The sequence below is a fragment of the Aureimonas phyllosphaerae genome, from assembly GCF_900113065.1.
Taxonomy (GTDB): Bacteria; Pseudomonadota; Alphaproteobacteria; order Rhizobiales; family Rhizobiaceae; genus Aureimonas; species Aureimonas phyllosphaerae.
The window spans coordinates 1-55800 of the sequence record NZ_FOOA01000012.1 but is presented as its reverse complement, the minus strand read 5'-3'; the positions used below and the strand labels follow the sequence as shown (position 1 = coordinate 55800).

The 55800-nt window shown below is 67.1% G+C and carries 51 protein-coding genes and 2 pseudogenes; 24 read left to right on the top strand and 29 right to left on the bottom strand.

The window, feature by feature from the left end:
- Window positions 1-205: 205 nt before the first annotated feature.
- A complete protein-coding gene (locus tag BM175_RS14685) occupies window positions 206-1777 on the top strand; it encodes an SIR2 family protein (protein ID WP_175526867.1) in 1572 nt (523 codons plus the stop codon).
- Between the two features lie 233 nt (window positions 1778-2010).
- On the top strand, window positions 2011-3264 hold the full coding sequence (locus BM175_RS14680; RefSeq protein WP_090964293.1) for a DUF5996 family protein: 1254 nt from the start codon (window positions 2011-2013) through the stop codon (window positions 3262-3264).
- A 415-nt stretch (window positions 3265-3679) separates the two neighbouring features.
- Here BM175_RS14680 and BM175_RS14675 read toward each other — a convergent pair whose 3' ends face one another.
- The 5 genes from BM175_RS14675 to BM175_RS14650 all read right to left on the bottom strand — a co-directional run bounded on the left by BM175_RS14675 (window position 3680) and on the right by BM175_RS14650 (window position 10053).
- Window positions 3680-3865, bottom strand: a complete 186-nt coding sequence (locus BM175_RS14675) for a hypothetical protein (protein ID WP_090964291.1) — start codon at window positions 3863-3865, stop codon at window positions 3680-3682.
- 666 nt (window positions 3866-4531) lie between these two features.
- Entirely contained in the window at window positions 4532-5161 is a 630-nt protein-coding gene (locus BM175_RS14665) for a hypothetical protein (RefSeq protein WP_175526866.1), read from the bottom strand.
- A 238-nt stretch (window positions 5162-5399) separates the two neighbouring features.
- A complete protein-coding gene (locus tag BM175_RS14660; RefSeq protein WP_139224639.1) occupies window positions 5400-5843 on the bottom strand; it encodes a hypothetical protein in 444 nt (147 codons plus the stop codon).
- Between the two features lie 889 nt (window positions 5844-6732).
- Window positions 6733-8844, bottom strand: a complete 2112-nt coding sequence (locus BM175_RS14655) for a DNA cytosine methyltransferase (protein WP_090964283.1) — start codon at window positions 8842-8844, stop codon at window positions 6733-6735.
- Between the two features lie 294 nt (window positions 8845-9138).
- Window positions 9139-10053 carry a LysR family transcriptional regulator gene (locus BM175_RS14650; protein ID WP_090964282.1) on the bottom strand — a complete coding sequence of 305 codons (915 nt, stop codon included), beginning with the start codon at window positions 10051-10053 and terminating at the stop codon, window positions 9139-9141.
- Between the two features lie 313 nt (window positions 10054-10366).
- Here BM175_RS14650 and BM175_RS14645 point away from each other — a divergent pair, with 313 nt between their 5' ends.
- The 3 genes from BM175_RS14645 (at window position 10367) to BM175_RS14635 (ending at window position 13788) form a co-directional block, all read left to right on the top strand.
- A complete protein-coding gene (locus BM175_RS14645; RefSeq protein WP_090964280.1) occupies window positions 10367-11338 on the top strand; it encodes a tripartite tricarboxylate transporter substrate-binding protein in 972 nt (323 codons plus the stop codon).
- Between the two features lie 69 nt (window positions 11339-11407).
- Window positions 11408-12487, top strand: coding sequence for a tartrate dehydrogenase (locus BM175_RS14640; RefSeq protein WP_090964279.1), 1080 nt, complete (start codon window positions 11408-11410; stop codon window positions 12485-12487).
- Window positions 12488-12564: 77 nt separating this feature from the next.
- Window positions 12565-13788, top strand: a complete 1224-nt coding sequence (locus BM175_RS14635) for a glycerate kinase type-2 family protein (protein WP_090964277.1) — start codon at window positions 12565-12567, stop codon at window positions 13786-13788.
- 186 nt (window positions 13789-13974) lie between these two features.
- Here the strand turns inward: BM175_RS14635 and BM175_RS14630 are convergent, their stop codons facing one another.
- The 3 genes from BM175_RS14630 to BM175_RS14620 are packed head-to-tail and all read right to left on the bottom strand — an operon-like array spanning window position 13975 to window position 16902.
- Window positions 13975-15894, bottom strand: a complete 1920-nt coding sequence (locus BM175_RS14630; RefSeq protein WP_244546019.1) for an AAA family ATPase — start codon at window positions 15892-15894, stop codon at window positions 13975-13977.
- 19 nt (window positions 15895-15913) lie between these two features.
- Entirely contained in the window at window positions 15914-16249 is a 336-nt protein-coding gene (locus BM175_RS14625) for a hypothetical protein (protein ID WP_090964273.1), read from the bottom strand.
- Window positions 16250-16308: 59 nt separating this feature from the next.
- On the bottom strand, window positions 16309-16902 hold the full coding sequence (locus BM175_RS14620; RefSeq protein ID WP_090964271.1) for a hypothetical protein: 594 nt from the start codon (window positions 16900-16902) through the stop codon (window positions 16309-16311).
- A 238-nt stretch (window positions 16903-17140) separates the two neighbouring features.
- Between BM175_RS14620 and BM175_RS14615 the strand changes: the two genes are divergently transcribed.
- On the top strand, window positions 17141-17638 hold the full coding sequence (locus BM175_RS14615) for a prolyl oligopeptidase family serine peptidase (protein WP_090964269.1): 498 nt from the start codon (window positions 17141-17143) through the stop codon (window positions 17636-17638).
- A gap of 396 nt (window positions 17639-18034) precedes the next feature.
- Here BM175_RS14615 and BM175_RS14610 read toward each other — a convergent pair whose 3' ends face one another.
- The 4 genes from BM175_RS14610 to BM175_RS14595 are packed head-to-tail and all read right to left on the bottom strand — an operon-like array spanning window position 18035 to window position 22494.
- On the bottom strand, window positions 18035-18997 hold the full coding sequence (locus BM175_RS14610) for an SMP-30/gluconolactonase/LRE family protein (RefSeq protein WP_090964267.1): 963 nt from the start codon (window positions 18995-18997) through the stop codon (window positions 18035-18037).
- A gap of 19 nt (window positions 18998-19016) precedes the next feature.
- Window positions 19017-19982: a substrate-binding domain-containing protein gene (locus BM175_RS14605; RefSeq protein ID WP_090964265.1), complete on the bottom strand. Its 966-nt coding sequence runs from the start codon at window positions 19980-19982 to the stop codon at window positions 19017-19019.
- 23 nt (window positions 19983-20005) lie between these two features.
- Window positions 20006-20995: an ABC transporter permease gene (locus BM175_RS14600; RefSeq protein WP_090964401.1), complete on the bottom strand. Its 990-nt coding sequence runs from the start codon at window positions 20993-20995 to the stop codon at window positions 20006-20008.
- Window positions 20996-21006: 11 nt separating this feature from the next.
- Window positions 21007-22494 (bottom strand): ATP-binding cassette domain-containing protein, encoded by a 1488-nt coding sequence (locus BM175_RS14595; protein ID WP_090964263.1) that lies wholly within the window; start codon window positions 22492-22494, stop codon window positions 21007-21009.
- A 147-nt stretch (window positions 22495-22641) separates the two neighbouring features.
- Between BM175_RS14595 and BM175_RS14590 the strand changes: the two genes are divergently transcribed.
- Window positions 22642-23646 (top strand): LysR substrate-binding domain-containing protein, encoded by a 1005-nt coding sequence (locus BM175_RS14590; protein WP_244546018.1) that lies wholly within the window; start codon window positions 22642-22644, stop codon window positions 23644-23646.
- A 9-nt stretch (window positions 23647-23655) separates the two neighbouring features.
- Here BM175_RS14590 and BM175_RS14585 read toward each other — a convergent pair whose 3' ends face one another.
- The 4 genes from BM175_RS14585 to BM175_RS14570 form a co-directional block, all read right to left on the bottom strand.
- A complete protein-coding gene (locus BM175_RS14585) occupies window positions 23656-24693 on the bottom strand; it encodes a transketolase family protein (protein ID WP_090964262.1) in 1038 nt (345 codons plus the stop codon).
- The gene (locus tag BM175_RS14580) at window positions 24690-25547 is read right to left on the bottom strand and encodes a transketolase (RefSeq protein WP_090964260.1); all 858 of its coding nucleotides are present in this window, start codon (window positions 25545-25547) and stop codon (window positions 24690-24692) included. The genes BM175_RS14585 and BM175_RS14580 overlap by 4 nt, the downstream gene beginning before the upstream one ends.
- A gap of 98 nt (window positions 25548-25645) precedes the next feature.
- A complete protein-coding gene (locus BM175_RS14575) occupies window positions 25646-26533 on the bottom strand; it encodes a sugar phosphate isomerase/epimerase family protein (RefSeq protein ID WP_090964258.1) in 888 nt (295 codons plus the stop codon).
- Between the two features lie 128 nt (window positions 26534-26661).
- Window positions 26662-27585 carry a LysR substrate-binding domain-containing protein gene (locus tag BM175_RS14570; protein WP_090964396.1) on the bottom strand — a complete coding sequence of 308 codons (924 nt, stop codon included), beginning with the start codon at window positions 27583-27585 and terminating at the stop codon, window positions 26662-26664.
- A gap of 189 nt (window positions 27586-27774) precedes the next feature.
- On the opposite strand from BM175_RS14570, the gene BM175_RS14565 reads away from it, so the two are divergent.
- From BM175_RS14565 to BM175_RS14550, 4 genes are all read left to right on the top strand, one after another.
- Window positions 27775-28527, top strand: a complete 753-nt coding sequence (locus BM175_RS14565) for an SDR family NAD(P)-dependent oxidoreductase (RefSeq protein WP_090964256.1) — start codon at window positions 27775-27777, stop codon at window positions 28525-28527.
- 83 nt (window positions 28528-28610) lie between these two features.
- Window positions 28611-29615 carry a TRAP transporter substrate-binding protein gene (locus BM175_RS14560; RefSeq protein WP_090964254.1) on the top strand — a complete coding sequence of 335 codons (1005 nt, stop codon included), beginning with the start codon at window positions 28611-28613 and terminating at the stop codon, window positions 29613-29615.
- The gene (locus BM175_RS14555) at window positions 29612-30193 is read left to right on the top strand and encodes a TRAP transporter small permease (protein ID WP_090964252.1); all 582 of its coding nucleotides are present in this window, start codon (window positions 29612-29614) and stop codon (window positions 30191-30193) included. Before BM175_RS14560 ends, BM175_RS14555 begins: the two co-directional genes overlap by 4 nt.
- Window positions 30190-31449 (top strand): TRAP transporter large permease subunit, encoded by a 1260-nt coding sequence (locus BM175_RS14550; protein WP_090964250.1) that lies wholly within the window; start codon window positions 30190-30192, stop codon window positions 31447-31449. The genes BM175_RS14555 and BM175_RS14550 overlap by 4 nt, the downstream gene beginning before the upstream one ends.
- Here the strand turns inward: BM175_RS14550 and BM175_RS23325 are convergent.
- Window positions 31436-31726: a LysR substrate-binding domain-containing protein gene (locus tag BM175_RS23325; protein ID WP_342029271.1), complete on the bottom strand. Its 291-nt coding sequence runs from the start codon at window positions 31724-31726 to the stop codon at window positions 31436-31438. The genes BM175_RS14550 and BM175_RS23325 overlap by 14 nt on opposite strands.
- Window positions 31611-32369: a LysR family transcriptional regulator gene (locus BM175_RS14545; protein WP_342029270.1), complete on the bottom strand. Its 759-nt coding sequence runs from the start codon at window positions 32367-32369 to the stop codon at window positions 31611-31613. Before BM175_RS14545 ends, BM175_RS23325 begins: the two co-directional genes overlap by 116 nt.
- Window positions 32370-32505: 136 nt before the next feature.
- Here BM175_RS14545 and BM175_RS14540 point away from each other — a divergent pair.
- A pseudogene (locus tag BM175_RS14540) lies at window positions 32506-33103 on the top strand (pyridoxamine 5'-phosphate oxidase family protein); the annotation flags it as partial.
- A 42-nt stretch (window positions 33104-33145) separates the two neighbouring features.
- Here the strand turns inward: BM175_RS14540 and BM175_RS14535 are convergent.
- The 4 genes and pseudogenes from BM175_RS14535 to BM175_RS14520 form a co-directional block, all read right to left on the bottom strand.
- Window positions 33146-33901, bottom strand: a pseudogene (locus BM175_RS14535) (IS5 family transposase).
- A gap of 45 nt (window positions 33902-33946) precedes the next feature.
- Window positions 33947-34639, bottom strand: coding sequence for an ATP-binding cassette domain-containing protein (locus BM175_RS22420; RefSeq protein ID WP_139224638.1), 693 nt, complete (start codon window positions 34637-34639; stop codon window positions 33947-33949).
- Between the two features lie 123 nt (window positions 34640-34762).
- Complete coding sequence (locus BM175_RS14525; protein ID WP_244546017.1) at window positions 34763-35077, bottom strand: hypothetical protein; 315 nt, start codon at window positions 35075-35077, stop codon at window positions 34763-34765.
- A gap of 40 nt (window positions 35078-35117) precedes the next feature.
- Window positions 35118-36140, bottom strand: a complete 1023-nt coding sequence (locus BM175_RS14520) for an alpha/beta fold hydrolase (protein WP_090964247.1) — start codon at window positions 36138-36140, stop codon at window positions 35118-35120.
- Between the two features lie 275 nt (window positions 36141-36415).
- On the opposite strand from BM175_RS14520, the gene BM175_RS14515 reads away from it, so the two are divergent.
- Genes BM175_RS14515 through BM175_RS14505 form a run of 3 tightly spaced genes read left to right on the top strand, consistent with a single transcriptional unit; the run spans window position 36416 to window position 41875 of the window.
- Window positions 36416-37177 (top strand): ImuA family protein, encoded by a 762-nt coding sequence (locus tag BM175_RS14515; protein ID WP_425285278.1) that lies wholly within the window; start codon window positions 36416-36418, stop codon window positions 37175-37177.
- Window positions 37092-38612 (top strand): Y-family DNA polymerase, encoded by a 1521-nt coding sequence (locus tag BM175_RS14510; protein WP_090964243.1) that lies wholly within the window; start codon window positions 37092-37094, stop codon window positions 38610-38612. Before BM175_RS14515 ends, BM175_RS14510 begins: the two co-directional genes overlap by 86 nt.
- Window positions 38609-41875: an error-prone DNA polymerase gene (locus BM175_RS14505; RefSeq protein ID WP_090964242.1), complete on the top strand. Its 3267-nt coding sequence runs from the start codon at window positions 38609-38611 to the stop codon at window positions 41873-41875. The genes BM175_RS14510 and BM175_RS14505 overlap by 4 nt, the downstream gene beginning before the upstream one ends.
- 114 nt (window positions 41876-41989) lie before the next feature.
- On the opposite strand, the gene BM175_RS14500 is transcribed toward BM175_RS14505, so the two are convergent.
- From BM175_RS14500 to BM175_RS14490, 3 genes are read right to left on the bottom strand one after another with little or no spacing between them, the layout of a single operon-like run.
- Window positions 41990-43141 (bottom strand): metallophosphoesterase, encoded by a 1152-nt coding sequence (locus tag BM175_RS14500; protein ID WP_090964240.1) that lies wholly within the window; start codon window positions 43139-43141, stop codon window positions 41990-41992.
- Window positions 43142-43152: 11 nt separating this feature from the next.
- Complete coding sequence (locus BM175_RS14495; RefSeq protein ID WP_090964238.1) at window positions 43153-44832, bottom strand: FAD-dependent monooxygenase; 1680 nt, start codon at window positions 44830-44832, stop codon at window positions 43153-43155.
- A gap of 1 nt (window position 44833) precedes the next feature.
- A complete protein-coding gene (locus BM175_RS14490) occupies window positions 44834-45880 on the bottom strand; it encodes an aldo/keto reductase (protein ID WP_090964236.1) in 1047 nt (348 codons plus the stop codon).
- A gap of 82 nt (window positions 45881-45962) precedes the next feature.
- On the opposite strand from BM175_RS14490, the gene BM175_RS14485 reads away from it, so the two are divergent.
- The 3 genes from BM175_RS14485 to BM175_RS14475 all read left to right on the top strand — a co-directional run bounded on the left by BM175_RS14485 (window position 45963) and on the right by BM175_RS14475 (window position 47607).
- Window positions 45963-46616 (top strand): TetR/AcrR family transcriptional regulator, encoded by a 654-nt coding sequence (locus tag BM175_RS14485; RefSeq protein ID WP_210185797.1) that lies wholly within the window; start codon window positions 45963-45965, stop codon window positions 46614-46616.
- Window positions 46617-46768: 152 nt separating this feature from the next.
- Window positions 46769-47038 (top strand): DUF1761 domain-containing protein, encoded by a 270-nt coding sequence (locus tag BM175_RS14480; protein WP_090964231.1) that lies wholly within the window; start codon window positions 46769-46771, stop codon window positions 47036-47038.
- Window positions 47035-47607 (top strand): YdeI/OmpD-associated family protein, encoded by a 573-nt coding sequence (locus BM175_RS14475; protein WP_090964229.1) that lies wholly within the window; start codon window positions 47035-47037, stop codon window positions 47605-47607. The genes BM175_RS14480 and BM175_RS14475 overlap by 4 nt, the downstream gene beginning before the upstream one ends.
- Before the next feature lie 37 nt (window positions 47608-47644).
- On the opposite strand, the gene BM175_RS14470 is transcribed toward BM175_RS14475, so the two are convergent.
- Window positions 47645-48091, bottom strand: coding sequence for an anthrone oxygenase family protein (locus BM175_RS14470; protein ID WP_090964228.1), 447 nt, complete (start codon window positions 48089-48091; stop codon window positions 47645-47647).
- 89 nt (window positions 48092-48180) lie between these two features.
- On the opposite strand from BM175_RS14470, the gene BM175_RS14465 reads away from it, so the two are divergent.
- Window positions 48181-48657, top strand: coding sequence for a MarR family winged helix-turn-helix transcriptional regulator (locus tag BM175_RS14465; RefSeq protein WP_090964226.1), 477 nt, complete (start codon window positions 48181-48183; stop codon window positions 48655-48657).
- 23 nt (window positions 48658-48680) lie between these two features.
- Here the strand turns inward: BM175_RS14465 and BM175_RS14460 are convergent, their stop codons facing one another.
- From BM175_RS14460 to BM175_RS14450, 3 genes are read right to left on the bottom strand one after another with little or no spacing between them, the layout of a single operon-like run.
- Window positions 48681-49160 carry a hypothetical protein gene (locus BM175_RS14460; protein ID WP_090964224.1) on the bottom strand — a complete coding sequence of 160 codons (480 nt, stop codon included), beginning with the start codon at window positions 49158-49160 and terminating at the stop codon, window positions 48681-48683.
- Window position 49161: 1 nt separating this feature from the next.
- Window positions 49162-49383, bottom strand: a complete 222-nt coding sequence (locus tag BM175_RS14455) for a hypothetical protein (protein ID WP_090964222.1) — start codon at window positions 49381-49383, stop codon at window positions 49162-49164.
- Between the two features lie 13 nt (window positions 49384-49396).
- Entirely contained in the window at window positions 49397-49825 is a 429-nt protein-coding gene (locus BM175_RS14450; RefSeq protein WP_210185796.1) for a nuclear transport factor 2 family protein, read from the bottom strand.
- 99 nt (window positions 49826-49924) lie between these two features.
- Here BM175_RS14450 and BM175_RS14445 point away from each other — a divergent pair, with 99 nt between their 5' ends.
- From BM175_RS14445 to BM175_RS14425, 5 genes are all read left to right on the top strand, one after another.
- A complete protein-coding gene (locus tag BM175_RS14445; RefSeq protein ID WP_090964220.1) occupies window positions 49925-50485 on the top strand; it encodes a TetR/AcrR family transcriptional regulator in 561 nt (186 codons plus the stop codon).
- Window positions 50486-51128: 643 nt separating this feature from the next.
- Window positions 51129-52121: an SDR family oxidoreductase gene (locus tag BM175_RS14440; RefSeq protein WP_090964218.1), complete on the top strand. Its 993-nt coding sequence runs from the start codon at window positions 51129-51131 to the stop codon at window positions 52119-52121.
- 12 nt (window positions 52122-52133) lie between these two features.
- A complete protein-coding gene (locus BM175_RS14435; protein WP_090964216.1) occupies window positions 52134-53918 on the top strand; it encodes a glycoside hydrolase family 15 protein in 1785 nt (594 codons plus the stop codon).
- Entirely contained in the window at window positions 53905-54879 is a 975-nt protein-coding gene (locus BM175_RS14430) for a cytochrome ubiquinol oxidase subunit II family protein (RefSeq protein ID WP_090964214.1), read from the top strand. The genes BM175_RS14435 and BM175_RS14430 overlap by 14 nt, the downstream gene beginning before the upstream one ends.
- Window positions 54866-55800: cytochrome c oxidase subunit I (locus BM175_RS14425; RefSeq protein ID WP_175526864.1), on the top strand; the 935-nt coding region annotated here is incomplete at its 3' end. The genes BM175_RS14430 and BM175_RS14425, both read left to right, overlap by 14 nt.

Here is a 55800-nt window from a genome sequence, read left to right as displayed (position 1 = left end):
CCGTTGTCCGCTCTGCCCTCGGATTCATGCCCGTCCCTGCGGTACCGTTGGAGGACCCGTGCTCGACCCAATCCTTGCGCTCGCCCATACGATCCAATCGTCAAAGGGCACCATGGCCTTCCTCCTCGGATCCGGCGTCTCCCGGGCTTCGGGCATCCCGACCGGATGGGAGGTGACGCTCGGTCTCGTCCGACGGGTCGCGGCGATGGAGGGGCTGGACCCTGGCGAGGACCCGGCCGCGTGGTATTCGGATCGTCACGGCGTCGCGCCCGGGTATTCCGCGTTGCTGGACGCTCTGACGCGGACGCCCGCGGAACGCAGGGCGATCCTGCACTCGCTATTCGAGCCCACCGAGGAGGAGCGGGACCAAGGCCTGAAGTTGCCGACGGCGGCCCACAGGGCGGTAGCCGAACTCGTCGCGGCAGGATTCGTGAAGGTCGTGATCACGACGAATTTCGACCGCCTGATGGAAACGGCGCTGAACGACGCGGGGGTCGTGCCGACGGTGATCTCGACGGCAGACGGGGTGCGGGGCGCCGCCCCGCTCGTCCACCAGCGCTGCGTCGTCCTGAAGGTCCATGGCGATTACCTCGACGACCGGATCATGAACACGGACGCCGAACTCGCGTCGTACGACCCCGCGATGAGTGCGTACCTCGATCGCGTCTTCGACGAGTTCGGCCTGGTCGTCTGCGGATGGTCGGGCGAATGGGATCCCGCGCTTCGAGCTGCCGTCGAACGTTGTCCGTCCCGGCGCTACGCCACCTATTGGACCGGGATGGGGGAACCGAACCAAACCGTCGCGAACCTCATGCAACTGCGGGACGCCCGGTTCATCCGGATCCCCGGCGCCGACGAGTTCATGTCGGACCTTCGCGACAAGGTCATCAGCCTCGAGGAACTGGCGTCTCCGGGACCGCTTTCGGTCGGTGCGGCCGTCGCTTCGGTGAAGCGGTTCGTAGCCGAGCCGAGATACCGCATCAGGTTGGACGACCTGCTAGGGGACGAGGTGAAGCGGGCCCAGAATCGCCATGCGGACGGGATGCGACTGGACTCAGACGAGGTCACGACGTCGACGATCCGGCAACGCTTCCATGGCTATGACGCGTCCATGGAGGCGCTCGCCGCAATGCTGTTCAACGCGGCGAGATGGGCGGACCCGCCGCACCACGACATCGTTCGGCGCACCATCGCCTCGCTGGTCCCGCCCGACCGGGCGGGCGGATACGACAGATGGATCGAGATGCAGAGGTACCCTGCCATCCTGGCGTTCTACGCCGCGTGTGCCGGAGCGATGTCCTCAGGAAAGTTCGCCTTGCTGAAGCAGCTCTGTGACATGAAGGTGCGCGCGAACGGGCGTTCCGCGGTGGCGCTACCGGACCTTTCCGCAGCGTACTTCAACGACAATACCGCGAGGCAACTTTACGACCAAGCCCTCTACACGCCCTTGAGCCGCCACCTGTCGCGTACGCTCCGACCCCTCGTCGCTTCGGCGGACACGGTTCCGGAGAGGGCTTTCGATCGCCTGGAGGTCATGCTGGCGCTGTTGAACCTCGAACGGACGGAAGATCCGGCCAAGAAGGCGTACCTCCTTCTCGGGATGTTCAGCTGGCGGCACGAGGATCCGGCCTATACCGAGATCTTCGACGAGGCAGGTGCCGCGGGAGATGATTGGCCTCCCCTTCGCGATGGCTTGTTCCGGGGGAGCGCCCAACGGTTCGAGAGGGTTCGGGACGGGTTCCTCATCAATCTCGGGGCAGCCAGCCACAGGCGATAGTGAAGCGCCCGCCCCACCGCGCTTCCTTCGCGACCGATGCATTCGCTGCCAGTTCTGCCGCGCAACGATCTGCGGCACGGTCCATCGTCTCGGACGTCTCCGTCTTCCATGGGAAGCGGCGCTTGGACCGCGGACCGAGATCACCCATCGTCCGCCCGAGCATGGTACGGCATGGCCGGATGGTGCGCGCAACGAGGGCGCTCGCGCAGGCGGGCACAAGGGATGGAGATCCGATGAGAACCGACTGGCCCGACTTCGACTATCTCGGCTGGCGCGAGACATGCTCCGCCCTGCACCTCTATCTGCAGATTGCGGGCAAGTACCGCTTGGCGCACAGTCCGTGGCTCAACCATTCCTGGAACGCCACCTTCTACGTGACACCGCAGGGCCTCGCTTCCTCGCCGATCCCCGATGGCAGCGGGATCGAGATTCTCTTCGATCTTCAAGACCACGCGGTCGTCGGCATCAGCGGCGACGGCCGCCGGTCCTCGATCGCGCTTGGGCCCGGCACGGTAGCGGCGTTTCACGCCGACTTCGTACGCATGATCGCCGAGCTCGGCGGCTCTCCCACCTTCAACGGCAGCCCGAACGAGGTGCCGTTTCCCGTCCCCTTCGCCGAGGACCATCGCGAGAGGCCCTACGACCGGGAGGCCGTGCTGCGCTTCCACCAGGCGCTGGTTGCCGTCGACGGCGTGTTCAAGCGGTTCCGCACCTCGTTCCTCGGCAAGGCGAGCCCCGTTCACCTGTTCTGGGGTGCGCTCGACCTCGCCGTCACACGCTTCTCGGGGCGGCGTGCGCCGCTGCATCCCGCTGGCATCCCGACCCTGCCGGACGACGTCGCGCGAGAGGCCTACGACCGCGAGGTCTCCTCCGCCGGTTTCTGGCCGGGTGGGGGCGGCATCGATTATCCGGCCTTCTACGCATATGCCTATCCCGCCCCGAACGGCTTCCGCGCCGCGCCGGTGCGGCCGGAGGGAGCCTTCTGGCACGAGACCCTGTCGGAGTTCGTCCTGCCCTACGACGCCGTCCGCTCGGCCGCCGATCCCGACGCTGCGTTGATGGCCTTCCTGGTCTCGACCTACGAGGCTGCCGCTGACCTCGGCGGCTGGGACCGTGACCTTCTGGAATGCGCACCCGGGCGGCCGCGCCAGGTGTGTGCGGCGGACGCCGAAAAGGCGGGCAACTTCCTCCCATCGGATGACGGGCAGGTGGTGCGTGAGGACGGAGCCGCCAAAGGCCGCTACCTGATCGTGATCGACGGGGCCGAAGCCGAGATGACATACAGCCGGGCAGGGCAGCGGTTGCTGATCATCGATCACACCGAGGTTCCTGCGGCTCTCCGTGGTCGAAAGGTCGGAGAGCGGTTGGTGCGCCAAGCTGTGGAGGACGCCCGCCGGGACGGCACGGCTCTCATCCCGCTCTGCCCGTTCGCGAAGGCGCAGATCGACCGCCACCCCGAATGGCAGGACGTCCTGCATCGGCCGTAGCATCAGGCGCCACCAGAAAGACGCCTGAACGCGGCAGTCCAGACGTGCCGATGCCTTCGGTTCGAGAGGACGTCGACCAACTCGCATATGTGGTTCGCGCTGCTCGCTCCCGGGGATCTTCGCGGACGAAGTTGGCCTTCAAGGATTGCGCGATGCCGCCCTTCGAAGGATTTGGGCGCCTGCTCCGACTTGAAGCAGGCAGCGATGGTCAACCAGCCGGCAGGCGGGCCGCACAGCCGGGCAGCACGCCGAAATCGGAAGTTGCGATGTGATCCATCCGGGCCGCCGACGGGGCCGGAGTGAACGTCCGCCACCGAGCCCTTCACTTCGGCGGTCACGGCCCGGCCAGCGAACGACGGCTGGGGTTGCATGCGGGACGGTTTTTCCGGCTCCACCTTCTGCCGGGACAAGCAGGTTAGTCGTGCGGGGTGGGCGTTTCTCCTGAGTCGGCTTGGCGCCGCAACTCGCGCTCCAAGCGGTCCACGGCGCGCTCCCAGCCTTCCTGACGCCGTTCCGGTGTGATCGAGGTCGGGACATGAACGCCTCGGACCCCGTGCATCCGACGGGCCAGGAAGGTGCGCCACGGGTTGTCGTCGCTCATGCCCCAGATCCGTTCGACCCGGTTTCACAACCCGCCGTTGCGCGGGCGGGCTGCTCCAGCTCGAGGACGTTGTTCAGGAGTTGCTGCCACGATCGAGCCGCTGCCAGATGCCGCTCCCTGACCCTTGGAAGGGTCGCAGCCTCCGCCTCGGCCAAACACGCCTCGAGGCGAGCGCGGTAGACGTCCTTGCCATCCATCATCGTCGGGCATCCCGTCAAACGGCACGAACCACGCTTCGCAGCATACTGTGACGGTTCGACAATGGAAGCGTGGCAAGGAAGATGACCGATGCCGTGATGGCGAGCCAGACCCGATGGATGCACGAGAACTCGGATCGTAGCTACGGCGCCCATGGCGCTTCCTCTTCCGCGGCACCATTCCCAGCGCCTGGCGGCTCGTCGTGAGAACGAGACTTGGCAGCCCGGTTGTCGGATTGGGTTCCGGATGTGCGCCGTCCTCATGCAGGGACCCTTCGCCCACCACAATCTATCCGGGCTCGTCGGGCCCTCGGGGGGCGGCCCGACCCCGGCATTCGATCGACTCGGGCCGATCTGCCCGAGCCCCGCGAACCGGGCCGCGCGGTGCGCGATACGGAGCCGTCCGGGCTTGGCCTGCGGCTCAACCCGGAATCCCGACGGACGCGCAGCTAAGAGGACGGTGGGGCGGTCAAGCCCCGTAACGGATGCATCTCGTTCGATACGTAGCGTTCGCTGCCTTTCCGCTGCTCTGGGCGCCACCTTCTGCGGACACGCTCAGGACGTTCGCCGCCGCGTCGAGCTCACTCGATGTCCAGTAACGCTGGCCGGACTGGAAAGAGGCGTATCTGATCGCGCCGATCACGAACCTCAACTCGTTGAAGGCTGGCAGATGCCAGGGCTGTCCGTCGATCGGCGCCAGGGACTTGCAGAACTGGGCAGCCAGAACCTCGGCACCCCTGATATGCGACGCCTGCGCGTCCGTGTTCGCCTTGCCGTCGTCACGGGACGAACCGCCGGAGTGGAAGGGGCCTTCGGAACCGAATGAGCCCCAGGTCCCGAGCCTTTCTTCCGAACTCACCCAGACGTCACGTCCGTTCAGCTTCCCCGCATACCCATTCACGCCGACCTGCGGTGGAAGCCGTTCGGTGACCGGCGGGACAGTTCCCGACGTCGCGCCGATAACCGCTGCCTTCGACCTGAAGACGTAGGTACCGGCGGCCGCCGCGTTGGGCACGGCGGCCAGCGCCAGGGACATTGCAAGGCAGGTTCTGAAGGAAGGCATCGCGTTCATTCGCCGATCTCGTGTGGTGAGCTCCATGAATGGTTCATCTGACCGACTGCCGGCGCAAGCGAGAACAACGAGGATGAAGAGCCCGCGGTTGGCGGACAATTTGGCAAACGGATCCAATCAGAGAGCGCCCGGACCGCGTCGGGCAACTGGCGTTCCTAGCTGTCGGCAAACGCTCGCCACGGGTGTCTCGTCGGAAAATTTTTCCGGTCTGAGGGCATGATCGAGGGGCAGCGTTGCCAGTAGGGGCAGTGCTTCTTTGAACGGCTCACGTTCGAGGCGATGCCTCGATTGCCGCAGTCCATCCCGGCAGTGACCGTTCCTCCGCGCAACCCCAGTCTTCCGTTGCGAAAAGCGCATCGGCGTTCGCGAAAACCAAACTCTCCGTCACGTCGAGCAGCTCGTCCGGACCCGCGGCCGACCAGACACCACCCGCTTCCCGCCTGTGCAGCACGACGACCGACCACAGCCGGCGATCGAACACCCATCTCACCTTCACCTCGCGCTCCGTACCCGGAAAGCGGTGGTCCCAGTCGGTGCAGGATACGAAGCGAGGAAGGTCCGCGCACTCGGGCACGCGGATTTCGGCCTCGGACGAGAGGCGGTGACGCCGGAACGCGAGGACGGACTTGTCGAGGTCCGCGCCAGCTGCCCGGATCTCCGCCAAGAGACGTCGGTCCTGGTCAGCCTGCGATCCTGTCGTCCGGTCCATGGTCCACTCCCTCACAGCCTGGCAACGCTGTTTGCACATTCCCCAACCTCGCCTTGCCGCTCGAACGAGCGGGAAAGCGACCGGCTGCTCCATCAGTGTCGGTTCGGATCATGCTTGCGACAACCCCTCGTTCCCCCGGGGCACGTCGTTTCGGGACGCGGGGCGACGGCACCGGTTGGTTGCGTCCTAAAGGCGAACACGTTCGTTTAGGCGGTTTCGAACGGCTCATCACGATTCCCCAACATGCGTATAGGCGCGGAGCTGCGGTCTGACCGCTTCGCTTCATGCATTCTGACTCGTTGGCCGACGATCCTGCGAAACCTCCAAGCCGTTGGGCCCTTCAGGAAAGCAGGGTCTATACGTCGTGCGCCTTCTCCAGCATGGCATCCGTTCAATGGATCGCCGCGGCTGGCGGACCGCTTTGGCGTCGGGTCGAGGCCCTTGCAAACGGGCCGTTCGGGCCGCCGAAAGGGGCATCGACCCAGTCGGTGAAGGGGTGCCGAAGAGCGCGGGACGACCTCCACGGATCAGTTCTTCGCGGCGCCGTCTCTGCGCTGGCGTACATGATCGGCTGCCTGGATACCGCCTTCGCCCGATGGCAGCTGCCGTCGAAACGTCGACCCCTACCGTACGGTTGACCGCATCGGGGAAGTTTCGCGCGACTGCCGACGCAAGGCGTGGGCACGCGCGACGACGGCCCAGTCGACGGTGCGGAAGTCGGCCTTTCCCGTCAGAGGCATGAACTCGCAAACGTTCGATACACGCGGGTCGGTCCGTCTTCTCGTCGCGATGCCATCGGCACCTGCACGGACGATCGTTTTCACGCCGGGATCAAGCGGGAGGGAAATCGTCGATGTCGCCTCCCGCAGAATGATCCGCCGCACCGAGTTCAGGTCCAGTTGAGAGGTTGGTCGGGTGCCGAGCGTCCGAGCAGGCCGTGCTTCCGCTGATGCTCCCAGAGGTCTTTGGGCCAAGGCCCGAACCGAAGGCCGAGGAGGTCGTAGTCGATGTCGTGGTCCTCCCCGACGTCGCCCGTGCCCTCGGGCATCCCAATCGACGACGCCGCGCGTAGCTTTGCGAGCGGGATGGTCGAGCGTGAACCCTCCGACGGGACGGCCGAAGGCGACGCGTCCCGCACCGGCGCCGACGACCTGGCTCGCGCGTTGGCGACATGGTTCCACCGCATCGCCTCGTGACATACCTGGTCGATCGGATCGAACGTCTCGCCGGTCAGCGCTTCGGCGACGGCGAGGCCGAGCCGGAACGCGACTGGCGTGGGGAAAGCGTTGGCGATCTGGCGGTTGACGTCGCGCGGCTTGCCCCGGAACGGCCAGCCGGGCGGGAAGGTCTGCAACAACGCCATCATCTCGTTCGTCGGCATGACGTCGCCGACGTGTTCGTGGCCGGGAGCGGCGACGCCCCAACGCTTCCCGACGAAGCCCATCTTGATCCACTCCTTCCGGGTTTTCTCCTGCCCGAGGTCGGAACTCTGCTTTTGGAGGCTGCCGCCGATCACCGTGGGCGCGACGCGTTGCATCCGCTCGAGCAGCTCCGGCGTCGGATCGAAGCCGCGCGAGCGAAGGTAGGACTCGAGCGCCACCGCCATCGTTACGGGTTCCTCGGCGAAGTTGTCGACGGATTTCAGCCGCCGGAAGCGGGCCCAAGCTTCAGGTTCCCGGAAGGCGACGAGGATCGCTCGATTGCGCCGTTGCGGCACGCCGAAATCGGCACAGTTCAGTTCCCACCAGTCCCACCGGTACCCCATGCGCGACAACTCGGAGAGGATCCGGGCACGGTAACCGTCGTTCACCGAGAACATGATGCCCCTGACGTTCTCGAGCATGACGGCACGGGGACGAAGCCGCTTCACCAGCCGGAGTGCCTCGGGGAAGAGGTCGCGGTCGTCATGCTCCCCGTTCTGCCGGCCGGCCTGCGAGAACGGCTGGCAGGGCACCCCTCCCGCGAGGAGGTCGACCGGCCCGACGTCGCCCGGCTCGTACCCGACCAGGCTGGCCTCGATGACGTGCTCCTCACCGAAAGCGGCACGCAGCGTTTCGCAGGGTGCCTTCTCACGCTCGAGCAGGCCGACATGGCGGAACCCGGCCTTGGCCAGGCCCGCCGCCTGTCCGCCGCCGCCGGCGCACAGCTCGAACGCCGTCAGGCCGTGCTTGAACGCAGACGACACCATGCGCGTGCCGGACCGCGTCGACGCGGCGCGCTCGCGTCCTCGAACGACGAAGGGCGCCGCCTCGGGACGGGTGTCCACGGACTGGATCGGCGGCGCGAACGCGGCGGTCCTTACCAGATCGGCCGCCGCCGAGCGGATGCCGTCCGGATCCTCGGCGGAAGCCACTGCGGCCAGGGCTGCGAAGAAATCGCGGAGGCTCGCTTCCGAGTCCTCGCCGTCGAGGACGGCCACGAGGGGACGAAGACCCCGTGCCGCGACAGCGAGCTCGTGCAGCGCCGCCCCGTCCATCTCTCCCGCCTCGGAGGCCAACACAACGATCCTGCGTGCCTCGCCGACGACATGGGTACAGTATGCCCGGGCCGCGCGACCCAGGGGTTTCAGGTCGGAAAGCGGTGTTGCGGACAATTCCGTGCTGACCCGGACGAGAAGCTTGGCGTCGGCCGCGGTGAGCCTGCGACCCGCCTCGATCTCGGCCAGCGCACGTTCGCGGCTCTTCGGCGGCGCGGACGCGAGCGTGACGGCGACGCTGGGTGCGACGCCCTTCTCGATCAGCCAGTCCTTCCGGTCGCCGAGGACGCGAAACGTTTTCCGAAAGTTGAGTGCCGTCCGCGGGTCGATGCCGCATTCGTTGCGAACCCATCCCGAGAAGCCGCCCCGAAGCAGGGCCGCTGCCTCCTCGAGCGCCTCCCCGGCGACGAATATGTCCTCCAGGCCGCGCTTGCCGAGCGAGCCCACCGTGTCCTTCAGCTTGCGAAGGCGCTTAGCGACCCGGCGGTCCTCCGCGAGCTTCTCCTCGATCGACTTAGTCACCATTGCGATTCGCTCCCTGGGCCGGAGCGGAAAGTTAGCCGTCAATCGCTAAAGGCTGGGGACCCCCGCCGTTAAAGCTTTAGGCAGTCCGCACGACGCCGTCCGGGCGCCAAGCCGACCTTCTCGCGAAGGGATCCGTGCGCTGAAGAAGGGAGCGGGCGCATATCTTCGCGGTGGGTCGGGTTGGTCGCTTCCCCCCCCCCATTCCGGAAGTCGGCCGCTTGACCGCATCCCGTCGGCCAGCCCATCGGCGATGGCTCAGCCAATCGAACGCGACAGGGCGGCCTCGGCTTTGGATCAACCCTGCACGGCGTATCGATCGAGATTGGTCTGCAGAAGGCCGAGAAGAAGGTCTCGGTTGGCATCGCGCACGTGCGCCTGCCATGCGACGGCCAGGGGCAGCCGCTCGGCGCCCCTCATCGGGTGACCCTCCAGCCGTCGGAAGACGACGTTGGTTACCCCCAGCCGCGTCGACCACATCGGGACGATGGCTGCCCCGATGCCAGCCGACACCATGTTGAGGATCGTCTGTTTCTCCTCGGCGACCTGCGCGATCCTCGGCGCCAGTCCTTCCTCCTCGAACAGCTTCATGGTCAGGTCGTGACTGTGCGGCCTGGAGCGGCGCTCGGGTATGATCATCGCGACGTCGGCAAGTGCGGAAATCGAGACGACGGCCCCGTTGCCGAGGGCATGACTCGCGGGAAGCGCGACCACAGCCGTTTCGTGGAGGAGGAAGCGCGTGCAAAGGCCCGGGACCGGCTTCGCTCCCGGACGGATGATCGCGAGATCAAGTCGTCCCGAAAGGAGCTTGGGCACGAGACGGATCGACTTCTCCTCCGTAAGCTGGATCGTGAGCCCCGGGTCGATCGCGTGAAGGTCGTGGATCAGCGCGGGCACCAAGCCGGCCGCGGCGCTGTCGATCGCCCCGAGCCGGATCACGCGGCTCACCGTGCGTCCGCGGTCGCGGAAGCGTTCCACCATCCCGTCGGCCGCGTCGACCAAGGGTCGGGCGTCGCGAACGAAGTCGCGTCCGGCGTCGGTGAGGACGACGGAGCGGGTGGTTCGTGCGAACAGGGCGATCCCCAGTTCCTCTTCAAGCAGGCGGATCTGACGCCCCAGGCCCGCTGGCAGCATGTCCAGACTGCGTGCGGCGCGTCCGAAATGCATCTCCTCGGCAGCCGCCAGCACGCATCTGATCTGCTTCAGGTCCATGACCGACTATGCCACGAGAGAATATAATCGGTTGCTTATAGGGATCATCTCGGCCGCCGTCTAATGGTGGATCACCGATGCCTTCGGAGTGGCATCGGCGAGTTTCTCTGGAGGACGTCACGGGATCGGTCTCCTCGTCGGGCTTCTTTGGAAGTGCCCGCAACGCGCAGGAGAACGTCCACGTGCCGACACGACATGCCGGCCGAAGGCGAACTGCCGGGCGGGTGGCGGAAAACGGTTCGCTCGAAAATTCACGACAGGCGGGTGACGGAGTTCGGGAGTTCCGGCTCGCCTGCACAACAGGGAGGAAGACATGAGGAAGATTCTGAACGCGGCGCTCGCGTCCGCGGCCGTCGCATTCGCCGCGCCGGCATTCGCACAGGATGCCTATCCTTCAAAGCCGGTGACGATCCTCGTTCCAGCGGCGGCCGGTGGCCCGAGCGACACGGTCGCGCGCCTGGTCGCCGAGGCGATGACGCGGGACCTCGGGCAGCAGGTGCTGATCGAGAACGTCGGGGGTGCGGGCGGCTCGCTCGGCGCCGGTCAGGTCGCGCAGGCGACGCCCGACGGTTATACGCTTCTCCTCTACCACGTCGCCACCTCGACCTTCGGCGCCCTTTACCCCGAACTTGCCTACAAGCCCGGCGAGGCCTTCTCCTCCGTCGGTCTCGTCACCGACGTGCCGATGACCCTCGTCGGGCGCAAGGACCTCGAGCCTGCGGACATCGGCGCGCTCATGACTTGGCTGAAGGGCGACGGAGCCGGCGCGACGTTCGGAACGGCGGGCGTCGGCGCGGTCTCCGACCTTTGCGGACGGTTGTTGACCGAGGCGTCCGGCGTCGAGCTGACAGTCGTCCCCTACAAGGGCACCGGGCCGGCGATGACCGACCTCGTCGGCGGCCAGATCGACCTCATGTGCGACCAAACCACCAACACCGCGAACCAGATCAAGGCCGGCGAGATCAAGCCCTACGGCGTCACGACGAAGGAGCCCATCGCGATCCTTCCCGACGTGCCGACGCTCGCGTCCAGCGGTCTTGATGGTTTCGAGATCACGGCCTGGCACGCGATCTGGGCGCCGACCGGCACGCCGGAACCGATCCGCCAGCGTCTTTCCGCATCGCTGCAGAAGGCATTGACCGATCCGGTCGTCATCGAGCGGTTCGCGGGTCTCGGTACCGTTCCCGTGGCTGCCGCCCAAGCCACCCCGGCTGCGCTGGACGAACGCTTCCAGTCCGAGATCGAGCGCTGGAGCAAGCTCCTCGCCGACGCCGGGGAAAAGTAAGTCGACATCTTCGATGCCGGACGGGCGGACCCGTCCGGCCTTCCATCTTGCCCGATGAGGACCTCGGTCATGCAGACCTACAAGATCGCCGCAATTCCCGCCGACGGCATCGGCCCCGAAGTGATCGCCGCCGGCCTCCAGGCGCTGGAGGCGCTTGAGCGGCGTGAGGGCACGTTCAAGCTCGACGTGACGCATTTCGACTGGGGCTCGGACTACTACAAGCGGACCGGCGCGATGATGCCGGCGGACGGCACGCAGCAGCTGAAGGGCTTCGACGCGATCTTCTTCGGCGCCGTCGGCGCGCCGGACGTGCCGGACCACATCACGCTCTGGGGCCTTCGCCTGCCGATCTGCCAGGGCTTCGACCAGTATGCCAACGTGCGCCCGACAAAGATCCTGCCCGGCATCGTCTCGCCGCTGGCGGGCGTCAAGCCCGGCGACCTCGACTGGGTGATCGTGCGCGAGAACTCGGAAGGGGAGTATTCCGGCCACGGCGGCCGGGCCCATCGGGGCCTTCCTGAGGAGGTCGGCACGGAGGTCGCGATCTTCACGCGCGTCGGTGTCACCCGGATCATGCGCTATGCCTTCCGCCTCGCGCAGTCGCGCCCGCGCAAGTTTCTGACTGTCGTCACCAAGTCCAACGCCCAGCGCTTCGGCATGGTGATGTGGGACGAGATCGCGGCTGAGGTCTCGGCCGAGTTTCCGGACGTGACCTGGGACAAGATGCTGGTCGATGCGATGACGGTCCGCATGACCTTGAAGCCGCAGAGCCTCGACACGATCGTCGCGACCAACCTCCACGCCGACATCCTGTCGGATCTCGCCGGGGCGCTGGCGGGCAGTCTCGGCGTCGCGCCGACGGCCAATATCGACCCGGAGCGGCGCTTTCCCTCGATGTTCGAGCCCATCCACGGCTCGGCCTTCGACATCACGGGCAAGGGCATCGCCAACCCCGTCGCCACCTTCTGGACGGCGGCGCAGATGCTGGAGCATCTCGGACAGCCGCAGGCCGCCCGGCGCCTGATGCATGCGGTCGAGACCGTGACCGGAAGCGGCGTGACCACGCCAGACGTCGGGGGTACGGCCAACACCCAGCAGGTGACGGAGGCCGTCTGCGAAGCCATACGTGGCTCGAACATCGTTCTCTGAGCGAAAACCCGGACGTGGAGTGCGCTGTGGCGGGCGACGGGTCGAACGAAACTTGGGCCCGTCGTGTCCTATCCGACATGTTCGCGGCAGCGGTGGGCGCGGCTGACCCGATGCGGGTCGTCGCGCCCGCCTTGCCCGAAAAACCTTCTGGCCGCTGCGTCGTCGTCGGCGCGGGGAAGTCCGCCGCCGTGATGGCACGGGCCGTCGAGACGGCATGGCCGGACGTCGACCTGTCCGGCGTCGTCGTGACCCGATACGGTCACGCCGTCGCGACGGACCGGATCGAGGTCCTGGAAGCTGCCCATCCCGTGCCTGACGCCGCGAGCGAACACGCCGCGCGGCGAATCATGGCGGCAGTGGACGGGCTCGGTCCCCAAGACCTCGTGCTGGCCCTTATCTCGGGCGGCGGCTCCTCGCTCATGGTCCTGCCTGCGGACGGGCTTTCGCTGGAGCATAAGCGGCATGTCAATCGACTGCTGCTCGCCTCCGGGCTCGGCATCAACGAGATGAACGCGGTGCGACGCCGCCTGTCGGGCATCAAGGGCGGACGGCTCGCCGAAGCGATCCGGCCGGCACGCTTGGTGACTCTAGCCATTTCGGACGTGCCGGGCGACGATCCGCGGTCGATCGCTTCGGGGCCGACCGTGCACGATCCCGACGCAGCGGTCGATCTGGCGACGGTTGCGGAGCGATTGGGTCCCGACCTTCCCGGAGCCGCCCGTCGCCTGCTGGTCGCGCGGATCCAGCCGCGACCGTCCTTCGAGACCGATTACCGCATGATCGCGACGCCGCAGATGGCGCTGCAAGCGGCCGCCAAGGCCGCTCGCAGGCACGGGGTCGCGCCCCTTCTTCTCGGTGACGCTCTCGAAGGGGAGGCACGGGAAATCGGGATCCTGATGTCGGGCATCGCTCGCTCCATCCGACGCCATGGGTATCCGTTGCCCGCCCCGGCTGTCGTCCTGTCGGGCGGCGAGACGACCGTCTCCGTCCACTCCGCGCGAGTCGGGCGGGGAGGTCGCAACACGGAATTCCTACTTTCGCTCGCGATCGCCCTTCGCGGCGAGCCGGAAGTCTTCGGCATGTCGGCCGATACCGACGGAATCGACGGGACCGAGGATGCTGCCGGCGCCGTCGTGACCCCCGACACGATCGCGCGAGCGCGTGCCGCAGGGCTCGACCCCGAGGCCTTGCTGCGTGGCCACGACAGCTACAGCCTGTTCTCGCGCCTCGGCGACCTCGTCGTGACGGGGCCGACGCTCACGAACGTCAACGACTTTCGCGCCCTGCTCGTCCTGCCATGACGGCGTTGCCCGTTCCGGAAGGGTCGACAGCGCCGGCATCCTCGAAGGCTAGCGCAGCAGCCCTGTGGCCAAGCACGGCTGCGCGCAGGCGTCTCCTTTCCGATGGCACGCAGAGCCCCGCTTGCGAACGGACGGTCGCGCACCTTCGTGTCGAGGATCGCCGGGAAACCCAGCGAGCGTTCTGGTTCAGGCGAGTACGACGTCTTGGGCCTTGGCCAGCCGCGAAGACAGCGCCTCCACCTCGTCGTGCCGGCGTTCGACGATAAGCTTCGCTTCGCGGAGGCAGTTCGCCAGCAACCGTTCGATCCGATCGAGTGCGAGCGGTCCGTCACGAGTCACCTCCACCCTTGCCACCGCAGCGTTCGGGAGGGAGTGCAGACCGCCGCCCAAACCGAGGCTGAACTCGATGCTCGCTGCCAACCTCGTCGCGCGCACGAGATCGGCGTCGCTCGTCCCTCCGGAGAGGCTGCTCCGCGAACCGAGAAGGACTTCCTCCGCAGCCAGTCCCGCCAACATGACGATGAGCTGGGCTTCCAGGCACTCCCGCGATTGGTCCGTACCCTCGGCGACGTCGAAGTTCGTCAGGTTCGCGCCACCGTCACGGACCCGGCGCCTGACCCTGACTCTCGTCGGCACCAGACCCGAGACCTCCGCCAGTTCCCGCCCGACCACGACGTGACCGGCCTCGTGGACGCACGTCCGTCTGTAGGCCGCGTCCGACAGCAGCACGCCGGGCGGCAGGGCTGTCCAAAGGTCGGCTTCAGCCAGCGGACGCCTATGCCTGCGCGCAGCCCCGCGGGCGTCGCGCACGAGCTGTGCCAAAACGGCGCCGGACGCTTCCCCGAGTTCATCCGCGATCGGCGCCAGATCGGTTTCGGGGAGCTCTCCCCTGAGGTGATGCCTCAAGATCCCGATCCTTCCCGGGAGATCGGGATGTCGGACCTCGATGTGCTTCCCGAGACGGCCTGGCCGTAGCACGGCCGGATCGACGACCTCGGGCTTGTTGGTCGCACCGACCACCACGACCCCGGCTCGTTGGGCTGCGCCGTCGAGGCATTCAAGAAGGCCGTTGACCACCTGGCGTTGGTACGACGCATTGTCGCCCAGGGGCTCGTCCCTCGATCCCACCGAATCCAGCTCGTCGAGATAGAGGATGCAGGGGCTTGTCTTGCGGGCTTCGTCGAACGCGGCCCGCATGGCTTTCAGCAAGTCGCCCAGATGGCCGCGGGCCTGCCATGCGGCGATGGAATGCGCGTGCAGCGGGACTCCGCAGGATCCTGCGAGCGCCCTTGCGAATAAGGTTTTCCCCGTTCCGGGCGGTCCGTGAAGCAGCATGCCGCTCTCGATGTCCGACCACTGCAGCGTGCCCGCTCGATACTCTTCGAGATCGCGGGCAAGGTTCAAGCCCCAGGACTGTGCTTCGCCCATGCCGGGAAGGTCCTCGAGACGCTCCGGCACAGCGCGCGAGCCTTCGGCTGCGGACCGGGCAGGCACTTCGGCTTTCTTCTCCCTCAGCTTGGCAGGGCGGGGCTCTCGTTGCGTATCGAGACGGTGCTTGGCCAATCGCCCTGCGATGAGCCACATGCGGTCGGCGGTCATTCCGGGCCGGATCGCGAGGTTCAGGAAGGGCAGTGGCAGCCGGGCAAGGCGGGATACGAGCCGCTCATCCGGTCGGAAGCCCGTGTGCTCCCTCACGATCGCGGTGATCGCTTCCCGGCTGCAGACGAGTGGAACGACGGCGTCGGCCACCGCGCCAACGACAGTCGGCACTTCCGTCCGCCTGTGGCAGAGGACGACTTTGGGATGGGTCGACATGCTCGCCTCGACGAGCAGGCGTTCGATGTATTGGGAGCGCTGTCCGGATGGGTCGGTCCAGTTGCTGGCGGACGCGTTGAGCTGGACGATGCTCTTCCCGATGCCGCCCACGAGGTCGTGGACCGCTTCGCACAGGACGGCGGCGTCGTCCGGCCGAACGCCGCGGATCACCACGAGACACGGACCACCCTCAAGAAAGCGGTCCAAACCGCCGTCGCGGAGCGTTTGCCGCACGAGCGCGTCCGCAACCCTTGCGGAGGGCGTGAGCCGTCCGGCGAGCGACTTCGGCATGTCTTCGAAATCCAAGCGATCACGCATGTCCGACCCCCGTCGCGGGAGAGCCGAGCAACCAAAAGCGGCTCTCGGTACGGACGTACCCGTCGTCGAGGGAAACCACGCGCAGGGGCGACGTGACGGCATCCCTTCCGTCGCGAACGGTCGGGTGTCCGACGGGCTTTCCCCGGAGGCAGGGAACCAAGCGCACCGCGTTGGACCACCCTGCCAGGACGGGAGCGCCTGCACGCATGTCGGCGGACGGCGCGTGGTGATCGCGCAGGTAACGAAGGTCGCGCAGGAGGGCGGCGGCGGTCTCGATCTCGTGGTCGAGCGCCTCCACCCGTGTGGTCGGGGTGAGAAAAACGGGCATGGGGCTGCCTTCGAACGGTCGCGCAACGGGCGACGCAGGACTGACGGGGGAGGGCGGAGTCAGTCGGCGCGGCGTATCACCCTCGTCCGGGAACCGAGCGGGGTGTCGAGGTCGAGGTCGACGACCCGGGCCAGCGCCAACGCAGCGACGGCCGCAACGGGGCGCGACGCATGCCGCATGATCGCCAGACAGTCGGCAAGGGTGACGGAGCCATCCTCGTCGAGCGCAGCCAGCAATCTGATCCTGTCGTCGATGGTCACGCGCCAGCGGGCGAAGGGGAGGATCAGCTTCGCGTTCTCGAGCCGCACTTGATCTACGTCGATCGGCGTCACGATGCGGGCGGCCGGCGGCAGGTTCTCCGACGCCGGATGGGGCTGCCCCGCAGGTTGGAGGAACAGGTACTCGACGCCGCGATCGCCGTGAGAAGAGAAATCGGCCGGGTGCGTGCATCCGTCCACGGCCACCCGGCACCGCCAGTAGTCCACCTCGGGATCGACGTCGAGAAGGCGTGCGACGTCGGCCGCAAGACCCGATGCCATCGTGACCTCGCCGCGGCAGCGGATGGGGCGATAGCCCGTTCCGTCACCGCGCGGGCCGTCAGACCCGCGCTTGAACGTCGGAACGGAAACGCCGGCAAATTTATCTTGGAACATGAGATCGCTCCGCACGGACGGGGCGTCGCCTCTCGTCCTTCAGCCTCGTTGGGGGCCTGCGTTCAGCGTATCGGAGGAAGGGCGAAATCGATCCACGCGGACGCGACGCCCAAGGCGTACCAAGCTTCCCCCGTTCTGGTCGAAGTCGTTCGCATGGCCACAATATAAGCGTACAGCGTCACGAAAGTCAACATGATGTTGGCTTGACGTCGTCGTCGAAGGTGCCGACCCATTCGTGATGCCGGATCGTCGACTGACCCCGTTCTCGCAGAGCCGGGAGAATGGACGTCCTCGCATGCGTCTGGGTCGATGCCGCCTCGCGCGGCGACCGGCATCCCGGAAAGTCAGCCATCTTGCCGCGAGATGGCTGCGATCTGCGGAAGCGGCTTCATCGCAAGCCGCCGACATCCTGGCGGAACGGGGCATCGCGGCCCTCCGCATCGATTTCCGCGGAAGCGGAACCAGCGGAGGCAAGTTCGAAGACATGACCGTCGAGAGCGACATCGACGACGCGCTCGGCGCGCTGGCTTGCCTGAAGGAGAACGCCGACGTCGACGGTCGAAGGATCGCTGTCCCCGGCAAGAGCCTTGGCGGCATCGTCTCGTCGGCCGTCGCGGGCCGGGCGGGCAACGGCCTGAAACCCGTCGTCCTATGGAACCGGGGAATCAACGCTCCCGCAGCCTTCGACACCATTTTCGGGCTCGGGGGCATGCGCAGGAGACTGGTGGCGACATAGGCGCCGGTCGCGGCGACGATGGCGAATGGAACGAAAGTCAGGTTGAAGGGAGACTTTTTCCGAAGCCTCTATCGCGTCGTCCCAGCGGCCGAGATCAACCTTTATGAGGTTCCGCTTCTCCTGGCGGTCGGTACGGAGGACGCCATTGTCAATCCACAACCGGAGTCCGCCGAAGCCTTCCTCTCATATCAACGCGGTCGTCACGTACCATGGGACCGACCCGTCGACCACGGTTTCGACGTCGAAAAGAACGCCGACACGGTCTCAGCCCTCGGCCTGACACCGCGCGGCAGATCAATCTTCCAGCGTGCGGACTGGAGCCGTCGTCCCTCCATTCGCCCGCACATTCGCGCGTCCGCCTTGTCGAGGGTCATCGCTCATGCCGACGCGCCGTACTCAATCGATCGTCGGGTAATGGAGGGGCAGGCCGCGGCAGGGAACCGAAAGTGCCTCGACCCGTCCGGCGCTGACTTCGGTGACGAGGAGGGTTTGTCCGTCGCGGGCGAATGCGCAGTTGGTGGGGGCTGCTCCCTGCAGCATCAGCCGCTCGTCGACGGAACCGTCCCGGGCCAGCACGGTCACGTTCCGCTGGCCGTAGACGGTGCAGTAGAGGCGTCCGTCGGAGCCGAACTTCATCCCGTCCGGACCCTTGAATCCCGTCTGCTCGTCAGGCTGCAGGACGTGGCCGAAATATTCGCGCTTCGGTTCGACGGCGACGAGGACCTCATAGCGGTAGACGTCGCCCGGGAACGAGGCGTTGGCGTAGAGCCGCCCCTCGGCGTCGAAGGCGATGCCGTTGGTGAAACGGATGCCCCGGTCGATGACGCGCACAACCTTTCCGGCCTTCGGGTCGATCTCGTAGACGCGACCGTCCCAGTCGAGGTCCATGAACCCCTCGGCGAAGTCCTGGCCGTCGAGGAAGTCGTCGAGCGCCAGGCCGGAGTCGGTCATGTAGAGATGCCCGTCGGGGCCGAAGGCGAGGTCGTTGGGAAAGCGGAAGCGCTCCGACCCGTCTCCCTCGATCCGCAGGAGCTCTTGCCCGTCCGGCGCGATGCGGATGAGGGCGCGCAGGCCCGCCTCCGCGATCCAGATCATGCCGTCGCCGTCGATCGCCAAGCCGTTCGGCCGTCCCCAGGTGCGCAGGACGACGCGCCGACTGTTCCCCGGCCCGAGATGAGTGACCTGAAGCGTACCCGCGGACATCTCGGTGACGTAGAGCGAGCCGTCGGGCAGGGCGACGGGGCCCTCGGGGGCGCCGACGCCGGTCGCGAAGAATGTGGACTGGCTCAACGCCTGGAACTCCCTTGGAAACGTGATCGGGCCGTGCAGTTTCAGCCACAGGAGGGGAAGGGAAGCCATGCTGGCTTCCCTTCTTGTGTCAGTTGCTGGGCGGGAAGACGCGCGCGATCACCTTCTGGGCTTCCGGCGTCTCCACCTTGTCGGCGGTCACGAGCGGCATCACGAGCGCGAGGTTCTGCGTGACCTCGCCTCCGGTCAGGGCATTGTACACCTGCTGCGTGCCGTCGATGCCCTGGCCGACCGCCTCCTGGAAGAAGATGCCCTGGATCGCGCCCTGCTTCAGGAGCCCGATCGTCGTCGGGGAGCCGTCGGCGACGGAGACGCCGACCTTGCCCGTCAATCCACGCGTCGCAAGGACCTTGGCGGCACCCGTGCCCGCCTCGTCGTACATGCCGTAGATCGCCTTGATGTCGGGATGGGCGGTCAGCATGTCGTTGGCCTGCGTGACCGCCTCGTTGACGGTGAGGCCTCGCGTTTCCAGCATCTGGGCGAGCGTGCATCCCTCGGCCGCGAAGGCTTCCTCGGCGCCCTTCAGATACTTCTGAGCGTTCTCGCGGTCCTGCGGCAGCGACAGCACGCCGACTTCCTTGCCGCCGCGCCCCTTGGCGAGGTCGCAGGTGAACTTGCCCTGCGCCTTGCCCGTCTCGTAGTTGTTGGCGGTGACGGCGGAGGTGAAGTTGGTGAGGCCAGGCTGCGGCCCGATGCCTGCGAAGGCGACGGGGATCTTCTCGTTCGCGAGGTAGTTGAGGAGCGGCGGGGTGGAGGTGGAGCTGACCGGCCCGATCACGATGGCGTCGACACCCTTGGTGACGGCGACGCGGGCGTTGTCCATCTGCTTGGCGGGCGAGTTCTCGGACGTGTACTCGACATAGTCCATGCCGAGTTCCTCCGCCTTCTGCTTCACGCCATAGCCGACCCATTGCCAGTAGGAGATGTCGAGCGAGGGCGCGATGTAGGCGACCGTCTTCTTCTCCTGCGCAAGCGCGGGCGCGGCCAGGGCCGTTGCGGCAAGCGCAGCGGCACAAAGGGTCTTCAGGATCGTCATGTTGGTTCCTCCCGTTGATGACGTCAGATGCGGCCGCTGTTGCTGAAGCGGTCGATAAGCACGGCGAGCAGGATGGCGACGCCGGTGACGGAGCCCTGCCAGAAGCTGTTCACGCCGATGAGATTCACGCCGTTCTGGATGCAGGTGATCATGAGCGCCCCAAGCACGGCACCGACCGCGCTTCCCGTGCCGCCCGCGAGGCTCGCCCCGCCGATCACCACGGCGGCGATCGCCTGGAGCATGAGGCTGGACCCTGCCGTCGCCTCCGCGTTCAGGATGTAGCTGGCGGTCATAATGCCGGAGAAGGACGCAAGGAGACCCGAGGCGACGTAGGCCGCGAAGGTTACGCGCTTCACCGGAATGCCGATGAGCCGAGCCGCGTTCGCCGAGGTGCCGACCGCGTACAGCCAGCGCCCTACGACGATTTTCTGCAGCAGGAACTGGATCGCGACCATGAAGACGAGGCAGAACAAGAGATGGTTCGGCAAGCCCGGAACCAACTCGCCCGAATTGAGCAGCCAGAAGTCGGGGTCGGCGATCGGCATCGAGCGCCCGTTGGTCACGATGAAGGCAAGGCTTCCCGCCACCGCGAAGGTGATGAGGCTCACGACGAAGGGCGCGAGGCGCACGACGGTGACGAGGAAGCCGTTGATCGCCCCGAAGGCGAGGCCAACGCAAAGGCCCGCAAGGCTCGCGCTGACGTTGCCGTATCCGTTCGACATGGCCAACGCCGTGACCATGCCGGTCAGGGAGAAGACCGAGCCGACCGAAAGGTCGATGCCGCCCGTCACGACCACCAGGAAGACACCGAGCGCCATGATGACCAGGGGGGCGGCGGCCTGAGCGATGTTGCGCATGTTGCCCATGCTGAGGGCGGAGGGCACGAACGAGCCGACGGCCAGCAGCAGCATGACGATGGCGACCGCGATGGCGATCTCGGTACGGTAGGACTGAAGCAGCCCCGGGGCGCGGCTTCGGACGACAGGCTTTGCGGGGGAGGGGGGTAGTGTCATGGATGCCTCGCTCATGCGGCCATTCCGGTGAGCTCGGCGAGCCCGTCCTCGTCGAAGCGCTCGCCTGCGAGAAAGCCCTTCGGTGTCCCGTCGGTGTCGAACGCGAAGATCGCGTCGCAGAGCTCGAGGAGCTCGACGTTCTCCGTCGACCACCAGACGATGATGGCGCCCGCCTCCGCCATCCGGCGGATCAGGGCGTAGATGTCCCGTTTGGTGCCTATATCCACGCCGCGCGTCGGCTCTTCCAGGACCACCATGCGCAGGGGCAAATCGAGCCAGCGGGCAACCAGGAGCTTCTGCTGGTTGCCGCCGGACAGCGAGCCCGGCAGGTCCCAGATCGAGCCGGCCTTGAGCTGGAGGGCGGCGACGAGCGATGAGCATTCATCGCGTTCGCCCCGCCTGACGAACCCACGACCGTCCCGTACGCGCCGTGCGGCCACCACGTTGTCGAGGATCGGCAGCTTCGAAAGGACGCCCTTGCCCGCCCGGTCTCCCGGCACGAAGCCGACGCCGGCGCGGATCGCCTCGCGGGGTGAACGGAACGGGGCTGCGATGCCGTCGCCGCTGAGACGCCACGGCGACGATGTCCTTGCACCGACGAGCATCGCGATGAGTGCGCTGGGACCCGAAGGCGCACCTGCGAGACCGAGAATGGTGCCGGGCTGTATGTCGAGCCGCGTGGCCGCCGGCCCATCGAGCCTCAGGGCCCCCTTCTGATCGCCGCTTCCCGTCACTCGCTTGCGGCTGACCGCCGCCCGATGGGCGGGCTGCCCCATGTGGGCCACGATGTCCGCGTCGGCGAGTTCCGTCATCGGCGCGGCGTCCACCACCGTCCGCCCGTCGCGCAGGATCGAACAGGTGTCGCAGAGCGCCCGGATCTCCTTCATCCGGTGCGAAACGAAAACGATTCCGATCGCCTTCTCCCGCGCCAGCCTTCTCAGGAGCGAGAACAGTTTCTCCGTCTCGCCCGCCGTCAGGTTGGCCGTCGGCTCGTCGAGGAGCAGGATCTCGGCGCCGATCGAAAGGGCGCGGGCGATCTCGACGACCTGTCCCTCGTGGAGCGACAGCGTGCGGGCGGGAATGTCGAGGATCCGTTCGGCCAAGGCCGGATCGATGAGGCGCAGCGCCTCGGCCGCGATCGACCGTGTATGCCCACGGCGCGCAAGCGAGAAGGCGGACGTCGCGTGAGCGATCCCGATGTTCTCGGCGACGGTGAGTTCGGGCAGCAGCGCGAGCTCCTGGTGGACCACCGCGATCACGGGTGGCTTTCCGTCCTCCCGCACCGAGCGGAGCTGAATCCTCCCGGCATCGGCCGCCGCAAGCCCGGTGACGATGCGGATCAATGTCGACTTGCCGGCGCCGTTGCCGCCGAGCAGGGCGTGGATCTCTCCGCGACGCAGCCGAAAGTTCGTTCCTTTCAGGACATGCGTGGCGCCATAGCTCTTCTCGATGTGGGTCGCTTCCAAGAGCGGCGACACTTCGAACCGCTCAGCCGTCATGGCGCCCGCGTTCGGTTATCAAGGCCGCACGCAGCCGTCCGCCCGCCTTGCGGGCCGTCTCCCAAGTCATCGGGTTTCCTCCCCCCGTGTCCTGCTGATGATGGCGGGATCGGGGTGCTGTTTTCAATTTGGTTTTCATCTGCTTTAGTGAAGGTGAACTTCACTGACGTTGCGCGAAGTAATCCCGTGAACCTGAATTCCATGTCGTATTTCGAGGCCGTGGTTCGGCTGGGCGGCGTCGCCAAGGCTGCCGACGAGATGCAGGTGTCGGTCTCGGCGGTCAGCCAGCAGCTCCGCCAGCTGGAGCAGCAGCTCGGCGTCAGCCTGTTCCATCGGGAGAAGCGCCGGCTGGCGCTGACCATCGACGGCGAGCGCCTGTTCCAGACAACGACCACGGCATTCGAATCCATCCGGGACGTGCGCAACGCCATCATGCGGCAGCGCGAAAGCTTCCACTTGAGCGTGCGCGTGAGCCCCTCCTTCGGGGACTGCTGGCTCGCCCCGCGTCTGGCCGATTTCATCCGGCACAATCCCCGTTGGGAGATCCGGGTGGACGCGACGCCCAACTTCTCAGACTTCGCGACCGAGGTGGTCGACCTCGATCTGCGCTACGGCGACGGGAGCTGGGCAGGCCTGCATTCGAGCTGTGTCGTCAACGACCTGATCCTGCCGATGTGCTCCCCGGGTTACCTCGCCGAGCTCCGGGCGATCTCGCAGGATCCGCGCGAACAACTGCACCAGGCGCGGCTGATCGACAGCGCAAAGGCGTATTTCCGCTGGAACACATGGTTGCCGCGACATGGTGTGGCGCCTTCGAAGCCTGGCTTCCCCTACCGCTTCGACCGCTCGTCCATGTCGATGAGACTGGCGATCGAAGGAGCGGGCGTGGCACTGGAAAGCACCACCATCGCCCTCGACGCGCTCCTGTCGGGGCAACTCGTGCCCCTGTCACCGTGCTTCGAGGCGATCGAGTTCCCGGCCTACTGGATGGTGTGCCCGCACAGGCACGTCAGCCGGCGTTCGGTGCGCCTGTTCACGGAATGGGTCGCAGAGACCGGCCAGGAACACACGGCGCGCGCGCGGCGCTTCCTGACCGATCTGGGCTTCCGCTTCTGCCTCGATCCCCGCCCGCACCTCTTGCCGGGGGCCTGAGGTCCGGCGTCAGAGCCAGCCCTTGATCTGCTCGGCGATCTTGGCGACGGAGATGCCGTACATGTCATGTAGCGTCGGCAGCGCGCCCGCTTCCAGGAACTCGTCGGGCAGGCCGATCATGCGGAAGGACGGGGTCACGCCGGCTCGCAGGAGCGTCGACGCCACCGCTTCCCCGAGGCCGCCGACCACCGTGTGGTTCTCGGCCGTGACGACGAGGCGCCCACCGCGCCCGGCCTCGCGCAGGATCGTCTGCGTGTCCAGCGGCTTGATGGTCGGCGAGTGGAGCACCGCCACGTCGACGCCGTCCTTCGAAAGCTGCTCGGCGGCATCGAGCGCGCGCATGGTCATGAAGCCCGACGAGATGACAAGGACGTCCTTGCCCTCGCGGATCACCTGGGCCTTGCCGATCTCGAACTGGTAGTCCGGCTTCCATCGGCTCAGCACTGCCGGCACCTTGCCGCGCAGGAGGCGGGAGTAGATCGGGCCGGGATGGGCAGCCATCGCGGCTACGGACTGGCGGATGTCGACCGCGTCGCACGGGTCGATGATCGTCATGTTCGGCAAGCCCCGGAATATCGCCAGATCCTCCGTCGCCTGGTGGCTCGGGCCGTAGCCGGTGGTCAGGCCCGGCAGGGCGCAGACGATCTTGACGGGGAGGTTCTCCTCCGCGATCGCCATGGCGATGAAGTCGTAGGCGCGGCGCGAGGCGAAGACGGCGTAGGTCGTGGCGAACGGCAGGAAGCCCTCGCGCGCCAGCCCGGCAGCCGCCGAGACCATGACCTGCTCGGCCATGCCCATCTGGTAGAAGCGCTCAGGCATCGCCTGCGCGAGGATGTGGAGGTCGGTGTACTTCGCCAGATCCGCCGACAGGCCTACGACGCGCTCGTCGGCCTTGGCGAGCTCCACCAGCGCGTGGCCGAAGGGGGCGTTCTCCGTCTCATAGCCCTCCGCGGCCAGCGAGGCGATCATCGCGGAGGTGGCGACGCGCTCGCCCTCGGGGATCACGCGGCGGGGCTGGTACTTGCGGGCGAGGGATGCGTGGGTCATGCGGGCTTGCCTTCCTCCAGAACGGCCAGGGCCTTCGCCCACTCGTCCTTCTCGACGCGGACGAAATGGGTGATCTCGCGGGTCTCCAGGAACGGCACGCCCTTGCACATCAACGTGTCGAAGACGATCGCACGGGGCTGGTCGCCCGGGTGATTGCGTGCGGCGTCGAAAGCCGCCACCACGGCATCGAGGTCATTGCCGTCGACGCGTTGGGCATGCCAGCCGAAGGCCGTCCACTTGTCGAGGAGAGGCTCGGCCGAAAGCATCTGCGTCGACTTGCCGTCCGCCTGCTGGTCGTTGAAGTCGATGAGGCAGATGAGGTTGTCGAGCTTGTGGTGAGCGCCCGCCATGGCTGCTTCCCAGGTCGAGCCCTCGCCGAGTTCGCCGTCCGACATGAGGTTGTAGACGAAGCGGTCGCTGCCCTTACGCTTCAGGCCCATCGCCACGCCGACGGCGATGCCGAGCCCGTGGCCGAGCGAACCGCCGGTGATCTCCATGCCCGGCGTGTAGGAGGCCATGCCCGACATCGGCATGCGGCTGTCGTCCATGCCGTAGGTCTCGAGCTCCTCCTCGGGCAGGATGCCGGCTTCCATCAGGACTGCATAGAGCGCGATGGCATAGTGGCCGATCGACAGGAGGAAACGGTCGCGCCCTTCCCATTCCGGGTCGGCCGGGTCATAGCGCAGCGCGTGGAAGTAGGAGGCGGCGAGAACGTCGGCGATGCCGAGCGCCTGCCCGATATAGCCTTGGCCTTGAACCTCGCCCATCAGGAGCGCCTTGCGCCGGATGTTCCAGGCGCGGCGGGCGAGGGAAACGTTGGACAGGGCGGATGGGGGGCGTTGGTCTTCGGGCATGGATCCTCCAGTTCGGCGGATGGTAGATGGGCGCGGCCGGCCGGCGCTTCGACGAGGGACGTCGTCCGTTAGCGAGCGTCCGTCAGTTTAGCTGAGCTTCAGATCGAGGCATGCAGCTTGTCCCGTACGAAGGTCAACGACCGGGCAAGCGCCGTCTCGATCTCGGGCAGGGGAACAGGCTCGCTGCGCCGCACGGGCTGCGCGTCGGGGCGCCGATGGAGGCGCAGAGGCAATTCGAGGCTGACAGGCAGGGCGGGCCGCTCGCGGCAAGCGTCAAGGATGCGTCCGCAGCCGATCGTGCCCTCGCCGATGGCAGTGAAATGCCAGCCGTTGTCGTCCCGCACGAGATCCTTGACGTGGATGTGGATGCAGGCCGGCATCGCCTCGATCGCGTCCGCGGCGAAGTCCTCGAGGGCCGGACGGTGGGATGCGGTATTGGCTGCGTCGTAGTTCAGGCCCAGCCGCTCGCGGCCGAAGCGGCGTACGAGAGCGAGACCGTCGGCCGCCGTGTTCAGGAGGTTGTCGCTGCCGTCGCCGGGGTTCTCCAGCGCGATCGCGACGTCGAGTTCGTCCGCGAGGCGGAGGAGGCTCTCCATGTTGCGCAGGAACGCCAGCTCGTGCGCGCGTGCTGCCGCGTTGGTGGCTACGATCCGTGCCCCTATCGCCCGGGCGAAGCGCATGCGGCCGCTGAAGACGTCGACGGCGTCCGGCAGTCCGAGGTCGATATGCGAAGACATGGCGAAACAATCGAGGCCGCTCGCCTCGATCAACCGTCGATACGCACCCGCTCTCCCGTCGGTGAAAACCGCCTCGTCGAACGGCTCGGTGTAGCCGACAATGAAAGCGGGTTCGACATGCGTCGCACCCAAGCGCGCCAGACTGTCGAAGGCTTCCGCGGGCTCGTATCCGTCGTAAGGAGCTGCCGAGACCGACACGATGCGCCCGGCATTGACTGCCGTGTCCCTCCCTGCGTCGCTCCGTTCCATGGTGAATCCCGTTCCGGCGCGGCGACGGACGCCGCTACGAGGGCGGCCGGTGCCCTCCCGGCCCCGGATCGTTCCCTCGAATGGCGGCACCATGCGGCGGCGACGGACACCGCGGCAAACGCGAATATCTAACCGTGTGATGAAACGAATTCATCGGTATCGTCGATGAACGGGGCAGGCGCATTCAGTTCCTCGCGCAGCCATTCCGCGAAGGCGCCGACAAGCCGTCTTTGAGATCCGGATTTCGGGTAGCACAGGTAATGACCGACATAGCGAAGGTCACGGGTCCGTCCGGCAAGAGGCGCGACCAACTTGCCGGCCAGGATCTCGCGCTGCGCCAGACGGGTTGATTCCAAGGCAACGCCGAGCCCGTCGGCGGCCGCGGCGATGGCAAGGAACGAGCGATCGAAGCTCATCGCCTGGGTGGAGGGCGCCGCCAAGCCGTTGGCCACGAACCAGTCCGGCCAGCGCAGGCGCTTGTTGTCGCTGCGGATGAGGATGCGCTGAAGGAGGTCGGACGGCACGCGAATGCCCTCTGCCACCTCCGGGGAGCAAAGCGGGGTGACCAGTTCCTCACCCAGCGGTTCCACCGTCAGGTGTTCGCCCACCGGCTTGCCGTAGACGATGTCGGCGTCGAACTCGCCATCGGTGAAACGGGCATACTCGGTCGAGGCCGCGAGACGCACCTCGAGGCCGGGATGGGCGGCCAGAAAGGTCGGCAGGCGCGGCGACAGGATCTGTGCCGCGAAGCTCGGCGCGCTGTGCAGCCTGAGGAGGCGCGACCGCCGGGCCGACACGCTTTCGACGCCGCGCCGCAACTCCTCGAAGGCGGCGGAAACGTGCCGCATAAGGATCTCGCCGTCGCCCGTTAGCCGTATGGTTCGGGCGGACCGATCGAACAACGGCGTGCCGAGGTCGCGCTCCAGTTTCACGATCGCGTGGCTGACCGCACTGGGCGACAGGTTCAGCTCACTGGCGGCAGCCCGGAAGGTACCGTGGCGCGCAGCGGCCTCGAACGTGCGGATGGACGAGAGGGAAACGCCGTTCAGCATGGCATGTTGAACCAGATTCATCCCATCGTGTAAACTTCGCGTTTGCGACCTTGGAGGTGGGCGCCTCTATTCCGGGAAGGACGCCATGACGGTCTGCGAACCGTCGGGTGGGGAGACGAAGCAAGGGGTCTGGCATCGGAGCGGCGACATCGCCCTCCCGACCCCGCTTCCTGGGAGAAGGCAGAATACATGTTGCTCAAGGACAAGACCGCCGTCATTTCGGGAGCGGCAAGCCAGCGGGGCATCGGTCGGGCAACCGCCGAACTTTTCGCCGAGCACGGGGCGCGCGTGGCGATCCTCGACCTCGATGCGAGCGCCAGCGCCGATGCCGCCAAGTCGCTGCCGGGCTCCGGCCATGTCGGCATCGCCTGCGACGTGACGGACAAGGCCTCCTGCGAGGCAGCGGCGGCGTCGGCGATCGAGGCCTTCGGGCGCGTCGACATTCTGATCAACAATGCCGGCATTACCCAGCCGCTCAAGACGCTCGACATCTCGCTCGAGAACTGGGGCCGCGTGATCGACGTCAACCTCACCGGCGTCCTCCTGCTCAGCCAGGCCTTCGTGCCGCACATGAAGGAAAAGGGCGGCGGCTCCATCGCCTGCATGTCGTCGGTCTCGGCGCAGCGCGGCGGCGGCATCTTCGGCGGCCCGCACTATTCGGCCGCCAAGGCCGGAGTGCTGGGGCTCGCCAAGGCGATGGCGCGCGAGTTCGGCCCGGCCGGCATCCGCATCAACTCGGTGACGCCCGGCCTCATCCAGACCGACATCACCGGCGGCAAGCTCACCGACGAGATGCGCACCGACATCCTGAAGGGCATCCCCCTCAACCGCCTCGGCGACGCGGCGGACGTGGCAAAGATCTACCTGTTCCTCGCCTCCGACCTGTCGTCCTACGTCACGGGCGCCACGATCGACGTCAACGGCGGCATGCTCATTCACTGACCATTGGACCATCCACCGCGGGGTGCGGACGGAAGAGGAGCCGTCCGCCCCGGATCGCGACACGAACAACGGGAGGACTTTCCATGACCATCCAACTGACGCGCCGCGCCATGCTGGCGGGCCTCGGCACCGCTCTCGCCGCCCCGGCGGTCCTAAGCTTCCCGACCCGGGCGCGCGCCGCCACAGTCCTGACGCTCGGCCACGGAGCCGCGCCGGGCAATCCGCGCACGCTGGCGGCGGCGCGCTTCTCGGAGCGGGTGAAGGAGAAGACCGAAGGGCGCATCACGATCAACGTCGCGGGCTCCGAGACGCTCGGCTCCGACGCGGCGATGCTGACCAGCCTGCGTACCGGCGCGCTCGACCTCACCGCCAACAGCCAGGGGCCGGTCTCGGCGATCGTGCCGGAGATCGCGGTTCTCGGCCTGCCCTTCCTGTTCACCGACGCGTCGAAGGCGATCGCCATGCTGGACGGGCCGGTCGGCGAGGCGCTGGCCGCCAAGTTCCAGGCGGTCGGCATCGTGCCGCTCGGCTACTGGGACAACGGCATCCGCCACCTGTCGAACTCCAAGCGCGAGGTGAAGGCGCCGGGCGACGTCTCGGGCCTTAAGGTGCGCACGCCCGCCGACCCGATGACCATCGACATCTTCCAGGCGCTCGGCGCCTCGACCGAGCAGATCGCCTTCGGCGAACTCTACGTGGCGCTCCAGCAGGGCGTCGTGGACGGGCAGGAGAACCCGCTCGCCAACATCGCGAGCTCCAAGCTCTACGAGGTCAACAGGTTCATCGCGCTGACCGCCCACAAGTGGGAATCGACGCCCTTCCTGATGTCGCAGATCGCCATGGCCCGCATCGGCGGCGATCTCGACGCGGTCAAGGCTGCGGCTGCCGAGGCCGGCCAGATGCAGCGCGAGCTGTCGGCCAAGACCGCCGAGGAGACGCTGGCGAAGTTCCGGGCCGACGGTGCGATCACGGTCACCGAGGTCGACCGCGCCGCTTTCGTCGAGGCGACGAAGCCGGTGGCGGAAGCCTGGAAGCAGAAGGATTTCGGGGACTTCGTGTCCCAGGTCGAGGAAGCGGCGCGCGGATGACCTCCCTCCCGGATCCGGGCGCCCTGCCGGGTGGGCCGCCGCGCCCATCCGGCACCGCATTCGCCGTCGCCGACGGGATCGACAGGGCGGTCGGCCTGTTCTGCCGCCTCGTCGTGATCGGCTCGGGCGTCGCGCTCACCACCGTGATGACAGCCAACGTGTTGGCGCGCTACGCTCTCTCGTCCGGTGGCTTCCGCTTCGCGCAGGAGTTGCCGACGCTGCTGTTCCCGTTCTTCATCGTCGCCGGTATCACGCTGGCGGCGCAGGGCGGGCTGCACATGGCGGTGGAGTGGCTCTACGACCGCTTCGCCGCGCGCGGCAAGGCGATGCTCTTCGTGTTCAGCCATATGTGCGTCATCGCGAGTTTTCTGGTCCTCGCCTGGCAGGCGCGCGTCGTCGCCGCGATCGCCGGCGTCGAGCATAGCCCCATCCTCGGCCTGCCCAACAGCATCGGCTACCACGTGGTCTCCGTCGGGGCGGTTTTGGTCGCCGTCGTCACCGCCACAGCCACCTTCCGCGTCGCCCGGCTCGGCTGGGAAGCCCGCCCGCAGACGAGCGCCGAGGAGCTGCCGCTATGACCCTCATCATGATCGGCGTCTTCCTCGTCACGATGTTGCTCGCCATCCCCGTCGGCTACGGGCTGATCATCGCGGCGGGCGTCGCGATCCTGTCGCACGGCTTCCTGCCGCTCTCGATCGTCGCCCAGCAGGTCTACGACCAGACCCAGTCCTTTCCGATGCTGGCGCTGCCCTTCTTCATGCTGGCGGGCACCCTGATGCTCGGCGGCAAGCTCGGCAATCAGCTCCTCGAACTCGCCAGCCACGTCATGCAGCGCTGGCGGGGCGGTGCCCTGTCGACCACGGTCGTCTCGTCCGTCGTGTTCGGCGGCGTGTCGGGCTCGGCGGTCGCCAACGCCTCGGCCCTCGGCTCGGTGCTGATCCCCTGGCAGAAGCGTCAGGGCTACCCGGCCCCGCTCTGCGCGGCCAACAACGCCACCTCGGCGGTGATCGACGTCCTGATCCCGCCCTCGATCCCGATGATCCTCTACGCGCTGGTCAGCGGCGTGTCGGTGGCCGACCTCTTCGTCGCCGGCATCCTGCCGGGCATCATCATGGCAGTCAGCTTCATCGCCGTGTGCTGGTTCGTGTCCTGGCGCCGCGGCTACGCGGTAAACCTTAGCAGCATCCGCAAGCGCGAGCTGGCACGCCTCGCCCTGAAGAGCTTTCCGGCGATCCTGCTGCCCATCCTCATCATCCTCGGCCTGCGCTTCGGCTTCGCGACGCCGACGGAGGTTGCGGTCCTGTCGGTCGTCTATTCGCTGGTGCTCAGCCTCGCCTTCTATCGCGACCTGACGCTCAAGCGGTTCTGCGACAACATGGTGGAGGCAGGCGTCGCGACGGGCGTCGTGATGCTGGTGATCATGGGCTCGGCGGCCGTCGGTTGGATCCTGACCTTCGACCAGGTGCCGCAGACCTTCGCGGCCTGGGTGTCGGCCAACGTGTCCAACCCGATCCTCGTCATCCTGATGATGAACGTCCTGATGCTGATCGTCGGCATGCCGCTGGACCTGCCGCCGTCGATCCTGCTGCTCGGGCCGATCTTCGTGCCGCTGGCCGCCACGATCGGGCTCGATCCTGTGCAACTCGGCCTGATCATGGTGATCAACCTCGGCATCGGCCTCTACACGCCGCCGATCGGCACGACGCTGTTCATCTCGTCGTCGATCGCCAAGACGTCGCTGGGCGCGACGACGCGGGAGCTCTGGCCGTTCTTCGCCATGGCCATGCTCCTGCTGCTCGCCGTCAGCTACGTCCCGGCGCTTACCCTTTATTGAGGCCCGGGCCCGTAGCGCGGGAGCTCGGATTTCGGGGTAACTCGTGGAGCCTGGCGCGAAGGCGTTCGGCGGCGAAATCAAGGAAGCGGCGCAGTTTCAGCGGCATCTGCCCGCGGGTCGCATGCACGAGATGGACGGGCACGGGCTCCGGTTCGGCGTCCTCAAGGACGAGCCTTAAGCGGCCGGTCTCGACCGCCTCGCTCACCTGATAGTGCAGGAGGCGGATGATCCCGGTGCCGAGAACCGCCGCATCGACCGCCGCCTCGGTGGTGGTCACCGCGAGGCGCGGCCGCAGCGGGATGTCGATCGGCCGTGCGCGCCGTGGCGGCGAACCGCCAACTGGTTTCCACCATCGGGCCCTCCACCGCGACGACGGGCCGATCGCGCAGGTCGTCCGGTGTCGCCGGGGCGCCGTACCTGTCGAGGAAGGAGGGGCTCGCGGCGGCGACGACGCGCATCGTGCCGACCTTCGTCGCCACCATCGAACTGTCCGCCAGCGGCCCGATCCGCACCGCCATATCGACCTCGTCCTCGACCAGATGGACGTTGCGATCGTTGAGGAGCAGTCGGACGCTGATCTCGGGGAACGCCGTAAGGAAGTCGGCGACCGTCGGCAGGACATGGAGCCGCCCGAACTGGATCGGCGCGGTCATCACGAGCTGGCCCTTCGGTTCGGCATATTCGCCGGCCGCTTCGCGCTCCGCGGTCTCGACATCGTGGAGGATGCGCCGGGCCGCGGCGAGATAGGCGATGCCCGCATCGGTCAGCGCGAGGCTGCGGGTGGTTCTCACGAGAAGCCGGGTTCCGATCCTCGCCTCGAGATCCGAGATCTTCCGGCTCAGCGTCGGCACGGGCATGCGCAGGGCGCGACCGGCGGCCGACAGGCTGCCGCGGTCCACCGCCTCCCGCAGAAGGGACATGGCTTCCAGGCGATCCATTCGTCCTTCCGAAAAGTGGCAAGGTGCTTTGCGATCATGCCGTATTCAGCCACCGGATGAAAAAACGCATCTTTCGGGTCGGCGAGCCCGAGCGGCCTGCGCAGCGAGGATGGTCTTCATGCCCTACGGCTTCATGGACATTGCCGCGACGCCGAGCGTTCGGGCCGCACAGGCCGAGATGGGCGTCGAGCAGCACTGGCTGGCCTTCAAGGGTGCGCGGCTTCGATCGCTTCACCGCGAACGAAGCCGACTTCATCGCCGCGCGCGACAACTTCTACATCGCGAGCGCTTCCGAGACGGGGTGGCCGTATGTCCAACATCGCGGCGGCCCGCGCGGCTTCCTCAAGGTCGCCGACGACACCTCGCTCTCCTTCGCCGACTACAGCGGCAACCGGCAGTATATCAGCCTCGGGAACTTCAACGCGGACGACCGCGCCTGCCTGTTCCTGATGGATTACGCCCGCCGGGCGCGGCTAAAGATCTATGGGCATGTCGAGATCGTCGCCCCCGAGGCGGATCCGCAGCTTTTGGAACAGGTCACTGTTCCCTCCTACCGGGCGCGGATCGAGCGGATCGTCCGCGTGCGGCTCGCGGCCTTCGACTGGAACTGCCCGCAGCACATCATCCCCCGCTTCACGGAAGCGGGGATTGCCGAGGCGGTCCAGCCAATGCGCGAGCGTATAGCGGCGCTCGAGGCCGAGAACGCCATCTTGCGCCAAGGAACAGCCCCGTCGACCATTAGGGTCAGGACTCATAGCTCAGAGCCAGAAGAGAACGGTGGCAGCCAGTGCGATGGCGGAGAAGAAGACGGTTGGACAGCGGTCGTAGCGGGTCGCGACACGGCGCCAGTCCTTGAGGCGGCCGAACATGATCTCAATGCGGTTGCGGCGTCTGTAGCGGCGCTTGTCGTGTTTGACGGGCGCGTTGCGAGACCTTCGCCCAGGGATGCAGGGCTTGATGCCCTTTGCTTGCAAGGCGTCCCGGAACCAGTCGGCATCGTAGCCGCGGTCACCGAGCAGCCACTGCGCCTTGCAGATCGTCAAGCAAGGCTGCCGCGCCGGTATAGTCACTGACCGGCCCAGCGGTCAGGAAGAAGCTCAGCGGACGACCGTTCGCATCAGCCACGGCATGAAGCTTGGTGTTCATGCCGCCCTTTGTGCGACCGATCAGGCGGCCAAGGCCCCCTTTTTGACCGCAAGGCTCGAGGCCGTGCGGTGCGCCTTCAGGTAGGTCGCATCGATCATGACGGTCCTGGGATCGGCACCGGCTGCGGCCAGCCCCTCCATTATCCGGACAAAGACGCCCGCTTCACCCCAACGCTTCCAACGGTTGTAGAGCGTCTTCGCGGGCCCATAGTCCTTGGGCGCATCGCGCCATCGCAGGCCGTTGCGATTGACGAAGATGATGCCGCTCAAAACCCGCTGATCGTCGACCCGTGGTCTGCCGTGGCTCTTGGGAAAGAACGGCCGCAACCGCTCCATCTGCTCGTCCGTCAGCCAATACAGATCGCTCATATCCAGTCCCCCAGACAGAGCCTGAACCAGACCGCGCGCCTCAAATCAATGGGTCCTGACCCTAGCCAGATGCATCTCGATCACTGTGTCCCCGGGATCATTGCGGTTGAGCATGACCCCGAGATCGTTAATAACCTTGAGGCGACAGAGAATTGCTTCGCAGCGCAGCACGGCGACAAACTCGCGTGCTACGCTGAACTCAAGCGCGGAACTGGAAGCGTCGATCCAAACTAGTTCGCTAGGATCGTGACGCCTAAGAAATGTGAGCGCAAGAGGCAGTTCCTCGTTGTACTCCAGTTCGCTTCCCCATCCTGTATTTTCATCGGCGCCGCCGTCTCGGGCGCTTTCCAACTTCCACTTTAGGTCGTCGAAAGTTGATCCGTAATGTCTGGCCTTCTCGATCCGGAACCCGAAGCGCGGGGCATAGCCGCAATAATCCATGATCGCGCTGATCTGGTGGAAGGAGGAATCGTCCACATCTAGCGAGCGTGCAACCGCGCGCTTTACAAGATTTGGCGGCTTATGATCGGATCGGCCGACCGAGATACGTCGAATACCTCGCATTCGTGCGAACCGATCATGCGGTGTGTTCGACACAGCAACAACGTTCTCGTGGCGGTAGGACTCTGCCAGAGACCTTAGGAACGTGCTTTTTCCAGAACCATTTGGTCCGACGAGTATCGCGACAGCATCTTCGCGTTGATGATCGAATAGTTCAAGATCCCGCAATGTCGCCATTTTTTCCTGTATAAAATGCAGTAGGCAGTTGCTGCGCGAAGCAGCGCAAGTGTATCTCAATAGCCACGTTTTTGGTCGCACGGCAACAGTGGGATTCGCCCCGGTCTTGCGGTTCGGCGGGACTCAAACGAACGGCACGTTTGGGGCGAAGGCGGAAGCGTTCCTATCAGTGACGGTGGGTCGAAACCCGCCGCTAGCCATTGTCGAACTCGGCAGGCAGTTCACCGTAACGGACCAGCACGACCGGGCCCTCGACGACTCCCCGGTGTCGGTGTCAACCGTCTGCTGGAGCGCGACGACACCGGCGGTGCGCGCGACATCTCGCTCGGCCCGCCTTTGTGCTTCCGTGGCCGTCTTGAACTCCATCAGCCGTCCGGCGACGAGGCGCTTGCCCATGCGCTCGAACTGCTGGACGATGAACAGGAGCTTCTCGGGCATTGGCCTCTCCGGTAGCAAACTGCGAACGCCGCAACCTGCATCACTCTCTGCCCGACCCTAGCACCTCCAGCAGTTTTGCTTGGAATGGCTCCGGTGCCTCGACCTGTGGCGAGTGCCCGAGCTCGGGGAACTCGACCAGCGCGGCGTCAGGGATCGCCTCCGCCGCCTGCCGGCCGAGCGCGGGATACTGGCCCAAGGTTTCGGCAATGTCCTTGCTCGCCCGGTTGCCGCCGGGGGCGGTCCGGTCGAGCCCGCCGATCATCAGGACGGTGGGAACGGCAATGCGCGCGAACTCGTGCACCACTGGCTGGGTGAACACCATGTCCGAGGTCTGCGCCTGGTTGCGGGCGACGATCGCCCGGCCGTCACCTGCGTACATCCCGGCCAGCATCTCGACCCAGCGGTCGTAGTCCGGCTTCCAGGCGCCGTTGTAGTAGATGCGCTGCTGATAGGCCTTGATGCTGTCGAAGCTCGTCTTCAGTTCGCCCTCGTAGGCGTCGTCCAGCGTCTGGTACGGCACGCCCTTCGCCTGCCAGTCCTCGAGGCCGATCGGGTTCACCAGCACGAGCTGTCCGACGTCGTCCGGGAACATCAGCGCGTAGCGTGCCGCCAGCATGCCGCCCATGGAGTGCCCGACGACGACAGGCTTCTCGATGCCTAGTTCGGCGACGAGGTCGTTCGTATGGGTGGCGAGGTCGGGGAAGCTGAACTGGTAACCTGCGGGCTTCGACGACTTGCAGAAGCCGATCTGGTCGGGCGCGAGGACGCGGTACCCGGTCTCCGTCAGAACCGCGATGGTCCGCTCCCAGGTCGCGCCGCAGAAGTTCTTGCCGTGGAGAAGCACCACCGCCCGACCGTTCGCCTCGCCGACGGGGGCGACGTCCATGTAGGCCATTTCGAGATCCTGCCCCTGGGACCGGACCGTGCGCATGGCGACGGGATGCGGGTACTCGAAGCCTTCCAGCCGCGGACCGTAGACAGGGTGCGGGGCGCTCGTTTGTGCCGAGGCCGCCAAAGGCAGAAGGGCGCCGAGCAAGGCGGCGGGGAGGGACCAGCGGATCATGGGGTGGATGCCTTTCGCGATGCGTCCCGCTTACCTTGGGCGCGGTGCCGACACCGCCAGCATCCTCTCCGACCCGTGATGTGAGCGTCAGGGGGTGGTCTCCGAGCCCCGGGGATTCGTCGGCTGCGAATACGCCCCCCGCTAAGTTGTCCACAGGGCGCTCGCGCTTCGGTGGACAGTCGGGCGGTTCATTGACTCCCGGGCTAGCCTCGGAACAGAACGGGAACATATTCTCCGGCTGAGTCGCCCTTAGGAATCCGGTCCCGTCCAAACAGATGCCCCGCATGCCCCACACCTCCGTCCTGGCCGACCTGCGCGAGCGCGTCCAGCGTCTCGAGGGCAGGGACGCGCGGGTTCGCAAGGCTTTGCCGTTTGGAGTGCCGGAGATCGACGGGCGCTTGCCGGGCGGCGGCCTCGCGCTCGGTGCCTTGCATGAGGTCGCCGGCGGCGGAAACGGTGCTGTCGATGGTGCTGCCGCTGCGCTCTTCACGGCCGGCGTTGCCGCTCGCACGAAGGGTAAGGTTCTCTGGTGCGTCACGCGGCAAGATCTCTTCGCTCCCGCGATCGCCCAAGCCGGCCTCGCACCTGGCCGGGTGATCTTCGTCGAGGCCGGGGACGAGAGGATGCTCCTCGCGTGCTTTGAGGACGGTCTCCGCCATGGCGGGCTCGGCGCGGTCGTCGCCGAGGTCGCCAAGCTCTCCATGACGGCGTCGCGCCGGCTCCAGCTCGCCGCCGAGGGGTCGGGCACGCTGGCACTGGCGGTGCGCCGATGGCGGCGCCAAGCCGAGGCCGCCGACTTCGGCCAGCCGACCGCGTCCGTGACCCGCTGGCGCGTCTCCGTCTTGCCGTCGCGGCCATTGCCCGTTCCTGGCGTCGGCCGGTCACGCTGGCTTCTCGAACTCCTCCGGTCCCGCGCGGGTGAATGTGCCGACTTCGAAGTGGAGGCGTGTGATGCTCAGGGTCGTCTCGCTCTACCTTCCACGCTGGCCGACCGATCGGCTGCGCCGCAAGTCGCCGGACGCCGCGCCGCCGGCTGACGTTCCGCTGGCGCTCGTCGGGCGGGATGGGAGCCGACGTATCGTGGTGGCTGCGGACGAACTGGCGGAGCGGGCTGGGCTCCATGTCGGCGTGCCAGCGACTAAGGCGCAAGCGCTGGTGCCCGGCCTCGCCATCCTGGACGCCGACCCGGTCGGGGACGCGGACGCGCTCGACCGCTTGGCCATATGGGCCCTTCGGTTCTCGCCCGTGGTCGCCGCCGACCCGCCGGACGGGCTCGTCGTCGACACGTCCGGCGCCGATCACTTGCATGGTGGAGAGGAGGCCATGCTCCGCATGATCGTCGAGCGCTTTGCCTCGTCCGGGCTGGAGGCGCGCGTTGCCATCGCGGACACATGGGGCGCCGCCCATGCGGCCGCCCGGCACGCGGGCGCTGCCATGGTCCTCGTCGAGCCGGGCCGGACGGAGCATGCCCTCCAACGTATGCCGCTGGCCGCGCTGCGCCTGCCTGAGCGCATGCGGCACGATCTCCATGTCCTCGGCTTCGCGACGGTCGGCGACCTCGCCGCGCAGCCTCGGGCGCCCCTTGTTCAGCGCTTCGGCCCGCAGCTCGTCCGGCGGCTCGATCAGGCGTTTGGCGCGGTTCCCGAACCGATCGAGCCCGTGCGGTCGCCGGACCTCGTCGAGGTGCGCCGCGTGTTCGGCGAGCCCATCGGCGCGCCGGAGACGATCAAGCGGTATGTCGGCAAGCTCGTCGTCGCCCTTGTCGCCGAGCTTGAACTGCGCGGCCTCGGTGCCCGCCGGCTCGACCTCCTGTTCGGTCGCGTCGACAACAGATGGGAAGCCATCCGCATCGGCACGGCCAAGGCGGAGCGCGACGCGCGGCGCCTGACGCGGCTCCTTTGCGACCGCATCGAGAAGGTCGACCCGGGCTTCGGGATCGAGGTCATGACGCTCGCGGCGACCCATGCCGAGCCACTTGGTGCGGCCCAGGTCGTCTCCTCGCTGGTTGAGGAGCCGGAGGCAGATGTGTCCGGGCTCGTAGACCTTTTGGCGAACCGGATCGGCGAGCGCAGGCTATACCGCTTCGCCCCGGTCGCCAGTGACGTGCCGGAGCGGTCCGTCGCGCGCGTCGAACCAATGAGCGTCGACGACGGCGCGTCCTGGGACGACCACTGGCCGCGGCCGTCCCGCATCCTGCCGCGCCCCGAGCCCGTCGAGACGATGGCCCTCCTTCCCGACAACCCACCCGTCTGGTTCTCGTGGCGGGGGCAGCGCCGACGCGTCCGCCGCGCCGACGGCCCGGAGCGGGTGTTCGGCGAATGGTGGAAGCGGGAAGCCGAGGCCGCCGAAGTGCGAGACTACTTCCGCGTCGAGGACGACGCCGGAGAGCGGTACTGGATCTTCCGAGCCGGCGATGGTGAACACCCCGAGACCGGCTCCCACAAATGGTATCTCCACGGCATCTTCGGATGAGCAGCCACCGCTACGTCGAGCTCCAGGTGACCTCGCACTTCTCCTTCCTGCGCGGCGCCTCGTCGTGCGAGGAGCTGTTCGCCACGGCCAGCCTGATGGGCATGGAGGCGCTCGCCGTCGTCGACCGGAACTCGGTTGCCGGGATCGTGCGAGCGCACGAGGCGGCCAAGACCACCGGCGTCCGCGCCATCGTCGGCTGCCGCCTCGATCTCGTCGATGCGCTGCCCGTCCTCGTCTACCCGACGGACCGTCCGACTTATGCCCGCCTCTGCCGACTCCTGTCGCTCGGCAAGTCGAGGGGCGGGAAGGGCAGGTGCGTCCTCCACTGGGACGATGTCGTCGTGCACGGGGACGGCATGCTCGCCGTTCTCGTCCCCGATGAGGCTGACGTGAACCTCGGGCGCCAACTCCGTCGCCTGCGGGAGGCGTTCGGCAACCGGGCCTACGTCGCGCTGACCCTGCGTCGCCGCCCTAACGATCAGCTCCGCCTGCACGAGCTCTCGACCATGGCGCAGGCGATGAGCGTGCCGACCGTCGTAACGAACGACGTCCTGTTCCACGAGCCGGATCGCCGGATCCTTCAGGACGTCGTCACCTGCATCCGCCACAACGTCACGATCGACAACGCGGGCTTCCGCCGCGAGCGGCATGCCGACCGTTACCTCAAGCCACCGGAAGAGATGCACCGCCTCTTCGCCCGGTATCCGGAAGCGCTCGCCCGGACGGTCGAGATCGCCGGCCGCTGCCGCTTCACCCTGTCCGAGCTCGCCTATCAGTACCCGGAGGAGAAGCAGTTCCCCGACCTCACGCCGCAGGAGGCGCTGGCGAAGCTGACCTGGGAGGGCGCGGCCGAGCGATATCCTGAAGGCCTACCAAACAGCGTCCGGCGCAACCTCGAGCACGAGCTCCGGCTGATCGAGCGGCTGGATTACGCGCCGTACTTCCTGACGGTGAACTCGATCGTCCGCTTCGCCCGTTCGAAGGGCATCTTATGCCAGGGCCGCGGCTCGGCGGCGAACTCCGCCGTCTGCTACGTCCTCGGCGTCACCTCGATCGACCCCTCGCGCAACGACCTCCTGTTCGAACGCTTCGTCTCCGAGGAGCGTCGCGAGCCACCGGACATCGACGTCGACTTCGAGCACGAACGGCGCGAGGAGGTCATCCAGTGGGTCTACGAGACCTACGGGCGCGACAGAGCCGCCCTGTGTTCGACGGTTATCCGCTACAGGGCCAAGGGCGCGATACGCGATGTCGGCAAGGCGCTCGGCCTGCCCGAGGACCTGACGAAGACCCTGTCGTCCCAGGTCTGGGGCTGGTCGGAGGACATCGACGAGAAGCACGCGCAGAGCATCAACCTGAACCTCGAGGACCGGCGCCTGCGTCTGGCGCTCGAGCTCGCGGGCCAGCTCGTCGGCTTCCCTCGGCACCTGTCTCAACATCCCGGAGGCTTCGTTCTGACGCGGGACCGCCTCGACGAGCTCGTCCCCATCGAGCCGGCCGCCATGGTCGACCGGCAGGTGATCGAGTGGGACAAGGACGACATCGACGCGCTGAAGTTCATGAAGGTCGACGTGCTCGCCCTCGGCATGCTGTCTGCCATGCGCAGGGGACTGGACCTCCTTCGGGAGCACAAAGGCATCGACCTCGACCTTGCTAGCATCCCGGCAGAGGATCCGCGCACCTACGCGATGATCCGTCGGGCCGACACGCTCGGCACCTTCCAGATCGAGTCCCGCGCCCAGATGGCCATGCTGCCGCGGATGAAGCCAAGGACCTTCTACGACCTCGTCATCGAGGTCGCGATCGTCCGCCCCGGGCCGATCCAAGGCGACATGGTTCACCCGTACCTTCGGCGCCGCGAGGGAAAGGAGAAGGTCGTCTTCCCGAAGCCCGAACTCGAGCGCGTCCTCGGCAAAACGCTCGGCGTGCCGCTGTTCCAGGAGCAGGCGATGCGCGTTGCGATCGAGTGCGCCGGGTTCACGCCGGGCGAGGCCGACCAGCTCCGGCGCGCCATGGCGACGTTCAAGTTCACGGGCGGCGTCTCCCACTTCCGTGACAAACTGGTCGAGGGAATGGTCGCCAACGGCTACGAGCGCGAGTTCGCCGAGAGGACGTTCCGCCAGCTTGAGGGCTTCGGATCCTACGGCTTCCCGGAGAGCCACGCGGCGTCCTTCGCGCTGATCGCCTACGCCTCAAGCTGGCTGAAGTGCTGGCATCCTGACGCGTTCTGCGCGGCGCTCCTGAACGCCCAGCCGATGGGCTTCTACGCCCCGGCGCAGATCGTTCGTGACGCGCAGGAGCATGGCGTCGAGGTCCGACCCGTCTGCGTCAATGCCAGCCGCTGGGACTGCACGCTGGAGCCGCGGGCAGCGGAAGAGTTTTCCGATGCTGACGACGGACGGTTCGCGGTCCGGCTTGGCTTGCGCATGGTGCGGGGCTTAAGCAATGCGGACGCTGCCCGCCTCGTCGCAGCCCGGCAGGACACGCCTTTCGCTTCCGTCGACGACCTCTGGCGCCGGGCGCGTGTTCCGCATGCCGCGCTGACCGAGCTCGCGGAGGCCGATGCCTTCCGTCCCGCCATAGGGGTGAGTCGCCGGGACGCGCTATGGGCGATCAAGGCGCTGCGCGACGAGCCGCTCCCGCTGTTTGCCGCGGCTGCCGACCGGGAGGCGGCGACTGTGTCCGAGCAGGTTGAGCCGGTCGTCCGGCTCCGTGCGATGCCCGAGGGCGGCGAGGTGGTCGAGGACTACGGCCATGTCGGGCTGACGCTCCGCCAGCATCCGGTGTCGTTCCTCCGGGCCGAACTGGGCCGGCGGCGCGTCATCACCTGCGCGGAGGCGATGGCGTCGCGGGACCGACGCTGGGTGGAGGTCGCCGGCCTCGTTCTTGTCCGCCAGCGGCCGGGCTCGGCGAAGGGCGTCATGTTCATCACGATCGAGGACGAGACGGGCGTCGCGAACCTGGTTGTTTGGACGAAGGTGTTCGAGGCGAACCGCCGGACGGTGCTTGGAGCCGGGATGATGGGCGTGCGCGGAAGGATCCAGCGGGAAGGGGAGGTCGTCCACCTCATCGCCCACTCGCTGAGCGATCTGTCCCAGGAGTTCGCGAGCGTCGGGCGTCGGGGACGGGCGGATGACAGTGGTGCCGATACTGCGACTATGACCGCGGCTGTGCCGCCGCGCATGCCGCCCGCCAAGATGATGGCGGATCCCTACGGCCACGTCGTCGACGAGATCCGGGTGAAGACGCGGGACTTCCGTTGAGGGTGGTTTTCTGCCGGTCGGCTTTCGGGACGAGTTTGGCGAAAGCTGCCGTCGACGGAGAGCCCTGGCTCCCCCGCAAGCGTTCGCCACGAGTACCGGAGATCTTCCGGAAGGTCAGCGAATAGCACCGACATTGTCTTCCGACCGGTTTTCTTTCCGACGAAGGATTACGAGAGTGAGTTCCGACGGCACGCCCAACCGCAAGGCGAACCCGGGCCAGAGCGCCGTGCCGTTGTTGGCGTAGAGGGTCATGCCGTCGACCTCGTAGCGCCCCGAGACGTAGCCGCCGTTCGCCCGGGCTATGATGCGGTCGAGGCCGCGGATCATTCCGCCGTGCGCGTGGCCGGAGAGTTGCAACGCCACGCCCCGCCCTGCTGCCTCGCGGGCATTCTTCGGCTGATGGTCGAGAAGGATGACGGGGACGCCCGTCGGCGTGCCGGCAAGCGCGGCGTCCAGGTCCGGAGGCGCGTCGCCGGTCTCGGATGCGGAGAGATCCGTCACGCCGGCGAGGACGAGGCGGCCTCCGTCACGGGCGAGCACGGTGTGCGCGTTGACGAGCGGGCGCAGGCCGAGGCCGGCGAGATGCTGCATCCACCCGGTGTAGCCGAAGAAGTACTCGTGGTTGCCCGGGACGAACCATACGCCGTCGGGCGCCGCGAGATCGCGCAGGGGCGCCACGTCGCGCTGCCGGGCGGCAAGCGTTCCATCGATGAAGTCGCCGGTGACGACGATCAGATCGGCCCCCAGCGCGTTGGTGTTGCGCACCACGTCGCGCGCCCAGCCCTCGGGGAACAGCCGGCTGAGATGGAGGTCGGTGAGCTGGACGAGACGATAGCCCTCGAAGGCGGCGGGCAGGCCAGCTATCTCGACGGTAAGGTCGCGTACGGGCGGCACTCGCACCGCCTGTGCGATGCCGATTGCGGCCAGCATCGCGGCAAGTCCCGCAGCCGCGTAGCGCAAGGATGCGGGGACCGTCGTGGCGCCCCGGCGCGCCATCGCCAGCACGAGCGATCCGAGATCGATCGCTAGCTGTAGCACGGCGAGCAGGAGGATCGCGCCGAAAGCCCAGTTGAACAGGAGGACGATCAGGCGGGGGAACTCCGGCGCGAAGACGGAGCCGGACGAAAGCCTGCTCCACAGGTGATACTGCGAGGCCACCAGCATCGCCGCTCCCAGCGCCAGCTTGAAGAGGAGGGGCCACGGCAGCGGTGCCACGAAGCGGGTCAGCAGATAAAGGCATGGCACCGAGAAGACGAGGTGAAGCATACGGACGGGACCTACGATGTTGGCATCGGGACGGCGAACGTCGCGACGTGCTCGACCAGCGCCGGCAGGTCGGCGGCACCGCCACGAAACGACAGGTGACCGTCCGGCCGCACCAAGAGGATGGCGGGTGTCCCGCCGAGGCCGAGCGCTTGGTGGACGACCTGATCGAGGTCCCATGCCGCCGACATCAGCGGCTCGTCACCGCTGGAGGCAGGGTCGGCGATGACCAGCAGCGGGCGCACCCAATCGCGTGGCGACAGGGCGTCCGCCGCCGCGGCGAGATGGGGGTGGGTCTTGCGGTCGCCGCCGTCGAGCAGAAGGAGGCGCCAACCCCAGCTCCGCCCCTCGGGATTGCGGATCTGATCGAACAGCGTGGTGGCTTGCCCGTCGTTCAGCACGAGCGGGGCGTCCGGCACCCGGTCGCCCGCGCGGGTCGAGCCGGCAAGGCGCGGATCGAGCTGCCCGAAGCGCTCCTCGCTCAAGCGGCTGTCGCGGTAGTTCAGATCGAGCTGCGCTAGGTCGCTGCCGCCGAACACGTAGTCGGCGACCTGCGGCACGGCGCCCGCGATCGCGCCGAGCACCGCGTCGGCCGCGCGGCCACGCCCCATGAGCTGCCGGAAGCCGCGCACCTGCTGCGCGTCGAGCCGGCGGTTGGCCGCGCGGCGCTCCTCGGCATAGCTGTCGAGCAGGGTAGGCGTCCCGGCGTCCGCCAACACCATGGCGAGCCGCCAACCGAGCGACACGGCATCGATGAAGCCCGAGTTCATGCCCTGCCCGCCGATCGGCAGGTTGGCGTGCGCTGCATCGCCCGCTAGGAACACCCGGCCCGCCCCGTAGCCAGGCGCAACGCCGTGACGGAACGTGCCGTGGGACACCCAAGTCGGGTCGGCGATGTCGAAGGTCGCGTCGCCGGTCACCTCGCGCCCACGCTCCACCATCTCCTCACGCGTCGGGTCGCGCGCGGGCATGGCCTCCCCGCTTTCCAGCAGGAACAGGCGGTACTGGTCCTTCCACACCGGCAGCACCCCGGCGAAGCCATGCCGGAACAGGAAGAAGAAGGCGGTGTCGCGCTCGATTGGGCGACGCCACGTCAGCGTCCCGTCGATCTGACGGATCGCCCAGCCCGGCAGATCCTCGGCCTCGAAGTCGAGCCCGACCGCCTTGCGCACCGTGCCCTTCACGCCATCGGCGCCGACGAGGTAGCGGCAGCGCAGCTCCATCGCCGCGCCGGAGGCTTCGCCGTCGTCGCCGACCGGGACCACCGTCACGGCCACGCCGTCAGCGTCCTGACGGATGTCGCGGACCTCGTGCGCATGTTCGACGCGGTGGCCGCCCGCCTCGAGGTGCTTGGAAAGCCCCGCCTCGATCGTGCCCTGGTTGGAGAACAAGACGTCCGGATAGGGAGACGGCAGGTCGCGCGTGCTCTGTCGGTGGATCGGCCGCCCGTCGAGCATGTATTGCGTGTAGGGCGCAATGTGGCTGATCTTCGCCAGCGTGTCGCGCACGCCGATCGAGGCGAGGAGCTCCTGCGCCCGGGCGATGACGTTGTGACCCTTCGAAGCCCCGGAGATGCCGGGCGCACGCTCGAAGATGCGGAACGCCACGCCGTGATGGGCCAACGCGCAGGCGATGGCGAGGCCGACGGGCCCCGCGCCGACAATGATGACATCGGTATCGAAGGATGCTGTCATGTCACTCGCCCTTCGGCAGCGTGCCGGTCGCCAGGAGCGACGCGCGCGCGGCGCTGCCCTGCGTCAGCATCCAGCCGGGGTATTCCGGGTTCGGCCCCGCGAGCCCGCCGAGCATCTCCATCGCGTCGTCCGTCAGCTCGACCGCGACGGCCCTCAGGTTGGCGTCGAGCTGCTCGACGCTCTTCATGCCCGTGATGATGCTGGCGACGGCGGGTTGCCGGCGCAGCCAGGCGAGCGCGACCGCCTCCAGCGAGGTCTCGTGCGCCGTCGCGATCGGCTCCATCGCGTCGAGCACCTTGGCCCCACGTGTCTCGTCCACGGGCGGGAAGGGGATGGTCTTGCGCCGGCCTCCGTCGGCGCCGCTGCGGTACTTGCCGGTCAGATAGCCGCCGGCGAGCGGGCTGAACGCGATCAGGCTCAGGCCGTGATGCTCGAGTGCCGGCACGACGTCGCGCTCGATCTCGCGGCCGACGAGCGAGTAGTAGCCCTGGTAGCTCTGGAACCGGGCATTGTTGGTCCGCTCGGCGAGCCCAAGCGCGGTCGCGACCTGCCAGGCCGCCCAGTTCGATACCCCGAGGTAGCGCACGAGGCCGCGACGCACGAGGTCGTCGAGGGCTGCGACTGTCTCCTCGACCGGCGTCGCCGGGTCCCAACCGTGCATCTGGTAGAGGTCGATATGGTCGGTGCCGAGCCGTCGCAAGCTGGCCTCCACCGCGTCGACGATGTGCTTGCGCGAGCCGCCCGCATCGTTCGGGCCTGCCCCCATCGGGTGCTCGAACTTAGTCGCCAGCACAATGTCCCGGCGCGCGATCCCGAGGTTGCGGATCGCCCGTCCGAGGATCTCCTCCGACTGCCCCTCGGCGTAGACGTCGGCGGTGTCGACGAAGTTGATGCCCGCGTCGATCGCACGGCGCAGGATGGCGTCCACCGCGTCCTGCCCGACGCCGCTGGCGGCCGCGTATCGGCCCTTGGACTGGCCGAAGGTCATGGTGCCGAGGCACAGTTCGGAAACGAACAGGCCGGTGCGGCCGAGACGATTGTAGCGCATGACGATCCTCCTGCGTGATGGGACCAGAACACGAAACGGACTTTATGGTTCCGGAACTAAATGGTATCGAAAAGGGATGTCAATGACCGATCAGGACCCGAACCCCTCCCGTGGAGGCCGCAAGCGCGACGCCTCGCGCGACGCCGCGATCCTCGAAGCCGCGATCGACACGCTGGGCGAGGTCGGCTTCGAGCGGATGACGATGGACATGGTCGCCGCGCGCGCCGGCGCCGGCAAGGCGACCGTCTACCGGCGCTGGCCCTCCAAGGAGGCGCTGGTGCTGGAGGCGGTCGCGCAGACGAAGCGCGATCAGGTCGACCTCGACCGTCTGCCCGACACCGGCTCGTTCCGCGGCGACATGCTGGCGCTGTTCCGGCCGAAGTCGGTGACTGAGACCGAGCGCAAGCTGCGCGCGGTGGCGGGGGTCGCGACGCTGCTCTCCTTCGCGCCGGGCTTGAGCGACGCCGCCTCGGACGCGCTGACCGGGCCCTGGGTCGCCGCCAATCGGATCCTCATGGAGCGGGCGGTGGCGCGCGGCGAGGCGAGGGCGTCGGCGCCGGTCGAGACGCTGGCGACGGTCATCCCCTCGCTCGGCGCCTTCCGCTCGCTCGTGCAGCGCCAGGCCTTCGACCGCGCCTTTCTGGAAGCCATGCTCGACGATGTCGTCCTGCCCGCCCTCGGCATCCGGACAAAGGTGCCGTCGCAACCCGTTTCCCCCAGCGATCCCAAGGAGTGAGTCCCGTGTCCCTCGTTTCTCAGCCGATCAGTTGGATCGGCATCCTCGCCGCCGCGGTTGCGGTGATGGTGCTCGGATGGGTCTGGTTCGCGGTTCTGTTCGCCCGCGCCTAGGCGCGCGTCTTCGAGCGACCCTTCGAGCCGGGCGCCAAGATGCCGCCGCTCTTCATCGCCGGGCCCTCGCTCTGCATGCTCGTCACGACCGTCACGAGCGCCGTCCTGATGCCGGCGATCGGCGTCGCGACGCTGGGCGGTGCGATCGGGTTCGGCGCGTTGGTCGGGGTCGGCTATCTCGGCTCGACCGCGGTCAACATGGCGATCAACCCGCTGGTGCTCCGGCCGCTCGCCTACGGGTTCCTGAGCGCAAGCTACTTCCTGGTCGCCAGCATCCTCATCAGCATCGTCCTGTTCCTGGTCGGATGAGCGACGCGACCGCGCCCCACATCAAGGCCGGACTGCCGGTGCTCCTGTTCCCGGACGCAGCCGCCTTTGCGCGGTGGCTGGAGATAACGGACCGGGCGGTGCGGGGCGCTTGGCTCCAGTTCGCCAAGAAGGGCACGGATGCCGCGAGCCTGTCCCGACAGGACGCGATCGACGCGGCGCTGTGCGAGGGCTGGATCGACGGGCAGAGCGCCACCTGGGACGAGCGCTTCTTCCTCGTCCGCTTCACGCCGCGTCGCCCGAAGGGGCGCTGGTCGCAGGTCAACCGGCAGCGGGCTCGGGAGCTGATCGAGGCCGGATGGATGCGGGACGCGGGCTGGGCCGAGATCTTGGCGGCGCAGCGGGACGGCCGCTGGAACGCCGCCTACCCGCCCTCCAGTACCGCCGTGCCGCCTCCCGATCTCCAAATCGCGCTCGACGGCGACCCGGCGGCCACCGCGCGTTTCGCCGCGATGTCCAAACCTGAGCGCTACGCGCTGATCCTCAAGCTCGCGAACGCCAAGCTGGCGACGACGCGCGAGCGTTGCATCGCCCGTTTCCTGGCCGGATGAAGGTTTGTCATCCGGATCGACGCTCGACTGCCGAGGATCAGCGCGTCGCCGCGGCGAAGCCGAGAGCGGCCGATGCGAACGCAAAGGCGATCCGGACCCAATGCATGGCGAGCCAGGCGTCGATGCGTTCGGGGACGTCGCGCAGTGCGACGCTACCCTCGTTGAACGTCGCGTTGATCGGCAGGAAGTAGGCGATCGTCAGCGCCAGAAGCGCGACGATGCAGGCCAGGGCCGCCAACCAGAGCGTGCGCGCGGCGGTATCGGACCAGCATAGAACGAGCGACCCCACGAGACCGAGCAGCGTCGGCGCCACCACGAGGGGAATCGTTCGAGCGATGACCCCGCTGTTGGCCGCGAACCACGCTAGGAACTCGGCGGGCGGCAAGCTGCGCCAGTAGGTGCCGAGGATCAGCGCGATGGCGAGCATCACGCCAGCGAAGACGGCCGACCCGGCTACGGCGACGAACTGGAACGGAAGCAGCATGGAGGGATCCTTCGGAGGAGCCATATTTGACATCATGGTGCCAATATGAGAAAATAGACACCACGATGTCAATCGCCGACGATGGTCCAATGCCTACCAGTTCCCCCGCCGCTCAAACCCTGACGGACCTCGTTCTCACCCTCTTCCGAGTGAACAATGCCATGCTGGTGCGGGGCGACCGTCTGGTGCAGCCTTTCGGGCTGACGAGTGCGCGGTGGCAGATCATGGGAGCGATCGCCTATGCCGACCAGCCCCGCCCCGTGGCATGGCTGGCCCGCGACCTCGGCGCCAACCGGCAGAACGTACAGCGGATCGTGAACGAGCTGGAGAAGGAGGACCTTGTCGCCTTCCAGGCCAACCCTCGGCACAAGCGCGCGCAACTCGTCGTCCTCACGGCCTCAGGGAAGTCAGCCTACGATCAGGCGGTCGAGGTCTGGTACCGCGCCGCCGATGAGCTGGCGACGGGGCTATCGCAGGAGGAACTGGCCATGAGCGTCCAAGTTCTGCGAACGATCCGCAGTAGGTTGACCGCGGACGATACGGCGGAGGGAGACGAGCCGGGGTGACGTCTGCCTTGAGGTCGATCCGGTCAGCGATCCCGTCTGATTGCGCTGAGACCATCGCGCAGCATGGAGAGCGTAGCGAGCACGACCGTCAGGTTCAGAGCCATGCCCACCGCAACGGAAACGGCTCCCATCCCGACGGAGCGGATGTTCAGGGCGTTGTGAAGGTTGGCGTCGTGGACGCTCCGATTGTGCACCCACATGTGGAACTGCGTGCCCGGGCTCTCGATCGCCGTGTGGGCGTAGATTGTGAAGGCCGTCGCGGTCGCGATCAGTGCCCAGCGAAGCCAGAAGGCGCGGACCGGTCCCATCAGCGCGAAGAGGACGATCGGATAGGCGGTCAGGCTGTAGGTGAAGGGCGTGACCCGTTCGCGGAACGGCCACCCGCTGTGATCGACGCGCAGGGCGTGATCGATGTGGTGGAGAACCGCCAGCCCGAGCGCAATGAGAAGCAGAACGGTCGTCCGCCTGCTCAAGCCGCCCGAACGGCTCCGCAAGAAGACCATGTCACGCTCGCTCCGCAGGAGAACGACGGCGAAGAAGCTTGGCGATGCGTCCCTGCTTCCAGAGACACAAGCCCGTCACGGTCGCCAGCGGGATGACGCCGAACCGGACGATGTCGGTCCAAAGCGGATCGATGCGCAGGGGAGAATAGATATAGGTTCCCAGTACGAGCGCGACGCCAATATGGAACCAGCGCACGAGGGACCGGAGGGAGGCGGAGGTCATGGCGATGCGGCTCCTAGCTGAGGATCGGGTGGACGGCGGCCTCTGCCACACCAAGTGCCGCCTGGCGCGCGAGGTTTTCGGCGACCGCCTGACTGTCCTCGTGGGCATCGATGTCGATCACCTTGCCCCAGCGCATCCTGACGATGTGGACGCCGCGATTCCGGTAGGGAGTGCCGTCCGGCAGCTCGTCGGTGGCCGACCAGCGGATGATGATGGTGGTGTCGTTCGGCAGACCCTTCACCCACACGTCCTCGACGGTCAGCGTCAGGTGTCGCCCGAGCCGGCCGAGGCGGTCGAACCAGCGGGCCAGCGTCTCCCTGTCGTGGCGCTCGCCACCGAGCGCGTGCCGGCCTCCGAAGCGATGATGGATATTGGTGGCGCAGTCCCCCAGCAGCGCGCTGAAGTCCTTATTGTTGACGCGTAGGAAGTTCCGTCGCGCCATCCGCTTACGATCGCATGGTACATGAACCCGCTCCTTTGTTGACAGTGTCAATATTGTTCGAAATGTTGACATCGTCAATATCCGTTGGTAGCAAAATTCATGGCCTATCATCATGGGGACGCCCGCAGGGCGCTGCTCACCGCGGCTGCGGCTATGCTGGAAAGCGAGGGGGCAGCAAGACTGTCGCTCCGCAGCGTCGCGGAAGCTGCCGGTCTTTCGCGCCAGGCGCCCTACAATCACTTCGCCAACAAGGAGGCGATGCTGGCCGAGTTGGTGGGCGACGGCTTTGCCGAGCTGTCACGCCGCATGGAGGCAACGGCTGAGGCTGCACCGTTCGATCGTCTGGTCGCGGCGGCCGACGCCTACATCGCGTTCGGCACCGGGCACCCGGCGACGTTCCGGCTGATGTTCGCGCGGGAGCTGGTGGACCTCCGCCGGTATCCAGAGGTGCAGGCGAAGGCCGCCGCCGCCCTGGCATCCCTGTCATCCATCGTCGGTCGGGTCGTGGGGGCCGATGCCGTCGCAGACGCGACGCTTGTCGCCTGGGGTCTCGTGCATGGCTACACGCAGTTGTGCATCGAGGCCGGCATCGAGGGTCCTGCCGCGCGTCCCGACAGGGCTCGCCTGTTCGCCCATGCGGTCGCCGGCATGGGGAGGTAAGGTGCCGGCGCGTCCAGAGCGACGCCGTGAAGCGGAGGCGTTCGGGATGACCCGCGAGGTAGTTCTGAGCCGTAGTTCGCCATTTCGAAACGTGCTTCAGAATACTGGCCGTCGGGGTGGCCGTGCAGCGATTATGAAAGAGGGTCGTAACGTCGAGCGCCCATACGACCGCTTTCGGGAAGCCGCTAGAGGATTTGGAACGGCAATCATGGGTCGATAGCGGATGGACCGCTTCCAGGCATCCGTTTTTCTGGCGCCGATCGGCTCGGCTGGGTGGTTTGCTGCCTGTCCGCTTCCGGATAGCTTTTTGCATCAAAGCGGACATAACAGCAGAAGTCGCACACGCCCCCTTGTGCCGGAGCGTGCGGCGGACCGATCCTTTGCCTTTGGACCGCCAACGTCCGCCTCGCCGGTCAGGGTCGGGCTTGGCTAACCAATGGCTGCACCAGTTGGCAGTGGAATCGTGTCCCGTCCCAGTTACATAGGTTTGCGGAAGGCGACAGGTCTAATGCTTTCCGACCGATGCAACTTCCGAAACGCGGAGGAGAGCCGAGCCGCAACATTAAATTAGCAGAGTGACCGTTGCCGCTCCTGATCGGGCATCAACTTAGCGGTCCACAACTGATTAGGTGGGACGGCACCAGTGAACAAGATCGTAGTCATAACGGGCGCTGGCGCCGGGGTGGGGCGAGCGACGGCCGATGAGTTCGCCCGGGCCGGCTACGATGTCGTTCTCCTATCCCGCGATCCCGAACGGCTGGAGCACGCTGCAAGGTATGCTCGACAACAAGGCGTTCGAGCCCTGCCGATCCCGACCGACGTCGCGGACGCGGCAGCCGTGGAGGCCGCCGCCGAGCGGACAGAACGTGAACTCGGGCCCATCGACGTCTGGGTCAACGTCGCCATGGCAACCGTGTTCTCGCCGGTCGCCAAGCTGACGCCCGAAGAGGTCGAGCGTGGAACGCGTGTCACCTACCTCGGACAGGTCCACGGCATGATGTCCGCGCTCAAGCGCATGCGAACCCGCGATCGCGGCGTCATCGTGAATGTCGGCTCGGCGCTGGCCTACCGGTCTGTTCCCCTCCAGTCGGTCTACTGCGGTGCCAAGGCGGCCATCCGCGGCTTCACGGACTCGCTGCGATCCGAGATCATCCACGACAGGCTGAACGTGCGGATCACGATGGTGGACCTGCCCGCGGTCAACACGCCGCAGTTCGACTGGGCCCTGAACAAGATGGGTCGCCAGGCCCAACCCGTTCCTCCAATCTTCGAGCCCGAGGTCCCTGCGCGGGCCATCCGCTTCGCCGCGGAGCACGACCGGCGCAATGTCTGGGTCGGCTACCCCACGGTGCAGGCGATCCTCGCCAACCGGATCGCGCCGGGGCTTCTGGACCGCTACCTTGCGCGGAGCGGCTACTCCGGCCAGCTCACGCAGGAGCCGAAGCCGGACAACGCCCCGAGCAATCTCTTCGAGCCCGTAAAGGGCGACTACGGCTCGCACGGCCGCTTCGACAGCCGTTCCAAGCCGCGCAGCATCCAGATGTTCACGGACCGCCATCGCACGGCGTTCTGGGGCCTTGCCGGACTTATCACCCTCTTCGGGCTGCATCGCCTTGCGCGTCGCTTCGACGTCTGACAGCCGAAGCCGTTGACCGTTCCACTCGAAGACTACGCCCTGATTGGCGACGGCGAGACCGTCGCCCTCGTGTCGAAGCATGGATCCGTGGATTGGCTCTGCCTGCCGCGGTTCGATTCGCCTGCCTGTTGCGCTGCGCTTCTCGGCGACGAGCAGCATGGGTTCTGGCGTCTTGCCCCGGAAGGGGAGGTGCTGGAGAGCCGGCAGAGCTACCGCCCCGACACGATGGTTCTCGACACTGAGTTCCGGTGCAAGGCCGGCACGCTCGTTGTCACGGACTTCATGCCCGTACGGGACGGGCGGCCGCTTCTGATCCGGATCGCGCGAGCCATCAAGGGAAGCGTCGAAGTGATCTCGCGCGCCGCCTTCCGGTTCGACTACGGCAACATGCCGCCCTGGATCGTTCCGGAGGGCATAGGGCTCGCCATGCATGTCGGCCCCGACAAGCTGGCTCTTTATGCCGACGTTCCCCTCGATGTGGAGGACGACGTCGTCGTGTCCCGCCTTATGCTGGCGGAAGGTGAGAGCCGGGCCTTCGTTCTCGCCTATGGACGATCCAACGAGATCGTCGGTGACGGGATCGACGCCGAGGCGGCGCTCTGCGACGCTGAGGACGAGGGACGCAGGTGGATCGCACGGCTTGAGGATGACGGCCTCGCCTATCCGCAAGCCGTTCGGCGCTCGCTGCTGACGCTGAAGACCCTGATCCATCGCCCAACCGGCGGCCTCGTCGCAGCGCCCACGACCTCGCTGCCGGAGCAGCCAGGCGGCACCATGAACTGGGACTACCGCTACTGCTGGCTGCGCGACGCCGCCTTCACGCTGGACGCTTTCGTCGAGTGCGGGTTCGTCGAGGAGGCGCGCGACTGGCGCGACTGGATCCTGCGCGCGGTCGCGGGAGCTCCGGAGAAGATGCAGATCATGTACCGGGCCGACGGGTCCCGTCGGCTCGACGAGGCGGAGCTTCCCTGGCTGCCGGGCTACCGCTTCGCCAAGCCGGTGCGCGTCGGCAATGCGGCCGCAGGCCAGCTCCAGCTCGACGTCTGGGGCGAGCTCATGTCCGCGCTCCACATCGCCGAGCGAGCCGGCATGGAGCGGACGACCCAAGGGCGGCACCTCGAGCATGCCGTCGTGGATCACGTCGCGAGGGTCTGGACGCATCCCGACCAGGGGCTGTGGGAAAGCCGCGGCGAGCCGCGCCATTACGTCTACTCCAAGGCCATGGCCTGGGTTGTCCTGGATCGCTTCCTGAACGGTCGGGGCGCCGAGGAACTTTCGACGGAGCGCCGCGCGGAACTTCATGCGCTGCGCGACCACATGCACGCGACGATCTGTGCGGAAGGCTTCGACGTGGGCCTGAACAGCTTCACGTCCTTCTACGGCGGGTCGGAAGTAGACGCCTCGCTGCTTCTCCTTCCCAAGATCGGTTTCCTGCCGATGAGCGACGCGCGCATGGCGGGAACGCTGCGGGCGATCGAGTCTCAACTCGTCGAGGGCGGCTTCGTGCGACGTCACCGCATGGAGGCTCTCGTACCGGAAGGCGCGTTCCTCGCCTGCTCGTTCTGGCTGGCCGAGTGCCTTCTGGGTGTTGGGCGCCGCGCGGACGCGATGAGGACGATCGAGGCGGTGATCGGCGTCGTCGGCGGCACCGGGCTCCTGTCGGAGGAATACGACACGAGGTCCCGTCGGCTTGCGGGCAATTACCCGCAAGCCCTCAGCCATCTGGCCTTGGTCCAAGCCGTTCTGGCGCTGAAGCGGTTCGACGACGGGAAGCGAGGCAACGATGCCGACCTCTAGTCCGCAAACTGCTCGATCCGTTCGGCATAGTGCGGCACGCCTTGCCGCCTTCATCCCGCTTGCGCTTCTGGCGGGCTGCGGATCCGGCATCAGCTTCCTCGATCCTCACGGACCCGTCGCGGCCACGCAGCGCGAGCTGTTCTTCGAGATCATCGGCTGGATGATGATCGTGGTGATTCCCGCCATCACGCTCGTGCCGTTCGTCGCTTGGCGCTTCCGGCGCACGGCGAGGAACGCCGTCTACCGCCCAACCTGGCAGTTCTCCTGGCCGTTGGAAATTCTCGTCTGGGGGGTGCCGATCGTTCTCGTCTGCATCCTGGCGACGCTGATCGCCGGTAAGGCGCGCTCGCTCGATCCCTATGCCGCGATCCCGTCCGACAAGCCGCCGCTCGAGGTCGAGGTCATCGGCCTCGATTACAAATGGCTGTTCGTCTATTCCGAAGAGAACGTCGCGAGCGTCGGTGTCTTGGCGCTGCCCGTCGATCGCCCGGTGCGCTTCCGGTTGACGAGCGACACGGTCATGCAATCCTTCATGATCCCGGCGCTCGGCAGCCAAATCTACGCGATGGCCGGCATGGTGACGGAGCTCAATCTCCTCGCCGACCGGCCGGGCGTGCTTCTCGGTCAGAACACCCAGTTCAACGGCTTCGGCTTCCAGAACCAGAAGTTCGACGTCCTGGCCATGCCGGAGGCGGACTTCGACCGCTGGATCACGAACGCCGGACGTGTCGGTCGCCCGCTCGATGAGGGGGCCTACGCTATCGTGTCGCAGAAGGGCAAGCTTGCCGACCTGCGATCGCGGTTCGACTTCGATCCAGCGATGGGACTGATCTTCTCGAGCGTCGTTTCGAACCTCTTCACCACCGTTGTCGCGAGATACCGGCCGGATGCCGCCCATCGGCACGAGCGCGCGGAAGCTGAGAACCACCCGAGCGAGGGACACGCCCATGCCGACCATTGAAGGCTGGTGGCCGCTCGTCTTCGGGCGGCTGTCCTACGACGCCTTGCCCTTCTACAGCGGCATCGCGACGGCCGCGGCCTCGCTGGTCGTCGTGGGGGCGATCGCGGTCGCGGCCCTCCTGACCTGGCTCGGCCGCTGGGGCTGGCTCTGGCGCGAGTGGCTGACCAGCCTCGACCACAAGAAGATCGGCATCATGTACGTCGTGATCGCCATGGTGATGCTGTCGCGGGCCGTCGTCGAGGGCTCGCTGATGCGCGCCCAGCAGGCCATCGCGTTCGACAATCCGGGCTATCTTCCGCCCGAGCACTTCGCCCAGCTCTTCTCGACCCACGGCTCGATCATGATCTTCTTCATGGCGATGCCGTTCCTGACGGGGATCATCAACTTCGCCCTGCCGCTTCAGCTCGGCGCGCGCGACGTCTCGTTTCCGCTCCTGAACTCGATCTCGCTCTGGCTGACCGCCGGCGGCGCCGGCCTGATGATGGTCTCGCTCGTCATCGGCAAGTTCTCGACCGGCGGATGGAGCGGCTATCCGCCCTATACGGATGCGACCTTCAACCCGGGCGTCGGGCCGGACTACTGGATCTTCGCGGTGACACTCGGGTCGCTTGCCTCGACCATGACCGGCATCAACGTCGCGGTGACGATCTACAAGAAGCGGTGCGGCGGCATGAACCCGTTCCGCATGCCGCTCTTCTGCTGGACGTCGCTGTGCACCGCCATCCTGATGATCTTCGCCCTGCCGCCGCTGACCGTGGCGACCGGGTTCCTCGCCCTCGACCGCTACATCGGCACCCACTTCTTCACTAACGACGGGGGCGGCAACATGATGAACTTCGCCAACCTGTTCTGGCTGTTCGGGCACCCGGAGGTCTACATCCTGATCCTGCCGGCCTTCGGCGTCTACTCGCAGGTGATCTC

Excerpts from the sequence above, each read along its gene's own strand:
- BM175_RS22420 (WP_139224638.1), bottom strand. The coding sequence starts at position 34,639 with ATGGCGACATTGCGGGATCTTGAACTATTCGATCATCAACGCGAAGAT.
- BM175_RS14520 (WP_090964247.1), bottom strand. The coding sequence starts at position 36,140 with ATGATCCGCTGGTCCCTCCCCGCCGCCTTGCTCGGCGCCCTTCTGCCT.
- BM175_RS14600 (WP_090964401.1), bottom strand. The coding sequence starts at position 20,995 with ATGACACTACCCCCCTCCCCCGCAAAGCCTGTCGTCCGAAGCCGCGCC.
- BM175_RS14565 (WP_090964256.1), top strand. The coding sequence starts at position 27,775 with ATGTTGCTCAAGGACAAGACCGCCGTCATTTCGGGAGCGGCAAGCCAG.
- BM175_RS14505 (WP_090964242.1), top strand. The coding sequence starts at position 38,609 with ATGAGCAGCCACCGCTACGTCGAGCTCCAGGTGACCTCGCACTTCTCC.
- BM175_RS14660 (WP_139224639.1), bottom strand. The coding sequence starts at position 5,843 with ATGGACCGGACGACAGGATCGCAGGCTGACCAGGACCGACGTCTCTTG.
- BM175_RS14455 (WP_090964222.1), bottom strand. The coding sequence starts at position 49,383 with ATGACCTCCGCCTCCCTCCGGTCCCTCGTGCGCTGGTTCCATATTGGC.
- BM175_RS14680 (WP_090964293.1), top strand. The coding sequence starts at position 2,011 with ATGAGAACCGACTGGCCCGACTTCGACTATCTCGGCTGGCGCGAGACA.
- BM175_RS14570 (WP_090964396.1), bottom strand. The coding sequence starts at position 27,585 with ATGCTGAACGGCGTTTCCCTCTCGTCCATCCGCACGTTCGAGGCCGCT.
- BM175_RS14580 (WP_090964260.1), bottom strand. The coding sequence starts at position 25,547 with ATGCCCGAAGACCAACGCCCCCCATCCGCCCTGTCCAACGTTTCCCTC.
- BM175_RS14630 (WP_244546019.1), bottom strand. The coding sequence starts at position 15,894 with ATGCCGAAGTCGCTCGCCGGACGGCTCACGCCCTCCGCAAGGGTTGCG.
- BM175_RS14550 (WP_090964250.1), top strand. The coding sequence starts at position 30,190 with ATGACCCTCATCATGATCGGCGTCTTCCTCGTCACGATGTTGCTCGCC.
- BM175_RS14575 (WP_090964258.1), bottom strand. The coding sequence starts at position 26,533 with ATGGAACGGAGCGACGCAGGGAGGGACACGGCAGTCAATGCCGGGCGC.
- BM175_RS14645 (WP_090964280.1), top strand. The coding sequence starts at position 10,367 with ATGAGGAAGATTCTGAACGCGGCGCTCGCGTCCGCGGCCGTCGCATTC.
- BM175_RS14555 (WP_090964252.1), top strand. The coding sequence starts at position 29,612 with ATGACCTCCCTCCCGGATCCGGGCGCCCTGCCGGGTGGGCCGCCGCGC.
- BM175_RS14485 (WP_210185797.1), top strand. The coding sequence starts at position 45,963 with ATGACCGATCAGGACCCGAACCCCTCCCGTGGAGGCCGCAAGCGCGAC.
- BM175_RS14625 (WP_090964273.1), bottom strand. The coding sequence starts at position 16,249 with ATGCCCGTTTTTCTCACCCCGACCACACGGGTGGAGGCGCTCGACCAC.
- BM175_RS14650 (WP_090964282.1), bottom strand. The coding sequence starts at position 10,053 with ATGGACCTGAAGCAGATCAGATGCGTGCTGGCGGCTGCCGAGGAGATG.
- BM175_RS14635 (WP_090964277.1), top strand. The coding sequence starts at position 12,565 with ATGTTCGCGGCAGCGGTGGGCGCGGCTGACCCGATGCGGGTCGTCGCG.
- BM175_RS14465 (WP_090964226.1), top strand. The coding sequence starts at position 48,181 with ATGCCTACCAGTTCCCCCGCCGCTCAAACCCTGACGGACCTCGTTCTC.
- BM175_RS14615 (WP_090964269.1), top strand. The coding sequence starts at position 17,141 with ATGCCGGATCGTCGACTGACCCCGTTCTCGCAGAGCCGGGAGAATGGA.
- BM175_RS14620 (WP_090964271.1), bottom strand. The coding sequence starts at position 16,902 with ATGTTCCAAGATAAATTTGCCGGCGTTTCCGTTCCGACGTTCAAGCGC.
- BM175_RS14470 (WP_090964228.1), bottom strand. The coding sequence starts at position 48,091 with ATGCTGCTTCCGTTCCAGTTCGTCGCCGTAGCCGGGTCGGCCGTCTTC.
- BM175_RS14685 (WP_175526867.1), top strand. The coding sequence starts at position 206 with ATGGAGGGGCTGGACCCTGGCGAGGACCCGGCCGCGTGGTATTCGGAT.
- BM175_RS14585 (WP_090964262.1), bottom strand. The coding sequence starts at position 24,693 with ATGACCCACGCATCCCTCGCCCGCAAGTACCAGCCCCGCCGCGTGATC.
- BM175_RS14490 (WP_090964236.1), bottom strand. The coding sequence starts at position 45,880 with ATGCGCTACAATCGTCTCGGCCGCACCGGCCTGTTCGTTTCCGAACTG.
- BM175_RS14665 (WP_175526866.1), bottom strand. The coding sequence starts at position 5,161 with ATGGAGCTCACCACACGAGATCGGCGAATGAACGCGATGCCTTCCTTC.
- BM175_RS14475 (WP_090964229.1), top strand. The coding sequence starts at position 47,035 with ATGAGCGACGCGACCGCGCCCCACATCAAGGCCGGACTGCCGGTGCTC.
- BM175_RS14450 (WP_210185796.1), bottom strand. The coding sequence starts at position 49,825 with ATGGCGCGACGGAACTTCCTACGCGTCAACAATAAGGACTTCAGCGCG.
- BM175_RS14675 (WP_090964291.1), bottom strand. The coding sequence starts at position 3,865 with ATGAGCGACGACAACCCGTGGCGCACCTTCCTGGCCCGTCGGATGCAC.
- BM175_RS14605 (WP_090964265.1), bottom strand. The coding sequence starts at position 19,982 with ATGACGATCCTGAAGACCCTTTGTGCCGCTGCGCTTGCCGCAACGGCC.
- BM175_RS14655 (WP_090964283.1), bottom strand. The coding sequence starts at position 8,844 with ATGGTGACTAAGTCGATCGAGGAGAAGCTCGCGGAGGACCGCCGGGTC.
- BM175_RS14495 (WP_090964238.1), bottom strand. The coding sequence starts at position 44,832 with ATGACAGCATCCTTCGATACCGATGTCATCATTGTCGGCGCGGGGCCC.
- BM175_RS14545 (WP_342029270.1), bottom strand. The coding sequence starts at position 32,369 with ATGTCCCTTCTGCGGGAGGCGGTGGACCGCGGCAGCCTGTCGGCCGCC.
- BM175_RS14560 (WP_090964254.1), top strand. The coding sequence starts at position 28,611 with ATGACCATCCAACTGACGCGCCGCGCCATGCTGGCGGGCCTCGGCACC.
- BM175_RS14510 (WP_090964243.1), top strand. The coding sequence starts at position 37,092 with ATGCTCAGGGTCGTCTCGCTCTACCTTCCACGCTGGCCGACCGATCGG.
- BM175_RS14445 (WP_090964220.1), top strand. The coding sequence starts at position 49,925 with ATGGCCTATCATCATGGGGACGCCCGCAGGGCGCTGCTCACCGCGGCT.
- BM175_RS14610 (WP_090964267.1), bottom strand. The coding sequence starts at position 18,997 with ATGGCTTCCCTTCCCCTCCTGTGGCTGAAACTGCACGGCCCGATCACG.
- BM175_RS14515 (WP_425285278.1), top strand. The coding sequence starts at position 36,416 with ATGCCCCGCATGCCCCACACCTCCGTCCTGGCCGACCTGCGCGAGCGC.
- BM175_RS14430 (WP_090964214.1), top strand. The coding sequence starts at position 53,905 with ATGCCGACCTCTAGTCCGCAAACTGCTCGATCCGTTCGGCATAGTGCG.
- BM175_RS14595 (WP_090964263.1), bottom strand. The coding sequence starts at position 22,494 with ATGACGGCTGAGCGGTTCGAAGTGTCGCCGCTCTTGGAAGCGACCCAC.
- BM175_RS14460 (WP_090964224.1), bottom strand. The coding sequence starts at position 49,160 with ATGGTCTTCTTGCGGAGCCGTTCGGGCGGCTTGAGCAGGCGGACGACC.
- BM175_RS14500 (WP_090964240.1), bottom strand. The coding sequence starts at position 43,141 with ATGCTTCACCTCGTCTTCTCGGTGCCATGCCTTTATCTGCTGACCCGC.
- BM175_RS14480 (WP_090964231.1), top strand. The coding sequence starts at position 46,769 with ATGCCGCCGCTCTTCATCGCCGGGCCCTCGCTCTGCATGCTCGTCACG.
- BM175_RS14640 (WP_090964279.1), top strand. The coding sequence starts at position 11,408 with ATGCAGACCTACAAGATCGCCGCAATTCCCGCCGACGGCATCGGCCCC.
- BM175_RS14525 (WP_244546017.1), bottom strand. The coding sequence starts at position 35,077 with ATGCCCGAGAAGCTCCTGTTCATCGTCCAGCAGTTCGAGCGCATGGGC.